Here is a 43,643-nt window from a genome sequence, read left to right on the forward strand (position 1 = left end):
AGTAGAAACAGAATATGGTTTCCATATCATCAGCGTGACGGAGCTACCAAAAGTGGAAACACATAAAATAGCTGTTTTAGAGCGCGAGTTAGGTCCTTCTGACGCCACTCGAAACGAAGCTTTTAGAAAAGCTGATCTGTTCGCTGCCACGGCAAGTGATAAAAAATCTTTCGAAGCGACCGTGGAGCAGGAAGATTACAGAAGATTACAGGCGAATGGATTAGCGCCTTTTTCTAGAAATTTAAACAACCTACAGAATGCGCGTGAGGTGATTCGCTGGGCATTTAATGATGCATCAGAAGGGAAAGTTTCTCCCGTATTTGAATTAGACGATACATACGTGGTGGCACTGCTTGTTTCTCGCACGGATGAAGGATATGCTTCTTTAAATAGCGTGCGTAATGAAATTTTAGCACAGCTTCGAAATGAGAAGAAGGGCGAAAAAATCAAAGAGCAGCTGGCTGGCTTAGAGACTTTAGATGCCATGAAGGAAAAGTTCGATGCCTTCGCTTCTAGAGAAAATGTAGCTGATCTGCGGTTAAGCTCAAATGTTCTTCCAGGAGTAGGCTTTGCGCCGAAGGCGATAGGTGCCCTATTCGGAATGGAGGAAGGTAAAATCTCATCCCCTATCATGGAAGAAAATGGGGTGATCGTGGCACGTGTGAATAGTCGCGTGGATGCAACTGACATCGCAGACTATACCAACTATCAGCGTCAGCTGGCAGCAAGCTCTTCGCAGCGAACTGCTTACATGATCATGATGGCGCTAGAGGAACTGGCGGATGTAAAAGATTTCCGTTACAAGTTCTTCTAATTTTTAAAATGTAAAATAGGACCCGTGGAAGTAATTTCACGGGTTTCCTCATTTTAGGTAAAAAAGGTATCTGCGAACTAATTTGGTACGTACCAGTTATTATACGAATGAAAGAGAAGTTTAACGAAGCGGCTTTTAAGGAGAAGTTAGAGGCTCAGACCAGCTTTCCGACTTTGTACCCATTTAAGTTTATCGTCCCTAAGAAGAGTTTAGCGGAGCTCAAGGCACTGTTTCCGAATCGTGAGCTTGTGTTAAAGGACAGCTCGAAAGGAAATTATACCAGTGTCTCCTTTCAGCTTATGGTTCCCAACAGTGAGCGTATTTTAGAAGTGTACCGGAAAGCCGCTTCGGTGGAGGGACTTATCGCTTTATAAATAATAAGACTATGTGGAAAGAAATAGATCAAAAACTGTGTAGGACATTTACGTTCGGAGACTTCCAGGAGGCTTTTGCCTTTATGACGCGTGTGGCTTTTTTAGCCGAGGCACAGGGGCATCACCCGAACTGGAGCAATGTATACAATACGGTAGAAATCCAGTTGACGACCCATGATGCGGGCAATACGATAACAGAGAAAGACCATCAGCTGGCGAAGGCCATCGATGCTATTCTGGAGGTGCAGTAAGAGATGGAGTCAGCGGATATGCAAGAAGAGGTACAGCTCTTTCTCGTGCCTACGCCTGTGGGAAATCTGCAGGACATGACGTATCGTGCCGTGCAGGTGCTTCAGGAGGTGGATGTTATCTTAGCCGAAGACACACGTACGAGTAGTAAACTGTTGAAGCATTTTGCTATTCAGCGGCCGCTGCAGGCGTACCATATGTTTAATGAGCATCAAACGGTCGATCGCCTCATCCAGCGGATGCGCGCGGGAGAGATTTTTGCTTTGATTTCGGATGCGGGTACCCCGGGGATTTCGGATCCGGGCTATCTCCTTGTGCGCGCCGTGGTACAGGCGGGGCTGCGAGTCTCCACGCTACCGGGAGCCACAGCTTTTGTGCCGGCTTTAGTGAACTCAGGTCTACCGAATGATCGCTTTGTCTTCGAGGGATTTCTCCCCCATAAAAAGGGCAAACAGCGCAAACTGGAGATGCTCGCGAAGGAAGAGCGGACCTTGATCTTCTACGAGTCACCCCATCGGATCGCGAAGACTCTTCGTATGATGGAGGCTGTCTTCGGGTCAGAGCGCGAAGCTTGTCTTTGTCGGGAGCTTTCGAAAAAGTTCGAAGAAAATAGGTATGGTACGCTGGCGGAGTTAGCGGCAGGTGCCGAGGCGGAAGAGGTGCGTGGCGAATTGGTCTTGATTGTGGCGGGAGCCACACCTGAGCAGGTGCCTAGTGGGGCAGACCGTCCGAAAAGAAGTAAAAAGTGGGATAGATTAGCAGCTGATGCTGGCGATGAAACAGAAGATGATGGATAAGTATACGCAGCCTGCCTTAGTGGAGGGACTTTTGGCGGTAGCCAAAAAAGCCGGTGCCTACATCCGGAAGGAACGCGAAAGCTTTTCTTATGAAAATGTGGAGCACAAGGGGTTTAATGACTTGGTTTCGTATGTAGATCAGCATGCTGAGCGTATTATCGTCGAAGGGCTTTCTGCCTTACTTCCAGAGGCGGGATTTCTAGCCGAAGAGGGGACGACAGAGGAGGGGAACCAAGAGATCAAATGGATTATAGACCCGCTAGATGGGACCACGAATTTCGTACATGGAATCCCGATCTTTTCCGTGAGTATCGCCCTGGAGGTGCACGGGGAGCTCACCCTGGGGGTGGTCTACGAGGTAAACCGTGAGGAATGCTTCCATGCGGTTAAGGGGCAGGGGGCTTTTCTAAATGGAAAGGCGATACGCGTCAGTCCCGCCACCTCGCTCTCACAGGCCCTTATCGCCACGGGTTTCCCTTATAGTGAATTCGATAAGCTTCCCGCCTATATCCATGTGATGCAGTTTATGATGAAAAATTCACATGGGCTACGGCGCATGGGAAGCGCTGCTGTAGACCTGGCCTATGTCGCTTGCGGAAGGGTGGAGGCTTATTTTGAGTATAATTTAAACGCTTATGACGTGGCTGCAGGAGCGCTGTTGGTCAACGAGGCGGGTGGACAGGTGAGCGATTTCTTTGGTGGACCCGCCTATGTCTATGGGCGTAGCATCGTAGCCGTTACGCCGGCGCTGCAGCAAGAGGTGCTCGCGGTGATTCAGGAGGCTTGGGAACAGTAAGCCCCTGTCGTTAGGAGTAGATGGGCTGCTGCGAGGCCTTGGGCACCGCATCTTTCGAGGAAAGGTGTGGTGCTTTTGGTTAGTCCCTTTTTTGGTGCGGCTTTTGTGCTTATTTTTAAGAATTCGGATCTTAACCACTCGCCTTCCATGAAAAAAGCGCTCAAAATATTCGGCCTGTCCCTAGCAGGTATCTTTTTACTCTTGCTTCTTCTTCCTTTTCTTTTCCGTGGTAAAATCCTCACGATGGTGGACGAAGCTATCCAAGAGGCCGTTATTGGCGAGGTGTACTACGACCGGGAGCAAGTAAGTGTAAGCCTTTTTCGTCGCTTTCCCCACATGGCCTTAGGTTTAGGCGACTTTGGTATCGTCGGGGAAGAGCCTTTCCGGGGCGACACACTCGTGCATGTGAAGGAGCTGCAAGTCGATTTTCGGCTTTGGTCTGTGCTCTTTGGGGAGTACCCCACCCTGTCAGGCATTCATCTAAAAGGAGGAGAGCTTTATGTGAAGGTTTTGGCTGATGGCAGGGCCAATTATGCTATTTTGCCGCCGCCCGAAGAAGAGGATGTCCTCACTGAGACGGGCAATTTGAGGATTGGCATCGATGTGTTAGAGCTGGAAGACGTATCAGTCATTTACGATGACAGGGAGTTGGATTTTTTTATGGCCTTAGGCAGTATACGCGCCTTGGGTTCCGGGGATTTTACGAGCAGCGCCTTTGAAATGCCCCTGCGGCTGGAAGCTTTTTTGGCCGATGTGCGTTACGAAGGCATTTCCTACCTTTCCCAAAAGCAGTTTAAAGGTACGACGACGGTGGATGTAGACCTCGATGCCATGCGTTTTGGCTTTCTGGATAGTGACTTGTATCTAAATGCTTTTCATTTTTACTTAGATGGTGCCCTCAGCCTTCCCGAGGATGGGATTGGCTTCGACTTGCGGGCGGGCACGCGGGAAAGTGATTTTAAGACCCTCTTATCTCTTGTTCCTGGCCTCTATGCGGAGCAGTTTTCCGCCATCGAGACCGCAGGAAGTATCGATTTCTTAGCGGAGGTAAATGGAATCTATTCCGACACGAGCACGCCTTCCTTCCTCGTGCAGCTGGGGGTTCGCGAGGGCATGTTCCGCTTTCCAGAGCTGGCGCTGCCAGTGCGCGAGGTAGGGATGGAGCTGGTGCTGGCGAATACGACGGCTGACTGGACGAACACACGCGTCAACTTGCGTGATTTCCGTATGCTTTTAGGAGATAATCCTTTTGCAGCGGAGCTGCAAATCGAAAACTTCCGGGACTTCCCGATGGAGGCACGCTTAGATGGACGGCTTAACCTCGGTGAGCTGACGGCTATCTTTCCTATCCCTGACCTGAGGCTAGCGGGGGAGCTGAGCTTGCGTGGTGAGGCGAAAGGAACGTATGACAGTACTCAGAAGACCTTGCCCGTTTTTTCGGCTGACTTCACCTTAAAGGATGGGCTTTTCCGCAGAAATGATCTGCCTGCTGCCTTGGAGGCCTTAGAGGTACAAGCGAGTATCGGCAGTGCTAGCGGGCGATTTGAAGACTTTACCGCTGTAATTTCGCGCATGTCCGCACGCCTGGACGGGGAGGCACTTCGTGCAAAGGCCACTTTTCAGGACCTTTCGAACCTCCGATGGGATTTGCAAGCGGAAGGGGCAGCGAATTTGGCCACCTTGGTGGCATTATTTCCACAGGAAGGCATGGAGTTAGCCGGGCGTATCGCTGGGGAGCTGGCTGCACGTGGAGACATGCGCACTTTAGAGTCGGGTCGTTATGCTGCCCTTTACAATGCTGGGACAGTCAACGTGTCGGATTTCGTTTTTTCCTCTGAGGATCTGCCTCAGGGAATTCAAATTCAAGACGCTGAAGCCACTTTTAATCCAGATCGGATGGAGCTCAAGCGTTTTGTTTCTACGCTGGGCGAGAGTCCGCTGGAGGCTTCGGGTGTACTGACGAATTATATGGGCTACCTTTTCCGGGAGGGGGAAGTGCTCCGTGGCGAGCTTAACCTCCGCTCTCCGCGTTTTAATGCGAACGAGTGGCTTAGCGCTGATGCGAGTGGGGAGTCTACAGACTTGGAAGTCTTCGCGCTGCCGCGCAATATCCAATTTCAACTGGGCCTCGATGTGGAGGAGCTTTTGTATGACAATTTACGTTTAGAGGCTATGCGAGGCACTGTACAGCTTGCCGATGGGGTGCTGCGTATTCGAGATGCTGGCCTGAGGACACTCGGTGGACAAGTGCGCCTTTCGGGTAGTTATGACCCTAGGGATGTAGCAGCCCCCCGCTTTGACTTTAATTTTGGTGTGGAGCGCTTGGATATTCGGCAAGCCTTCGAGGCCTTATATACGGTGCAGCTATTAGCCCCCGTGGCGCAGCATCTGGAGGGCGTATTTTCCACAGACCTCTCTTTCGGTGGCCTTTTAGCGGCGGATATGATGCCCGTGATGGCTTCACTCGATGCGAAGGGTGCGATCCGGATTTTGGAGGCAGCATTTCAGAACCCTTCTTTCACATCAGGGATCAGTAATTTGATCGGTCTGCGTCAGGAGGAAGCACTTCGTTTTCGAAACATGCGTATCCCGATCACGATAGACAATGGCGTGTTAGAAGTGGAGCCCTTTGATCTGCGGCTTTGGGACTATGAAGCACGTCTTCAAGGGAGCACAGCCTATGATGGGACTATCCGTTATTTACTGAATCTGCAAGTGCCGGCAGGGCGTTTCGGGCAGCAGCTGAATTCGGCGCTGGCCCGCGTAAGTGGCGCCACCATCGCAGAGGATGCGCCGATTCCTGTGGCCTTATCGATAGGGGGCAGCTATGCCCGTCCTACTTTCAGTCTAGCGGGGGAAGGAAGCATCGAACAGCTTTTAGCATCGGCGGTGCGAGCGCGACTCGGTCAAGAGCGGGAGCAGCTGCAGCGCCAGGTGACTGAGGAATTTCGTCAGCGAGAGGATAGTGTGAAAACGGTTTTAAAAGCCGAGGCTGAACGTGTTCAGGACAGTGTCCGTAGGGAGGCAGAACGTCGCGTCGATCAGACCCGTGATCGTGCAGCGGAAGAGGCACGCAACTTGATTCGTGGGGTTATCGGCGGCGGGAGAAATCGCCCGGCTGCTGCGCCGGATACGACGAAGCGAAAGCCGGAGTAAACAGGAGCTGTGAGCTCGGGTGGTTTTGGCCGTCAGGCCAAAACAAAGGATTCTAAAACCCAGTACCAAAACGCGATGGTAAGGAAGCTGAGCGGGATACCTACGCCTACCATCAGGGAGGCCAGGCGTGGATTTAAGTTGTAGGAAATAGCAAGGATGGAACCGGTTATCATGGGAGCCATGGCCATTTCCAAGAGGGTTATTTTCAGCGGGAGTCCTCCGAGTGGGCTCAGGCTCCCAAAAATAAGCCAGATGAGGGCGGGAAGTAGGAGTAGCTTAAAGGTAAGGCCTGTCCAAAGCTTCCGATCCTTAAAGGCAGTTTTTTCGATTTGAAGCTGCAGCCCTACTGCGCCTAGTGCCACGGGGGTGAGGGACTGCGCCAGTGTTTCTAGTCCGAATCCAAGGATGGGGTGTACGGTCAGCTCAAGCAGGTTCATGCTGATGCCGATGATAAAAAATAGAAAAGGGGGGAATGTAATCACTTTTTTAAGTAAGGAGCTTTTGCTGCTTTGTTCTGCGCTGTAGGTGTTAGCGACGATAACAGCCAAGGTGCTGACGAGGATAAAGGAGCCTGCCTGATCGATGAGCAGGGCGATTTTTAATCCTTCGGTACCGTAAAGGGCGTCGATAATAGGGAAGCCCACGAAGGAGGTATTCGCGAGTCCTCCGGTGAGGGTTAGGCAGCCGATGGTACTGGCTCCCCAGTTTTTCCAGGTTCCGACGAGGTGAAAGAAGCCCCAAGCGAGTAGAAAGCTGAACCATGCCGCTGCGATGGGGAGTAGCAGCTCGGGACTCAGCGGCAGTGCGGGTAGGTATTTCAGTGCGATGGCGGGCAGCACCACGAAAATGAGGTATTGGTTTAGGAGTTTGGCTAACTTTTCAGGTTCTCGGACGTGTCTGCGCAGGAAGATACCGGCCGCTAAAGAAATAAATATAAGTGCTATTTTTGCCATCGTGTAATCCGGTAGCGCCCTATGCGTTTGTCCGGAGATTTTTTTACTCGTGCACAAATATACGGAAGAAAGCTGCCAGCACTAGGGGTCTGGTTTCACATTAATCGGACTTTTTTATTTTTGATATTGCTTGCTTCATTCTATCCGATCCTTGCGATCAGTAGAGAAGTTTATAGGAGCCCGCTACCTGATATGCTTTGTTCGCAACTGTAGTCGGACATGATGGAATTCAGGGCAGCGGCAGTGGGCTACCTTGGTACATACTTTTACTATTCCCATTTCAAATATTTTTAAATTTCTTAGTCAGGGCTAATAATTTCAAACAGTCTTGCTTGAAAAAGACGTCTAAAGGCCCTTTTCGGTAGTAAGAGGTACAGGGTTTTATTTTCCTGTTATCGCTTTAGGTGAGTAAGTTTAAATACAAACAAGAGGGTGCTATTCAAGTGGAAAGCCCATCTTCGGGTAGGTTTTTATGGCGTAGCAAGTATTTCTGCTCGACTAAGCCCCTTCATTTCTGCCTGCAGGTTATGCCTTCAGCAAGGGATTTAACAGAAAGATAATCCCTTAATTTACAGTGGCCTTGCTGGGCTACGTACCTTTGTGTCAAAGATTAAAACGATGCGTATTATTCCTATTCAGATTAATGGTCAGCAATTTGTGCCTGTGGATCACTTGCACTTCGATCAGGCAAATGATTTGCGGGCTTGGTTGCCAAACGAAGCCTTCCAGTCCGTACGGTATGAGGGCATAGTGGTAGAGAATTGCATAGCGTATGCTTCCTATGTGGCTTGGTGCAAGTTGCATGGAGTGGGTATGCATACGGCACATCGGGGAACGGAGGCGCTTTCTGCTTATGATCTCTTTTTCTAAGGTATTTCTAAAGCCCTCGCTGCGCAAAAGGGGTTTTTATCAGAAAGCTTTAGCTGCCTAGGTCTTTCTTTGGTCTTTAGGCTCTTAGGGTAATCCAAACTGTTTTCTTTTTTCTGCGAAGAAATTTTTTAGCTCAGGATAATAAGGACTTTCTGCTTCGGGAATGCCGGAGAGTGTCAGCGCCAAATTTCCTGTGGCATCTAGCCCTTCTACTGCTTCCAGGGTTTCGACCATGCGAATAACGTCCGCTAAGGAGAGTGGCTGTGTACAGCTTTCAGGGTTTAGGGTGATTTCGTTTCCGTAAAAATCTACGGCGTCAAACGTGTATCCAGCGGCACGTTCATGTATATAAACGGTGATTTCCTCACCCCAGGCGCTCTCAGGATAATGTAGTTTTATGAAGACGTTATTGTTTCTGGAGAGGTCTGTGTACTGGGTCGGTGCGAAGTTATAGTTCATTTTTACAGGCATTAGGTGGCGTTAAAAGGCAGTATGATGACAAAGATTTACCACTATCTTACAATAATACGCAATACCTTGTGCATCGGTGCCCAAATGAGTACTTTTACATATCACAAACTAAACAAAGGTAGTTCATTTCCGTATCGGGGTACTATCAAAGGAATCACTTTTATGGATTCGTGTGCTAACCTTTAGAGGTTGTGTGAGTTTATACCTTGTGAATTCTTTTTTAATACACTATAAAATGCGGAAAGGGCTTCGGACGTACCGAAGTCTTTTTTTTTATTTTTAGTCCTGATAAGCAGGCCTTTGGTGCAGGTATATTTTTAGGAAGTTTGGGCAGAATTCTTCGGGCTAATTCAGGGGTTTAAATTGGAATAATAGCCGAATAGCCCTAATTTTACACTCAAATCATTTTGCATTATGAAAAGAGATCAGGTTGTATTTGACCTTATAGCACAGGAGGAGACCCGTCAGCGGGAAGGCATCGAGCTTATCGCGTCAGAAAACTTTACTAGCAAACAGGTAATGGAGGCCGGAGGCAGTGTTTTGACGAATAAGTATGCCGAGGGATTACCGGGCAAGCGCTATTATGGTGGCTGTGAGGTAGTGGATGAGATAGAGGAGTTGGCGATATCCAGAGCGAAGGAGTTATTTGGTGCCACTTGGGCGAACGTGCAGCCACACTCGGGTGCACAGGCTAATGCAGCTGTATTTTTAGCTTGTTTACAGGCAGGAGATCCGATTTTAGGATTTGATTTAGCGCATGGAGGTCATTTGACTCATGGTTCTCCAGTGAATTTTTCGGGGAAGCTGTATGCCCCCCACTTTTATGGAGTAGAAGAAGAGACAGGCTTAATCGATTACGACAAGGTAGAGGCAAAGGCTTTAGAGGTGAAGCCTAAGCTCTTAATTTGTGGGGCATCTGCTTATAGCCGTGACTGGGATTATGAGCGTTTACGTGCGATTGCGGATGAAGTGGGGGCGCTTTTATTAGCAGATATTTCACATCCTTCGGGATTAATCGCAAAAGGGCTATTAAATGACCCTCTGGAGTTTTGTCATATCGTAACGACTACGACCCATAAGACCTTACGTGGGCCACGTGGCGGATTGATTTTGATGCGTGAGGATTTCGATAATCCTTTCGGCATTACAAATCCGAAGGGTGAGCTGCGCAAAATGTCCGCACTTTTAGATAGTGGTGTTTTCCCGGGAACACAAGGAGGTCCTTTGGAGCATATTATTGCCGCGAAGGCCGTGGCCTTTGGTGAAGCCCTCACAGATGAGTACCTGCATTATGTGGTGCAGGTGAAAAAGAATGCAGCCGTGATGGCCGATGCCTTTGTGGCTAAAGGGTACCAGTTGATCTCAGGAGGTACAGATAACCATTTGATGCTGATCGACCTAACCAATAAGTCCATCACGGGAAAGCTCGCTGAGGAAACACTTGGGAAGGTGGCCATTACGATCAATAAAAATATGGTTCCTTTCGATAAGCGTTCGCCTTTCGTAACCTCGGGTATGCGCGTGGGTACGGCGGCGGTGACCACTCGGGGTCTGGTGGAAGCAGATATGGTGCGGATCGTAGACCTTATCGACCGTGCGCTTATGGGGCACGATAATGAAGGCGAGCTGATCGCGATTCGTAAGGAAGTAAATGAGTGGATGGTACAATTTCCTTTGTACTAATTTCAGACAGGTAGGAGCTAACAGGTGGCATTAGATCAATATAGAGAAGAGGAAGAAGAGGGCATGTCTTTTTTGGACCATTTGGAGCAGTTGCGTTGGCATCTACTTCGGTCCGTAGCGGCGGTTCTCATTTTAACGATTGTTGCTTTTTTAGCGAAAAGCATCGTGTTTGGTCAGGTGATTTTGGGTCCCTCTAAGGTGGAGTTCATTACCTACACGACCCTTTGTCGGGTGGCGGAGGCATTGAGCATTCCTGCCTTATGCATCGATTCGCTACCGTTTACGATTCAGAGTCGTCAGATGACGGGGCAGTTTTCGATGCACCTGACCAGTAGTGTGGTGGTAGGAATCATCGTGGCCTTTCCTTACATTTTCTGGGAATTTTGGCGTTTTATTAGTCCAGGCCTCTACGATAAGGAGCGGAATGCAGCGCGCGGGGCAGTGTTCTTTGTGAGTTTGCTGTTTTTTTTAGGAGCCAGCTTCGGATACTTTATATTATCGCCCTTGTCCATAAATTTCCTATCCAACTATCAGTTAGATCCATCCATTTTAAATGAATTCGATATAACCAGCTATGTGACGACACTGATGATGCTGGTCTTGGCTTCGGCAATAATGTTTCAGCTTCCCGTGGTGATTTATTTTCTCTCCATGTCAGGACTGATTACTGCAGCGGTGCTAAAAGTGTATCGTCGCCATGCTATCGTAGGTATCTTGGTTATCGCGGCGATCATAACGCCTCCCGATGTCATTTCGCAAATCTTGATCGCGATGCCGATCATGGCCCTTTATGAGGTGGGCATCATGATCGCGAAGCGATTAGAAAAGAAGCGCAAAGATGAATTAGCCTCTTAATATATACGTAGACACATTATGAAGATTGGAATAGGGGGAGATCACGCAGGATTTTCCTATAAGCAAGCGATAATAGCCGCATTAGAAGAACAAGGGCATGAAGTGAAGGACTTTGGTCCCTTCTCAGATGCCTCTGTTGACTACCCAGATCATGTACATCCTTTATGTCAAGAGCTTCTCGATGGAGCGCTAGATAAAGGGATTTTAATCTGCGGAAGTGGAAATGGTGTAGCCATAACAGCGAATAAGTATGCAGCCATTCGTGCTGCTTTAGTGTGGGTGCCGGAGTTAGCTAGCTTAGCAAGGCAGCATAATGATGCGAATGTTTTGGCCTTACCCGCACGATTTATTTCTTTGGAAATAGCTCAAGCCTGTACGGAAGCATTTTTAAACACTGACTTTGAAGGCGGACGACATGCTACGCGTGTTTCTAAGATCTCTTGTTCCTGATGCACAAGTTTTAGAGAGTATGCAAGAAGAGGTACCTGCGCAAGTAGGTGCCTTTTTTTAGGATCTACCTGCTTGCTTATCTGCGCTAGACTGAAAGTAATGGCCCTGTAAAAATTACGCCTGCTTTAAGTCCTGTACGCTACTTGTGGAGAAGAGGCAATAAGGAGTAGAGGCGTATGTGGTTTTACAACCTTACGATACGAGGGAGAATGGAAGGGAAAGGGTATAAAAAAAGCTGTAAGACAGGATCTAACAGCTTTAGTCAATTAACAATAAACCCAAAATAACCAGCTGTAAGGGAAGGATTCGAACCTCCACGAGGCGGTTAGGCAAGAACACGAGCTCCATGTTCGCTTTATTCCGGACTCCTCACCCCCGAGACAGGAGGGCTTGTCTGCCAGTTTCAACACCTTACAGTATAACGTAATTTATTAGATGTGGAGAAAACCGTCTGTTTTCTCTACCGCTGTAGGGGAAGGACTCGAACCTCCACGAAGCAGTTAGGCAAAAATACGAGCTCGCTATTTGCTTTATTCTGTGCTCTTCACCCCCGAGACAGGAGGGCTTGTCTGCCAGTTTCAACACCCTACAGTATTGGTGTTAGTGGTTATGTCGCTGTAGGAGAAGGATTCGAACCTCCACGAAGCAGTTAGGTAAAATACGAGCTCGCTATTTACTTTATTCTGTGCTCTTCACCCCCGAGACAGGAGGGCTTGTCTGCCAGTTTCAACATCCTACAAGATAGTTTCAAGATGAACAGCCTTCTGCGCTGTGAGAACCTCATGTCCTTCCTGATGATGTAAAGGTAAGAAAATGATTGATATATTAAAAATAAAGCAATGAAATACGATTAAAAATATTTAATAATTAATAAAATGGTGCTTTCGATGCTGTATCGTTAACTAGGTAAATAGAATCCAGCTTGATTTTATAAATATCGCAATCCTGTTGGAGAAAATCGGAAGGTAAACGCTTTTTTTTCGAAAGAGGTAAAAAAAGTCGTTTCACGTTGAGGTTTTGATAAAAAGTATTCGGCCTTACAAGCCCTTTGCGTCCACTTGAGATGCGATGTATGCCGGTCGGTAAGAGGCCAGTGCAGTGATGGCACTTACTGCGATACCTGTCCACAGGAAGTCCGTCCAAATCATTTTCACAGGATAATAGTCGACGATGCTGCTTTCTACCCCGAATCCGACCAGACCGAATCGCTCTTGGAGAAAGCAAATGAGGAATCCCAGTAGCAGGCCGATGGTTGCTCCAGTGCTTGCAATTAGGGCTCCTTGTTTTAAAAAAATGCGGCGAAGGAGGGACTTTGGCGCGCCCAGCGCCACTAACAGGGCGGTATCTTTTTTCTTCTCGATCGCCATCATGGATAGGCTAAAGAAAATGTTAAAGGAGGCGATGGCTAAAATAAAGGTGAGCGTAATGAACACGAATAGCTTTTCTATCTTAATCGTGCGCAGAATGCTAGCATGCTGTTCATCTGTGTCTTTCACGCTAAACTCCTCCCCGAAAAGCTGCTGCACTTCACGCTTTAGCTTACCGATAGAGGTGCCAGGACGTACTTGAATTTCTAAAGCTGTCCTGCGGCCCTCATAGCGGAACAGTTCTTCTACGAAGGATAGTGGTGCTAAAATATAGCTGTCGTCAAATTCCTTTTCTACACTAAAAAAGGAGGAGACCCGCAGTGCTGCCGAATTGTAAAGTTGGCGTGGATCTATGGAGCCTGCACGTGCCGTGGCGCGAGGATAGAATACCTGGAGGGGTTCGAATTCATTTTGTAAATCCAAAGAGAGGAAATACCCCACCCCTCTGCCTACGACGGCAAGTGGTTTTTCTTCGGTACCCAGGTCTAGGGTACCCCAGGTGTAGCCACTGGCAAAGCGCTCATGCAGCAAATAGTCTCCGCTAACTCCCTTCAGGCGAGCGAGATGCTGCGCCTCTCCGTATTTAAATAGCGCATTATCTTCGATAACCTCCGTGAGCAGCTGAATATCTGCATGTTTACGAAGTGTTTCTAGAATTTGAGGATCTGGGACGAAGGACTTGCCGCGGACCAGCTCTACTTTTAAATCTGCATCGAAAGAAGCATAAAGACCGCGAACCAGCTGCTCGAGGCCATTAAACACGGAAAGCACGATGACCAGCGCCATCGTGCCCACAGCCACTCCGATCATCGAAATGTTCGACAGGATGCTGATAAAGTTTTTCCGTTTTTTACTTCGGAAGTAACGGTACGCGATAAAAGTAGAAGGGCTGCCTGACTTCATCTGATCTCCTAAAGCGCTTCTCTTTCGTCGTCCTCATCCTCTTCGTCCTCGCCCTCAGGGATATCTAATGAAGAGATGACTTTATCCATGTGCTGCGCATACGTGGCCGAATCATCGCCGAAAAGAGCTAGCTCTGGGATTATCCGCACCGATTTCCCGATGCGATTTCCTAGGTGTTTACGCAGCTCACTTTTCGATGCCTGCACGCGGTCGAGCAGCTGCTCCTTATTTCCAGTTAAAAAACTAATGTATACTTTAGCTAGGCCCAGGTCAGGGCTCATCAGCACGCGGGTTACCGTAATCAGCGTTCCCGAGCTGAGGTGCTTCATCTCCCGCTGAAAAATTTCGCCAATCTCTTTTTGAATCAGCTTGCTGAATTTTTGTTGTCTCTTCGTCTCCATACGTATTTTAATACGGACAAATTTAGTGAATTAAATGATGAAGGGTTAATTTCGCATCATCTCTTTCTTCATTAACGCAGGCATTTACGAATTGATTACGTTTTTTAAAATTATCGACCCCATCCGTGCCTTAGCGCTATTCGGCATTTTACTCGCTTTGGCCCTACTTCAGTGGACGGTTTTTCCCTTAGGGCAGTTGCAGGTGGAGCTGGGCTGGCAGCTTTTAGGTAAGCGAATATTGGAAGGGCAGACCCTCTATGTGGGGGTCGTAGACGATACTGCGCCCCTTTCTGCCCTTGTGTTTACGCTGCTGCAGTGGCTTTTTCCCGCACAGGTGTGGCCGCATCGCCTCATCGCCCTGTTGCTTATCTTCGCGCAGGCGAATTACCTAAATAGCCTGTTAGTCCGTTATGGCGCTTTCGAACTAAATACCTATGTGCCTGCCCTTACCGCGATAGTCATCTACGCCTTTAATGCAGAGTTTCTGCTCCTTTCGCCCATGCTGATGGGGAGTTTTTTTTTACTTTTGGCCCTCGGCCAATTGTTTTCTCAGACGGTTCTGCAGGAGGAATCGCTTTCTTCCACCACCCTTCTGGGCGTGTATGCAGGCATGGCGGCTTGTTTCCACCTGCCCTTTTTGGTCTTTCTCCCTTTCTTCCTCATCGCTGGAATTACCATTTCCGGCTTCACCTTTAACCAGGTCCTGCTCACCCTGGTGAATTTTTTTCTCCCTTTAGGCCTTTTAGCGTTGTATTACTTTTGGATCGACGCCCTGCCCAGCTTTTACCATGAGTTTCTGCTCGGGACGCGTATAAAAGATGTGTATAACCACCTGAGCTTGTTCCAGGCCTTGATGGTACTAGCAGTGCCGCTGTTCTTTGCGATTCTCGGCTTCACGATAGGCTCTGTGAAGCAGAGCTACACCGTAAATCAGCAAAAACAAAAACAGCTTATGCTGCTGTATCTATTTTTTGGGGTAGCTACAATTCTACTTTCGAATCACATCTCGGCCATGGAGTGGCTAGTCGTCGTGCCTGCCCTCGCCTATTTTGCGACCAAGCCTTTGCTTTTTATCAGCTCGAATCGCTGGCGTACGGGTATCGCAGTCGCCTTCTTTCTCGTGCTTCCCCTTTCGGGCCTGGCCTTCAACTATTACATGGAGAATACTGCACGAAATGTGCTTTACACAGTGAATCGATCAGAAAAACTGAGCGCCCTGCAGGGCAAAACGCTCTGGGTACTAGGAGATGACATGAGCCCCTATGCCTATGGAAAAATCGCCACTCCATTCTTAAATTATAAGGTCTCTAGCCGGATTTTAGAGGCTAACTCTCCTTTTGCGATTATACGCATCGAAAGTGCCATCCGCTCTGAAATGCCAGAGTTAATTTTAGACTCTGAGGGCCGCTTTGAGAAACTCATGTACCATATTCCCTGGCTCCAAAATCGCTATGCCTCTGCCGGAGCAGGCATCTATCAGCGGAAGGATTAATCCTTTTTTCAGGATTTAATGCGTAATTTGCAGCATGAATTATTTATCCATTTCCGGTCTCACGAAATCCTTCGGAGAGCGGGTGCTTTTCGATTCCATCGCATTCGGTTTAGATCAAGGACAGAAGGCCGCCCTCGTCGGGCAAAACGGCGCCGGCAAGTCCACACTCATGAAAATTATCATGGGCCTAGAGCTCGCCGATAAGGGGGAAGTGGTCATCAATTCAGGGATACGTGTTGCTTATGTGCACCAAAACCCGACCTTTGCCGCAGGCATGAGCATTTACGACACGATTTTCGACTCTGGGGAAAACGAAGCGCTCGCGGTCGTAAAGGCCTACCAAAAAGCTACGTTAGACGCAGAAAATGGCCGTGCGGATGAGCAGCTATTGCAAACACTTTTTGACCGCATGGACAGCTTGCAAGCCTGGGATTTTGACTATCAGATAAAAGAGATTTTAGGTAAACTCGGCTTGCATGATACGGATGTGCCCGTAGAAACCCTTTCGGGTGGACAGCGTAAGCGCGTGGCACTGGCTCGGGCACTACTCGCACAGCCGGATTTATTACTTTTAGACGAACCGACTAACCACCTTGACCTCGAAACGATCGAGTGGCTGGAAGAATATCTTTCAACAGCGAACCTTAGCCTTTTTATGGTGACCCACGATCGGTATTTTCTGGACCGTGTGACAAATATGATTTTGGAGCTGGACGATCGACAGCTTTTTAAATACAATGGCAATTACGGCTACTTCTTAGAGAAAAAGGCCCAGCGAAAAGAGCAAGAAGCCACCGAGCAGGAAAAGGCCAAGAGCTTGTATAAAAAGGAGCTGGACTGGATTCGTCGCCAGCCGAAAGCGCGGGGTACCAAGGCGAAATACCGCGTGGATGCTTTCGAGCAGACCAAGGAAAAGGCCTTTAAAAAGACGGAAGAACGTGAGCTAAGCCTCGGACTTACGACGCAGCGACTGGGAAGTAAAATCCTGGAGCTGGAGAAGGTAGTCAAGCAGTATGGGGAGAAAAAGTTAATCGATGGTTTTTCGTATACCTTTAAAAAAGGCGATAAAGTAGGTATCGTAGGGCCAAATGGGGTAGGAAAAACCACTTTTCTGTCGCTGCTGACCGGGCTGATCGAAGCGGATCAGGGCGCAGTCACCAAGGGGCAGACGACAGTTTTCGGCTACTACCGCCAAGAGGAGGATCGCTTCGATGAAACGAAAATGCTTATCGACACCGTGAAGGAGGTGGCGGAAGTCGTCACGGTGGCGGGTGGAGCTACCATCACCGTGTCCCAGTTTTTAACCCGCTTCGGATTTCCGCCCAAGCAGCAGCATACCCCGATCGCGAAGCTGAGTGGTGGAGAGCGCCGCCGACTACAGTTGCTACTCGTTCTGATTACAAATCCCAACTTCTTGATTCTCGATGAGCCTACAAACGACTTGGACATCGATACCTTAAATACGCTGGAAGGCTTTTTAGATGATTTTCCGGGCTGTTTGCTGATCGTTTCGCACGATCGCTACTTTATGGATCGACTGGTGGACCACCTCTTTGTTTTCGAAGGCGAGGGTTTCATTCGAGATTTCCCTGGAAATTATACCGATCTGCGCGAGGAGGAAAGAGAGCGGAAGGAAGAGGCGGCACGTCAGCAGCGGGAGCAGAAGCGCGAGGCGCAAAAAGAGGCGAGCAGCCCAGCACCTGTGGCAGCCCCTGCGCAGGAGCAACCGTCTTCCAGGAAGGCGACCTTTAAGGAAAAAAAGGAATTTGAAGAAATTTCTCAGGAGATGGAGCGGCTGCAGGTAGAGAAAGATGCTCTAATCGCGCAGATCGCTGCGGGGACGGAAGACCACGAGCGTCTTATGGCCTGGTCTGGCCAGCTGCAGCAGGTCGAAGAGCGACTCGACAGCTTAGAATTTCGCTGGCTGGAGCTAAGTGAACTTACGGGTTTATAAGGGTCAGGTAGCGGGGAGAGCTTAAAATCGAAAGGCCTGCAGCCCCCTTTTTGCTTCTGGTGCACGATCCCTGCACGGCGCATAAAAAAATCCCCAAACAGACAGCTGTCCGTTTGGGGATTTTTTTAAAAGCTATTTTTTGGCCCAGCGGGCCAAAGGGTCCAGCGCTGACATTATAAACAATTAACGCGTAAAGTTAAGCGTAAGGGTAAATGTTTCTACCGTCAGTTCCTGTGGGATAAGTACGCTGATATCCGACGTGCTTTCTAATACCAGGCGATTCGGCGTAAGCGTTCGGATGGTAGCCTCTATCGCTAAGGTTTCGCTGCTCAAGGTTAACGTTTCTCCTTCACGCATGAGGGATCCGGAAAGTAATTCTTCTCCATCGAAGCGAAGTGTTTCACGAGAAACTTCCTGACCACCAAAAAAGAGGGCAGCTTCCAACTCGAACCCCCCCGTACTGGTTACGGTTTCTAAGATTTCATCGAAGCGCACGACCAGGTCAGTGCTCACAGTTTCGCCTTCTAGACGTGCATTCACGGGGAAAACACCTACAGAAATTCTTCCGGCGGCTTCGAAGCTGGCATCTTCTAGCGTCCAGCTACCATCGAGTAGCGATACACCAGGCTCATCATCGGCGCCACAGCTCATTAGGAGTAGTACGGGTACTAGGAGGGCTAAAAGTAATTTTTTCATAATTAGATTTAATTTTCAAAGCAAATGTACGAATTATTCGCTTATGTCCTCATCGGGGAGAATTTCTATGTCTTCGATCAATACTTTTTTCGCGATCTGCTGGCCTGTTAAGGTGGCGGCGAGGCCGCCGAGAGCGGTTTCTTTGTATTTACTTTCCATGCTGGCACCGATTTCTCCCATCGCCTCCACGCACTCATCCACGGGAATGACACCACTAACGCGTGCTAGAGCTATTTGCGCCGAGCTGTTTGCGATTGCTGCTGCGCTGGCATTACGTACGACACAAGGGACTTCCACCAGTCCGGCGACCGGGTCACAGACGAGGCCAAGCATGCACTGAATCGTGATGGCCACGGCATTAAAAACTTGATCGATGTCTCCACCTAGGGCGTGTACCATGCCACCCGCCGCCATGGCGGCTGCTGAACCTGTTTCTGCTTGGCATCCCCCCACAGCGCCCGCCAGACTGGCTTTGCGTTCGATAATAAGGGCGATGCCTGCTCCTATGAGTAAGCTTTCCACGATGCACTCGTCCGTAAGTCCATGTACTTCTTGAAGCGTATAGAGTGTCCCCGGTAGAATGCCCGAGGCGCCTGCGGTAGGTGCCGCCACGACACGCCCCATGCAGGAGTTAACCTCTTTCGCCGCTAGTGCCCGTGCGATAAGCTTCTGAAATTCTGGAGATAGCACCGCCACGGGATGCTGATAGACCTTTTTGGCTCCGTTTTGGATCATGCCTGAGCGCGACTGCATGTCCTCTTTTAATCCCGTGTCCACAGCCTCACGCATCACTTGATACGCATTTAAAAGTCCTTCATAGATCGCCTCACGCGTCGTGTTGCGCTGATGCATTTCGTAGGTGATCACGGCCTCAAATAAAGGGATGCCCGCGGCCTCACAGTGGCGCTGCCACCCGCTGAAGCTGTCAAATAAAAACTTGGTCATGGAATAGATGGGTTTATAGGGGAGCAAAGTTCGTAAAAAAACAGAAAAACCAGGCTTCTGGTTCTTACTTATCCTGAAGTAAATAAAAACGGCCACCGCTTCAGGAGGGGTGGCCGTAACCGTTCGCAGTGCTGGGTGCGCTTCTAACGGATTATTCGGCGGTGTTTCTACGCAAAACACTCATTATGCGCGCTTTAAATAAAATAGGTTCGAAAGGTCGAGCCGTAGGTGGTATGGCGCCTTGACGGATAAGGTCCCGGCGAATTTCTCTTGGGAACACTTGTACGCCCTCATTGCCGTAGGCTAAAATAGAAGGTACGATGACTTCCATCTCCATGCCGTCTACTGCTGCCGTGAAAATCTGCGGAATAAAAGCAAACTGGTTCTCAGCGCCTACTTCTATAGTCGGGGCCTGACTGCCCGCGGCACTCGAAAAAGGCACTGTTTCGTCCAGCTGTAACATTTCGAACTCGAAAGTCACCAGATCGCCTGGGTTTAGCCCATGCTCCGCGAGCGCCTCTTCTGAGACAGAGGTCCAGATCCAAAGATCTTGGGTCGGGTCGATGCGTCGATAACGCTCTTCCAGGCCATTTTCCTCCTTGAAAGCTTGAATTTTATCGGCTTCAATCAGCTCTAAACTATCATCATCTAAAATAAACTCCCAGCGTACTCGGATAACTAAATTAGACGAAGGCTGAATAAGTTGCTCGTAGCTGTAGTCCCTGTAGGCCAAATAGGAGGGGACATAAAGCGTAAACTCTTCACCTTCACGCGCTAGGCCTGCTGCTAAATTAAGCACCAGTGGCACTAGACGGTCTTCTCCATGTTGAAAGACACTCAAGGGCGCTTCCGAACCCCATCGATCGTCGATCAGCTGCCCCTCTGTTGTTTTAATTTCGTAACGGATGGCTACTTTATTTCTGTTTTGGATCTGGCGCCCCGTGGGGTTAGCCACCTCTTTTACCCAGAAGAAACCCAGCTGGCTGGATTCGGCTTGTATGTTATTTTGCTCTAGAAAGGCACGTAGTCGATCGTTATCACGCTCGGCCATGCGCTCTGCATCAGAAAGCCCCTGTTCGAGGCAAGCATTTAAACTAAACAGGATAGCCATCGCTAACCCTAAAATGGAGTACTTACGCATGTTACTTTAATTGATAAGAAATTCGCACATTCACACCGGTTAGCTGGAAAGCCTGATCGAGGAAGGTTTGATTATTAAGTGAAAATTTATAAAATGGCTCTATCATAAACAAGGTGTTTTTTCCTAAATCTTGTTCGTATCCCATGGCAAGCTGCATAAACTGACCGCTTCCCCGTCCAGAGTCCGCGTCTGGGCTAAAGGTATTCGTGAAGGTTTCGCTCATGCTGGCGGCTTCGACCCCTTGGGCGTTAAAATTAGGCACTGCGAAAGTGGCTGTAGCCCGCTGGTTTGCATACATCATATGCGAGACGCCTCCAGCGATAAAAAAGCCTCCTGCTGCTCTATCCAAAACCTTATACCGCATATTTACGGGGATTTCGATCTGTGAAAACTGCAACGAGGTTCCCTGAGGGACGGCCACACGCATCAGCGCATTGGGCTGTGCAAAGCCCATATCCCCAGCTGGCTGTAGGGCCATAGCCACCCGCTGTTCTACCCTAGGTCCGGCGGGCTGAAACTCCTGACGGGCCAAGCTGAGTCCTACATCCACGTGCATGCGTCTACCGATTTGCATTCCACCATGAATGCCGGCACCAAAGGCCACAGGGGAAGATTGATTCGCTACTGCCTGTGGGCTGAGCAGTAGGCCAATATGAAAGAGACCAGACTCCCCTTTGTCAGCAGCTTTTATTAATTTTTCCCGCTGCGCAAAGTCCGTTTCATCCACTGCTCCTTCGGCTACTGGGAGGACAGCTATGGAGACGCCCTCAGCCAGCATTTGGCTGCCTTGCTTTTCCATAAGTGGTAAAATTCCGCTGGGAATGGTGGGCGATGTGGTCAGCAGGGAAGTCTCTTGAAGGGCTTTTAGTGTGGGCCTGCCACCAGTAGTGGATCTTGTTTGTTCGGTGGTCTCAGCATCGCTCGGCTTTTGTTTGGCCGCCTGCGGCAAAACCTGTGCGACGGGGGCCTGCACGGGTGGCATTTCCATCTCCTGTGGAGCTGCTGGCAGCTGTGGCGATGATTGGTTCATCGGACTTTCTTCCTCCTGTAATGGAGTCTGTTCGGGTTGGATCGGAGATACGGTGAAGGAGCGGCTGGCTTTCGAAAGACTATCCGCGTCAGCGGCATCCCCTAAAAGCTGAGGGTCTGCAGGCATCCACCAAGTAGAAAGGCTTAAAAACCCGACCAGAAACAGGACCGCAGCACCTGAAAAGCCTGCTAGAAAGTATTTCCATTTCCGCGCGAGCAGCGGGCCGCCCTGCCACTTGCGCTTCGCAAAGTCCTCCCAAGCACCCGGTGTGTAGCCGGTATCTAGCCCCTCGAGCTCCGCGCGCATTTTATCTGCTAGTCGTTTATCGAACCGCTCCTTCATTCTTCTCCGCGTTTAATTGAAGCACTTTTTCCCTTAATTTCTGTTTGGCGCGAGCCAAGTACGTTCTCGATGAGCTGGAGGGAATTTCCAGGGTGTCCGCGATTTCATTATGCGAATACCCTTCGATTTCGTACATGTTAAAGACGATGCGTAAGAGCTCAGGAAGACCGCGCAAAAGCTGCATCAGGTCCTCTACCGACAGGGCATCTAATACCCCGGGGTCTAAAGTTTCAGAATAGGCTTTCTCGATATCCATCACAGCGAAATACTTGATGCTGCGCCGGTAATAATCGATGGAGGTATTAATAACGATGCGCCGCAGCCAAGCTTTAAAAGACTGCTGCGGCGCATATGTGTCCAGCTTGTCGAAAACTTTCATAAAGCTGTCATTCACGATTTCGCCCGCCTCTTCTTTCACATTCGCGTAGCGCAAAGCAATGCCCATAGCATAGCCGTAGTAATGCTTATAAAGCTGTTCGAATGCTTTTCTATCGCCGTCTTGGGCGCGCTTCACGTAATCGTGTTCCAAACTTTTACTGGGTTCCTTTGTCTCTACACCTACCAAACGAAGGGGGAAGTGAAAGTGCTACAGCAGCGGCGCATTAAAAGTGAAACTGTACGTCCTGCTTAAGGGCGGGATCTAGACTAAGCGCCACTGGGCAGGTCTTGGCAGCACGCTTTAATTTATCCACAAATTTCGCCTCCAGGTGGGCGGCCTCCGGCCAAAAAATGGACACGCGGATTTCAGCGATTCTGCGTGGATCGGAGGCCATCACTTTTTCCACCTCCCAGTGCATGCCGTTTAACTCCACACCGTCTCGCTCGGCTACGATGCCCATGATCGTGACCATACAGCTTCCGAGAGCCGCGGCTACTAAATCGGTCGGGCTAAAAGCCTCTCCACGGCCGTGATTGTCTACAGGAGCATCTGTAAGTGTTTTGCTTCCAGAGGCTACATGCTCCATCTCTGTGCGTAATTTACCTAGGTAAGAACTTTTTACTGTGGGCATAAAACTTCTTTTTTTCGTTGTAGTTTAATAACTTATAAGCGAATTTAGCGTTTTCCTAGCGTATAACTCCATGAACATAAAATTCTTTCCTTTTCTACCCGTATGCCTTGGCTGTATTCTTACCTTGTTTTTCGCCACGGCAAGCCTTGCGCAGCGTGATGATGCGGGAGATTATGAGTATGATCGAGAAGTTTTTATCGGGATAAATAAAAATACAAACGGAGGGCTTATAGGCGGTATTTCAGGAAAAATGGGTACACGCATTAATGATGAACTTTTTCAATTCTATGGTCTCGACCTGATGAATGTCCGGCATCCGAAAGAAGTACGCTACAATACGATCCTAGGAAACTCGTATGTATTCGGCAAGCAAAACCATCTCTACAGCATTCGCCCTTATTACGGAAGAGAACTTATTCTTTTTAAAAAGGCCGCCCAGCAGGGGGTACAAGTTTCCGCCCTAGTGGCTGCTGGACCCTCCCTCGGAATCATAGCTCCCTATGTAATCGAATATTCGATTAGTAGAACAGAGACAGTTCGTCAGCAGTATGACCCTGAAATTCACCAGAGCCGATTTAACATCCTTGGAACTGGACGCGTTTTCGAAGGCCTAGGAGACTCTGAGTTCGCCATAGGTGGAAATGCGAAAGCCGCACTCTTCTTCGAATTCGGCTCTTTTCGCTCTAGTGTCATGGGAGTTGAACTTGGATACCAATTTGAGGGTTTTACAAGGGAGATTCCAATTATGGTAGGTGCCCAAAATCGCAGCCTCTTCCATTCTGCTTACTTCACCTTCTATTACGGGTTTAGGAAATAAGTGTTAATTGGCGTTTCTTTGTACTTCTATTCATTAAATCCCATGCCATGATAGAACTTCCAGTTGTATCCCAAGACGAAACCAAACGAAAAAAACCCAACTGGCTACGGGTAAAACTACCAGTGGGGAAAGAATATGCCAAAGTTAGAAAATTAGTTGACGAGCATAAGTTACACACGATCTGTGAAAGTGGAAACTGTCCAAATATGGGCGAATGCTGGGGTGCCGGCACGGCTACTTTTATGATTCTAGGAAATGTATGTACACGTTCCTGTTCTTTCTGCGCTGTCGCCACAGGTAGACCTCCCGAATACGATACCGATGAGCCCAGACGTGTGGCAGAAGCTATTCAATTAATGGGGGTAAAACATGCCGTTATCACTTCTGTTAATCGAGATGAATTAAAAGATAGAGGAGCCGAAATCTGGTATCAGACCGTTATCGAAACCAAAAAAGCTTCCCCCTCCACCACGATCGAGACACTTATTCCAGATGTAAAAGGCAATTGGGAAGCACTTTATCGTATGATCAGTGGTGGCCAAGAAGTCGTCTCTCATAACATGGAAACAGTAAAGCGCCTGTACAGAAGAGTGCGGCCGCAGGCCAAATACGAGCGCTCGCTGGAGCAGATTAAGCTGACGAAAGCCTATGGGAAACGCACCAAGACTGGTATTATGCTCGGATTAGGTGAAACAAAAGACGAAGTCTATGAGGCTATGGATCATCTTGCTGCCCACGGTTGTGATATTCTGACCCTCGGACAGTACCTGCAGCCTACCAAAATGCATATCGAAGTGGCGGAATTTATTCACCCGGACCTATTCGATCACTACCGTGAAGAAGGATTAAAAAGAGGCCTTAAGTATGTAGAGTCAGGGCCTTTGGTGCGTTCTTCCTACCATGCTGAGCGCCATGTAAATGTTTAAAAATGTGCACAAAACATAAAAATCAGAAAGGCTTCCCCTACGAGAAGCCTTTCTGATTTTATGTACTTACAAGGTGGGCGCTTGGCCTAGGGCCAAAATTAGACCTACCTCACTTTATTTTTGTGACAACGTAGGCAGAGCTTATGCATAATTAAAGCTATCCACCTGTTCCATCACCCAGTCCTTATACTTGTCTAGGCGATACTCTTTCCAGATTTCCTTCATTTTCGGTGCGCCATCGATGAGAAACTTAAAGGCGGTACCTGCCTTGGGTTTACTTAAGGCATTAAACAGCTCATCTTGAAACCCCTTATCTTTTACCTGGCGTAACACGAAGTCTTCCATCATTTTATGCTCCTGAGGAGCCTCCATCCGCACAAATTCCGCAAAATTATCCGGATCATCCTCTATCTCATCTAATATATCCTCCTCCTCAGGTGTGAGATCGTAATTGAAGTAATCTTCATCATCCGGAAGGTGAAATATTTTTTTCTGGTCTACTTGATAGAAGCAAACCATCCCCTTAATTAAGTGAGCCGCTATGGTCTCGACTTCATGGTTAGAAAGGCTTAACATTATACTATGTGAAAGATAAATTTTAGGGAAAAATACAGGAAAGCAATTTAAATTCAAATCAATGTGTGAAATATTCTAGCACTTTCGCGAATGTTTCTGAATCGATTTCATGTCCGCCTGGAAAAGTTAGCCGCCCCACGGGCAGCCCGGTCTCCTGGATAAAGGTTTCTTGCTTGGCTAGGGACTCGGGGGTCACCCACTCATCGTGTGTTCCATGCACGACGCAGAGCTTTTCGATCTTCCCGAATGCTTGCTTCGCTTGGGCCACCTGTATGTCTGCCGCGAATCCAGAGCCCCAAAGTGCCAACCCCGAGATTGGGAAGGGAGCCTGTGTCGCCCAGCGACTCGCCGTAGCTGCGCCCTGTGAAAACCCGAGGACATAGAGCCTAGGAGGCTGTGCGTAAGAAGCGAACACCTCTGCTACTAAGCTGTTTAAATAGTTCGCGGTATTCGTGATCGCCATCTCGCGTTCATAACGTGTCATCCAATTGGCGCCGACATGCCCTTGGAAGCCTTTGATGTAGCTCAAGTTCGGGGCGTCTGGCAAAATAAATAAGCGCTGATCCGTATCAAAGGCACTGAATTTTCGCCAAAAATACTTGCCAAGCTGATGATAGCCGTGTAGCAGCAACCAAATTTCAGGATACTGCGCCTGCGGGTCGCGGCTGAAGTGGACCGCAGACTGACTGCTGTAGGTGTGGTAAGATTTTATCAACTGTTTAGGTCATTAAAACGAAAGGGAAGCAGCTGGTCGATGCCGCTAGCTTTCAAGAGCTCACCATTCGGTGTGTACATGATGATCTCGATGGATCTACCGAACTTTGTTTCATATTCGTTTAGCGTCTGTCGACACAAGCCACAGGGGGTGACGGTAGCAAAGCGTGTATCTGCCCGCCTCTTGGCCACGATTAAAATTTTCAGAGGGGCCTGATCCGGGAAATTACTCATCGCATAGCTTAGAACAGCACGCTCGGCACACACACCTACGGGAAAGGAAACATTCTCTTGGTTATTGGCAACAAAAATTTCGCCGTTCTCCAGTAAAAGCGCTGCACAAACTAAGAAGTCCGAATAAGGCGCATGGCTATTGTTTATTTGGGCTAGGGCCCGCTCTAGCATCGTTCGCTCCACGGGTAAAAGCTCGTTTAAAGCCAATACGCGGAGGGATACATGGAATTCTATTTTTTTACACATAGTAACACGTACATTCCTTACATAGGTCTGCTTAAACAAAGAAAAGAAAAGAAATGTTAGAAATCCCAAAAAAACCGTTTAAGATTTTCGTATTGTCGTTTCTTTTCGTCATTTTCCCCGTACAAACGCAGTAAAGACCCGATTAAACCTAAAATAATTGTATGTCTACCATCCTAATCATCGGCGCAGGGAAATCATCTACGTATTTAATCCAGTATTTGTTGGATACCCTTCAGCGGAAAGGCCGTAAATTACTTTTAGCAGATATAAATGTAGAAGCAGCAGAGGAAAAGCTGGCTGGCCATGCGGAAGCTGAGGCGGTGGCTCTAAACCTGCTAGATGCTGACGCCCGCAGGCAACTCATTCGGCGTGCTGATGTCGTGATCTCCATGCTTCCCGCCTCGATGCACCCCCTAGTGGCGAAAGACTGTTTAGCCTGCGGCTGTCATTTTTTTACCGCTTCTTATGAGAGCGCAGAAATGCGAGAATGGAAAACTGCTATCGAAGAAAAAAATCTTTTCTGGTTAAATGAAATGGGCCTAGACCCAGGGCTCGATCACATGTCAGCCATGAAAATAATCGACGAGGAACGCGCGGCAGGGAATGAAATTATCGGCTTCAAGAGCTTCTGTGGAGGGCTGATTAGCCCGGAAAGCCCACAGAATCCTTGGAAATATAAGTTTACCTGGAATCCGCGAAATGTGGTGCTGGCGGGCCAAGGGACCTCGCGCTTCATTCGAAACGGCCGCCTGAAATACGTGCCCTACCACATGCTTTTTCGTAGGACAGAGCCTGTCTTTATCCCAGGGGCTGGCGACTTCGAAGCCTACCCTAACAGGGACTCGTTAAGCTATCGACATATTTACGGCTTAGAAAATATTCCTACTCTTCTTCGCGGGACTCTACGGAATACGGGCTTCTGCCGCAGCTGGGACCTTTTCGTGCAGCTCGGCATGACGGATGACTCCTTTGAGATGGATCTCCCCGAAGCATTTACCTATCGGCAGTTTACGAACACCTTTCTCCCCTTTCATAGCACCAAAACCGTGGAGGAAAAAATCCTAAATCTACTGCCTTTTGCTGATGAGGTACTCCTAGAGAAGGTGCGCTGGCTGGGGCTCTTGGATCCTACTCCGATGCGGCAGCGAAAGGGTAGCCCTGCCGCCTTGCTCCAAAGCGTTTTAGAGGAAAAATGGGCCCTGGGAAAGGAGGACAAAGACATGATCGTCATGCAGCATCAGTTTACCCTGCAGCAGCCCGTCGGAACCCAAGTCGAGCGTCTTTCCAATCTCGTGGTGAAAGGAGAAACGCAGGAGCGCACCGCCATGGCTAAAACCGTCGGGCTCCCCCTTGCCATCGCCGTGGACCTCTTTCTCGATGGCAAAATCTCCTTAACAGGCTTGCACATTCCCGTCAAGAAAGAAATTTACCTCCCTGTGCTGGATAAAATAGAACAGTCGGGGATTCATTTCCGGGAATCCACACGCATGCTGGTCTAGTTAGTCCGATAAGCGATCCAGAGTCGATTCGCGGTGCGGAAAGTGTCCTTAGACTTCAGCATTTTCCTTTTGGCCGGTAGGCCAAAGGCTCCTTTAAAGCATGCATTCTGGATGAGATGTCAAGGTGTACGGGACTACCGGCACGTTTCCAGCATGCCGCTTATAAGGGGGGTGGACTCCAGTCCGCTGGTCGTTCGGTACGCGTATTCGGAATAGTGCGGCAGTCATCTGTGATGATGGAAGGGGTGGCGCGCTCCGTCAGCCGTGGCGCCTGCACATAAACCATACGCGATGATTCCGCACCGGCGATAAAGTACCCCAAAACGAGCTCGTTTGGGTTCGAAAGACTCAGCATATTTCCAGAAATCATGGCGGGTGGTTGATCGAATACAGATCCAGTCGTATTGAGCTGCTGCTCGACTAGGCGTAGGAAGCGATGCGCATTGGCGGAAATACTGATTTGTTGTACACGCGCACGATAGGTATCCCGGAAGCGTAGGCCGTTATCTGCTATAAATGCGATTTCTCGGCTGGTGCTTAAGCCATTAAAATCGGTATCAGCACTCACCCGAAAGGGTTGGATACGTGGTGTTTCGTCTAGGTAGCAGATCGAACAGCAGTCTTTTGGCGCGGAGCCTCGTGGATCTGTGGGGTGGTCCGGAGGAAGGGTGAAGAGCTCAGGATTGGCCAGCACCACGTGTGTGATGTCAGATAAGCGCCAGTAGTAAAAGTTGCGTGCCGATGCTGGATCATCGAAATGTGCCCGAAGTGCCACACCTACAGCATCTTGTAGGCGATCCTGTGTGGGTACTCGCCGTGCACTGTAACTGACAGAAGTGATAGCAGGCACTGCTTCTACATATTCGGGCAGGGAGGTATACATGCTGCCATCACTAGTTTCGATGATGAGTGTATAACTTTTTCCTACCTCCGTATGAAAGGTCTCGGGCGTTACATAAATCCCCTGAGCTACTTCTTGGAGCAGGGTGAAGGTGCCGTCACTACTCCGGATGGCTACGGTCGCCTGAACGACTGGACGGACGAGCCCCTGAAAGATGCTGCCATAGGTGTCCGATCGGGTTAGACGGATCTGATGTGCCCGTGGTGCTGTTGTAATGTACCCCTCCACTGTCAGGAGGCGGCTGCCCTCTTCTACCTCTACCTCGAAAGGTTCTATGCAACTGAAACAGCATAGGAAGAAAATGATCGTAAATATCCGTTTTACCATGGCTAAAACTGTAAAGAGTAGCTTAGGGAAGGAAAAGGAATTCCTAAAATAGCCAGACGAAAGGCTTGGGGTGGTGCTCCTGCCTGATCAGCAAAAAACAAGGAAAAGGGATTTCTTCTCCCATAAACGTTCATTACCGAAAACGTCCAGTCCCCATCCGCAAACTTACTCTTCCCGTTAAACTTAAAATTATATCCCACATCTAGTCGATGAAAATCAGGGATGCGCTGCTGATTGCGATCTGTAAACAGCGCTAGGGCATTCCCGGCAAAATCGAACTTGGCCACAGGAAAGGTGATCGGACGGCCTGTGCTGTACGTAAAGGTCGCCGAAAAACTGCTTAAGGCACTCAGCTTATAATTACCGATTAAGGTTAGCTCATGCGGCTTGTCAAAATTTGAGGGAAACCACTCGCCTCTATTGATCGAAAATTCTTCGAATGGGCTAATCACCTGCCGCTCGCTTCGTGAGTAGGTATAACTTAACCAGCCGGTGGTACGCCCTAAATTTTTTCGTATAAAAAGTTCTGCCCCGTAAGCACGTCCTCTTCCTGTGAGTAGTTCTGTCTCTAGGTGGTTTTGTAAAATTAAATTGGCGCCATCTATGTATTCTACGCTATTTTGCATGTCTTTATAATACACCTCTAATGATGTCTCAAAGATATTCGACTTAAAGTTTTTAAAGAGACCCAGAGAAAACTGATCCACCGTCTGCGGCCGTAAAAAAGAGTCGCTAAGCTTCCATACATCTGTAGGTGCGATGGTGGCCGTATTCGAAATCAGGTGTATAAACTGAAACATTCGGTTATAGCCTCCTTTCAGGGAAGTTTGCGGATTTAAATTGTAACGAAAGGAAACTCTGGGTCCCCAGCCCGAATAGGTTTCGATCGTTTCCCCTGCCGCATACACGGTCTCTTCCAGAATGGGGGCTGTCGCTATAGGCCGATCAGGAGCATAGCTACGCACATTTCGTGGCCCTAAGTAGCGGTAGTGGTCATAGCGAAGGCCATAAGAAAGCCCAAAACGATTATTCACCTCCATTTCATGCTGAAAAAATAAGCCGCTTTCATCTGCGAACTCTCGCTGTACTTCAACAGGAAGAAGCTCTGCCTGCGGGCCGGGTAGTAAATCACCGGGCGCTACTTTCAGCCGCTTACTGTCCCCACCGAAAGATAGTGTCTGAGAGGAAGTCAGCTGCCAAAAGCCTTGTACGCGCAGCCCTTGGTCACGGATTCCGGAATTTAAATCGAAGGCCATGGCTCCCCGAGGATTAGCGATAGAAAAGGTGTAGTCCGTGTGATGAGCAGTGACGGCGACACGAAAACGTTCGCTAAATTGGCCTTCGTACTGCAGCGAATGACTTCTGTTTTTCCAGGAAATGGTCGTGTCTGAGGCTAAGGCGAAATCATCGTAACTGTCGTAAAAGGAATAAGTGAGCTGATGCTCTTCGCTTAATTCAGCATAAAGCAAGGCGTTTACGTCGTAGAAGTTCGCCTGACTGGTACGCAGCTCAGGGTTGTTTAAGGACCCCAGCAGCCAGTTGATGTAGGAACCTCGCGCACCAAGCTGAAAAGACACCTTATCCTTTACCACAGGCCCATTTAGTGTGGCTTTGCCCGAAATCGTGCTGAGCATCAGACTGCCCCCATATGTGTCTAGGCTCCCCGTCTTGGGCGTGACCGTCAAAATAGACGCTCCCCTCCCTCCGTACTGAGCAGGCACCACAGCCTTAAAAAGCGTGAAATCATTCACAATGTCTGGATTAAAGGCTGTAAATAAGCCAAAAAGGTGCGTTGGATTGTAAATGGGCGCGCCTGCAAAAAGAAATAGGTTTTGGTCTGCCCCACCTCCACGAACATTTAAGCCTGCAGCAGCCTCACCCACTTGACTTACCCCAGGGAGTGTGGCCATAGAGCGAATAATATCCACCTCCCCTAAAAAAGGGGGTAACTCTTTCAAGTTACTTGTACTCAGGGTAACCGCACCCAAAGCCGTGCTCCGAATATTTTTTTCAGGATCTCGACCGAAGATAACGACGTCTTCCAGCTGAAAATCCTCCTGCTGCATACGTAAGCTCATGCGGCCATCTCCCACAGCCGTAATAGGATAGCGAAGCGTTTCATATCCTACATACCGCACTTCTAGCAGATAGTCTGCACGTGAAAGGAGCAACTCGAAATTACCATTTAAATTTGTGATCTGTGTGTTCTCGCCCTGCTCCACTACACGGACAGTGGCTCCTACGAGAGGCTCTCCCGTTAACTGATCCGTGATCCTTCCGGTAAGCTTGATGCCCCCCCGCTGACCGATATCTCTTCCGATCACCACACGCTCCTGTCCTTGAGCGTGAACGGAGCTGAAAGTGGCGACAGCCAAAACTAGCAGCAGGATATATGTACTCCAGTTTCTCATCTTTTTAGCGCTAAAAACCTTCAGGGTCCAGCTCCCACAGCGTCACTGCGCCAGGAATTTGAAGTTCAGGACTACGTAGTAGGTAGATTTTGTTATCCAGCTGATAGATGCCCACATTTAGGGCGTTTACCGCGCCCGAAAAGTCACGCGCCCGAACCCAATTTTTTTCCTTGGGAAAATATTCCCAAACCTGCCGCGAGCGATTCGCTAAACCAAGAAGCACACGACCACCATGAACTTTGGCGAAGCCAAAGCCTCCTGCTAACTCTCCAGGAAAAATGTCTTCTACAATCCAATCCTCTGCAGCAGCATCGAAGCGGACTACACTCCGATTATCTTCACGAATCACATAGGCAGAACCCTCGAACACAAAATGAAAAAGTCCCGCATGCAGATCAAAAGGAGCATTTTGAAGACGTACCCAACTGCCCGTCTCCGGGGTGTAACGATGTATCTCCCGCTGACTTAGCCCTGTGTTTCCTCCACAGACATAAAGACGCCCATTTAACTCAAAGGCTAAAGCCTGCACCGCCGTAAAAGGAAGTGTCGCCAGCGGCGTTAAACGACCCGCTTCCGTGATCTGATAAAAATCAAAAGCGGGCGTAAACGGAGCACGACTCAGTAGGGCAGAACCTCCGCCCAAGTAATTTTCGGTCTGAAAAGCCATCCAAAGCGGACGATCGGGCAATAAACTACCGCTTTCCCAGTTCCCATCGCCCGTAGCATCGTAACGGAAATGCTCCTCGATGAAAAAGGTATTGCGGTTCGCACCATTCAAGTAAAAAAACTGCGTCCCCCGCTGGAAATAGTTGCCATTCGCCAGCCGTAAGGTGTTGGAAAGCTGGTTAATTTCTTCGAAATGACCACGAGGATAGCGAAAGAGCTCCTGTAAGAGACGCTCTTCTCCCTGCGTGATCACACGAATGGGTACCTCAGCTAGCGCTCCCGCGGGAGGAACACGCACGCTTAGGAGCGACTCAAATCGCATGCGGAGCACTTCCGCCTCCTGCTCGCCGAAAAAGACACGTGTGTCTGCCGTTAAGTTACGACCGACGATCTCCACTACCGTGCCAGGAGGGCCATTACTCGGGCTAAAAGAAACGATATCGGGATCTAAAGTCTCAAAATCAATACGTTCCGCAAGGAGCTCTTGCTGTCCCTGCCTTATAAATGCGGCCACTTGGTACGTAGTCCTTAGCTGTAAGTCACCAAATTCACCGATAAATCGACCAGGGTTTTCACTGGCACCTAAGGAAAGACGCTCCACCTCCGCACCTGCCGCATCATATAAAATAAACCCATGGTCTTCCGACTGAAAGCGCGTGGAGGTCAGCACCCTGCCTAAAATGCGTACGCGCTCACCACTGGTATAGATGATTTCTTCGGTAATCAGTGCTACCCTTTGCTCACGCTCCTCTGAGCACGCGAATACGAGCAGTATAAAAAGTATACCTATCCGTTGATATAAAAGTAATTTGCACGCCATTAGTTGAAAATATGAATTCAAATAAAAGCAGGAGTAACTGTAATCCCAAAAAATGAATCACTAAAAAAGTGCTTATAAACGAAATATTTAGATAAGTATTAAAATATCGTCAAAAAATCCTGTAATAGACTGCGGTAGGCAGTGCTGTATTGCCCATCCTCTGCTTTTAAGTACAAGGTAGCTGACTGGAGGGCAGTTGCCTCCGTGGAAAAGGAAGTGGAGCGAGACCTTGTTTCTGCCCCTTTGCGCCCTGGCGCAAAGAGCCCCAGCTCCCGCAGCACCGGCTTCCCAGGACGATCGTAGACGCGAAGAGACTGCCGCAACACGAAACCTTCCCGCTCCATGTCTCCCCTGAAAAGCAGCATCTCCGCCGGAGGGAGGATCACATAGGCCACCCCATGGGGGGCGAGCAGTGTCGAAATGCCGCCGGCCAAGTCGCCCAAGCTGAGGGTGAGCGTATGTAGAGCCTGGTTCTTCTTCGCACTCCTGCCGAGTAAATGTTGCGCGAAATAGGGAGGATTACTGATAAGCACATCGTAGGGCTTTTCCACCGCGTGCTCCTGCAGGGACTCCATGCGTACGCTCAGCCTAGCGGCAAAAGGACTCGCCGCCATGTTTTGCCGGGCCTCGGCGCAGGCATCGGGCTCGGGCTCTAAGCCGACAATGTGGGCATGGGGAAGGCGCTGGGCCAACATTAACGCGATGACTCCTGTGCCAGTCCCGACATCTAAAATACGCACAGGATGCGGATGCTGCCCACGAAAGGAAGAAGCTAGGACCTCCAGCGGAAAGGAAGCCCCCAGCAGACAGGCATCCGTGCCTACTTTTAGGCCACTTCGCTCGTGGTAGACACGAAACTGCTTGAATTGAAAATAAGGAGCACTGCTGCGGGCCATAGCGCTTAAGGATTTTCGGCTTCGTAGCCCTGATCCGCCGGTAGGTTTTGGCCCAGGGCCGCCTCCACTGCCAACTGATCGCAGCGTTCATTTAGGGGGTGTCCTGCATGCCCCTTCACCCACTGAAAAGTAGGCTTGTAGCGTAGATGGAGTGGGATGTAACGCTTCCAGAGGTCGATGTTTTTTTTGTCCTTAAACCCCTTCTTCTGCCAGCTCCACAGCCAACCCTTCGTGACCGAATCCACCACATACTTCGAATCTGAAATGACACGCACAGGAATGTTCTCCAACTTTAGGCTCTCCAGACCGACGATGACGGCGAGCAGCTCCATGCGGTTATTCGTGGTTCGTCGAAAACCGCCGGAGATCTCCTTTTCATGGGCCTTGTACTGTAAAATGGTGCCGAAGCCTCCGGGGCCGGGATTCCCTCGGGCGGAGCCATCGGTGTAGATATAAATCATGCTTATAAAATTTCAACCCCTGCCAGGGCAGTTTTAAAGATCTTTATGGCGATGGATAACAGGATGATACCGAAAATGCGGCGGAGAACATCTAAGCCGGTTTTGCCCAACTTCCGCTCCAGCCAGTTTGTGCTCTTCAGCACAGCATACACGATGAGCAGGTTGATGACGATCCCTACTGCGATATTCGGCTGCGTATATTCCGCTTTTAGCGTCAGAATGGTCGTCAGCGTCCCTGCCCCTGCTACCAGCGGAAAGGCGATCGGCACGATGGAAGCTCCTGCCTTCGCGTCTGGATCGGGCTTGAAGAGCTCTATCCCTAAAATCATTTCCGCTCCGAGCGCAAATATGATCAAGGCGCCGGCGATCGCGAAGTCTTCCACCCCGATGCCAAAGAGACTTAAAATAGACTTACCAACGATTAAAAAGAGTATCATCAGCAGGCCTGCGGCCAAAGTCGCCTTCTCGGACTCGATATGTCCGACTTTCTGACGTAAATTAATGATAATGGGGATGGACCCCAAAATGTCGATGACAGAAAAAAGAATTAAGGTCACCGAAAGGATTTCTTTGAAATCAAACATAGTGGAAAGGATGACGGTGTTTATCCGGTAAAGGTGGCTAAAAACGCTGCCATACCGGCGGACTCTTCCGCAGTAAAGGCAGGGAAATTCGCCAGTCGGAAGGTGCTGGTTTTTAAGACTCCGTAACCTCCTCCTAGCTGATAGCCGCGTGCTGTGGCGGCGGTTTTCGCACGCTTCAGGGCCTCTTCGCTCAGCGACACGGCCAAGACGGTGCGGGAACGTGTGGCAGCGTTCGGCACATGAAAATCCAGGTGCGGGTTCTCTACTACGGCGGCCTCCCAAGCGTCCATGCGTGCACGTGTCTGCGCATCGATCGAAGCGATCTCAGGCATATCTTCTAATACCCGGCAGAGTAAATAGATCCCCAGTACGTTCGGCGTGTAGTGTGTTTGGTAGTGGCGCGCATTTTCTAGCGCAAAACTCAGACTGTTATAGCGGCCACGCTCACCTACGGCAGAACAGCGGGCCTGCGCCTCTGGCGACACGAGCAGCACCCCCAAACCAGCGGGTAGGCCAAAGCATTTCTGCACAGAGGCATACCAGCAGTCCGCCAGGCGGAAATCCAGGGCGACACCCCCCATAGAAGAAGTGGTGTCTACAGCGATAAGCAGGTCCGGAAAGCGTTCCCGCAGGGCACGCAGGGTCTCCATGGACACGGCACTGGCATTTGCTGTTTCGTTTTGAGTGATCGCCAGCAGCTCCGTTCCTGCCGGTACCTGTAAGCTATTCACTGGAATTTCTTGCGCTGCATCCAGCTTGAGTGCTTGTGTTTTCGGATGGATATGCTGTGCGAAGTCCACCCATTTTTTGCCGAAGGCGCCACTATACACATGAAACGATGCCTCCTTCACGAGCGACTGGCTTAAGATTTCCCAGTTTTCAGTTGCGGAGGAGGTAAATATGAGGCGGTAGCCTTCCGGCAGCCCTAATTTAGTCTGAAAGAGCTGCTCCACCCGTGCATAGAGCTCCATAAAAGTCGCAGAGCGGTGGTTGGCGGACAAAATACCTGCCGTATAGGCATCCTGCAAGTAAACGGGGACTTGGGCATGGACCTTAGAGGGGCCCGGAGCAAATGGAATCATGATTGAGATTGTAGTCGGTTAAGGAAATAGTGGATGGCCAGTGCGTACCCTTCCAGGCCGAGGCCGCTGATCATGCCCACACAGGCGGGGGCTATCAGGCTTTTATGGCGGAAGGCTTCCCGCTTGTGAATGGCCGATAGGTGCACCTCCACCGTTGGGCTGCTGATGGCTTTTAACGCATCGTGCAAGGCGATAGAGGTATGCGTATATGCGCCTGCATTTAAGATGATGCCGTCTGCGGTGAAGCCGATGGCATGCAGGTGGTCGAGCAGCGCCCCCTCATGGTTGCTTTGAAAATAGTGCAGCTCTACCTCGGGGAAGCGACGCTGAAGGGTTTCGAAAAACTGTTCGAAAGTTTCGCTCCCATAAATTTCAGGTTCACGGCGCCCGAGCAGGTTTAAATTCGGGCCATTGATCAGGTAAAGACTTGCCATCAGAAAGCGGTTAAAGGTTACGCATACAAAAGTACATAAAGCCTGCAGGTTTCTAAAAGGGATATGGATATTTTAGTCAAAAGGCAAACAGCTGGGGTAGGGGCTGCGCTATTTTTTGGCTCGCGCCAAAGCCCTATCTTTGTGTAGGGCTACCCCTTCAGGTGGCCATCAGACGATGAAACACTGGGATCACCACATACGGGACTTTGCTGCCTATCTCCGCATCGAGCGGGGCCTGGCTGCGAATACCCGTGTGGCTTACCTGCAAGATGTAGAGAAGCTGCGTAATTACCTCCTTCCGCTGGGGCAGGTCTCGCCTGAGAATGTGGGCCTACAGCAACTACGGGATTTCGTGCGGGAGGTAGCGGCGCTTGGGGTCTCTCCTTACACACAGGCACGGATCATATCTGGCATCAAGGCTTTTTTTAAATACCTCCGGTACGAAGAGCACATTTCGGAGGACCCTGCCCAGCTGCTGCAGGCGCCGAAGCTGGGGCGTAAGCTTCCCGAGGTGCTTACAGTGCATGAAATCGATCGCTTACTGGACGCGATTCCCCTGGGGAAGGCGGAAGGCCACCGGAATCGCGCCATGATCGAACTGCTCTACAGCAGTGGCCTGCGGGTGTCGGAGCTGGTCGGCCTGACCTTTAATGACGTGTATGCGGACATCCGCTTTTTACGCGTGATGGGCAAGGGCAGTAAGGAGCGCTTGGTGCCTTACGGCAAAAGTGCCGCCCATCAGCTGAGTCTCTTTCTGGAGCAGCGCCGGCAGCAGCAGCCAGCTCCCGGACACGAAGCCTACTTATTTCTCAATAGGCGAGGCAAGGCCCTCAGCCGGGTGATGGTTTTTCTCCTATTAAAAGAGTATGCTGCTGCAGCGGGTATCGAAAAAACGGTAAGTCCGCATACCTTCCGACACAGTTTTGCCACCCACTTGATCGAGGGGGGAGCTGATCTGCGTGTGGTACAGGAACTCCTCGGACATGCTAGCATCACCACCACAGAAATTTATACCCACCTGGATCGCGATTACCTGCGACAGGTCATGCAGTCTTTTCATCCCAGGGCTTAAGGATTTATTATTCAATAGGTTAATTCTGGGTTTGTGGGATTTTTCTTGTCTGCTCCACCGCCTTGCCTATTGGCCTACAGGCCTGCTCCTACCCCCTCCTGGCTGGACTATTCGCAGCCGAAAAGCACGACAATGTAAAATTAAAACCGTATTTTAGCGGCTTAAATGTAGACCAGCAGCACCGTGTATAAGGCCCTAATAAAACCTTGGCTTTTCCGGAAATCTCCGGAGGAGGCGCATCATTATACCTTTCGACTCATCAAGCGCTATTTCACGCTTCCCCTCTTAAAGGACCTCATCCGAGGGCAGTTTGCCTATTCCCATCCGGGTTTACGCCGAGAAGTATTCGGGCTAACGTTCGAGAATCCAGTAGGTCTAGCGGCTGGTTTTGATAAGGATGCCGTCTTGATCGAGGAGATGGCGGCTCTGGGTTTTGGCTTTATCGAAATCGGGACGCTGACACCGCGACCGCAAGCCGGAAATCCGCAGCCTCGGCTTTTTCGCCTCCCTCAGGACGAGGCGCTGATTAATCGCATGGGCTTTAATAATGGGGGCGTGGAAGAGGCAGTGGCCCGTTTGCGCCAGCGCAAAACCAAGGTGCTGATCGGGGGAAATATCGGAAAAAATAAAGACACCCCGAACGAGGAGGCTTATGCAGATTACCTATACTGTTTCCGTGCCCTTTATGAGGTGGTGGACTATTTTGTGGTGAATGTCAGCTCTCCGAATACACCTAACTTACGCGATCTCCAGGAAAAAGCTCCTCTGCAGGACCTTTTAAGTAAGTTAATGGAAGAAAACCGCAAGCAGGAGCGTCCTAAACCTCTTTTGCTTAAAATTGCCCCTGATCTGACGAATGGTCAGCTGGATGACATCATCGACATCGTAAAAACTACGGGCATCGATGGGATTATCGCTACGAACACGACCATTTCCCGTGAGGGACTGCAGACACCTGCTGCGGAGGTGGAGGCCATCGGAGCTGGAGGACTCAGCGGAAAAACCGTTCGCGCGCGCAGCACAGCGGTTATCCGTTACCTACACAGCCAGTCCGGAGGAAGTTTCCCCATCATCGGAGTGGGTGGTATTTTTACTGCAGAGGATGCGTATGAAAAGCTAGCGGCAGGGGCCAGCCTCGTACAGGTCTATTCGGGCATGATTTATGAAGGTCCCTACATGATAAAACGCATTAAAGAGGGCCTCGCCCGCAAATTGAATACCCAAGCATAGCGTAGGCAAAAACATTTATGGCGCAATCAAAACCGCGAACGAATCGGCTCCGCACGAAGCCCACGACGCAAACGGAGGAAGCCACCAAGCCGAAAAGCGGGTGGTCCATGCCCTCCTTCCGACTCAAATGGGACAGGGTCCGCTGGGCCTTTATTCTGGGCATGCTCTGTCTATTGGCAGGCACTTTTCTGTTGATCGCATTCATCAGTCACTTAGTTCATGGCCCCCAAGATCAGAGCCTGCTGCAGGCGGGTGGTAATATCCCTACTGCTGAGCTCGCCGCTCAAAGCGAAAATGTTAACGGATACTGGGGTGCGCACTTAGCTGCCTTTTTTATGCAGCACTGGATAGGCATCGGCGCACTACTCTTACCTCCCTTTTTGCTTCTAACAGGCCTTCGTCTGGCTTTTAAGTTCCAGTTGTATCCTATCGGGCGCTATTTTCTGTTTATGGTATTCACTGGGTTATGGCTCAGCTTGGCGCTAGGCTATCTGGCGGCCCAGTTTACCGGCTGGGTAGGACTTTCTTTTTATAGTGGCTTCTTTGGTTTTGCACTAGCGACAGACCTGCTACAGCTTATCGGCTTCGGGACGCCTCTTTTGCTTCTCGGAAGTGCGGGCCTTTTTATCGGCCTTTTCTACGGCTTGATCGGGCGGGTATCCACTAAGGCAGCGGCAGCTGCTGAAGGAGGCTTCGAGGATAGCGTAGAAGACCAGGCGGACACATTGGCGCGAGCGCCAAAAGATACGGAGGAGACTGCCGCGAAACATCCATTCTTCCAGGAAGAAGACCTGGAGAGCTTAGAAGAGGAGGAAGATGTGCTCGACTCAGGGGAGGAGCCTGTCAAAGATGATGGGAAACAGTGGAAGGTAGAAACCAAGTCCAAGGCCGCCCCTACCCCAAAAGAGCCGCGAGAGGAAGGTCCCCGCTTTCATGTGGAGGTGCCGGAGGAAGAGCAGAGCGCTGAGGAAGGGAAAGCGCCAGAGGGACGTTTTTCGGTGCATAAACCGCAAGAAGAAAAAACGGCCGACGAGGTGGAAAACCTGGATCCCTATGACCCCACCCTAGACTTGCCACACTACCAGTATCCGGTCTTAGATCTCTTAAATGAATATGATTTCCAACGGGTCACGGTGAGCAAGCAGGAGCTCGAGGATAATAAAAATAAAATTGTAGAGACATTAGTCAATTTTAAAATTGGTATCCAAGAAATCAAGGCGACGATCGGGCCTACAGTTACTTTATATGAAATTATTCCTGATCCCGGGGTGAAGATTTCGAAGATCAAGAACCTAGAAGACGATATCGCCTTAAGTTTAGCGGCTTTAGGAATCCGTATCATAGCGCCGATTCCAGGCAGGGGTACCATCGGGATAGAGGTGCCTAATAAAAACAGGGAGCTAGTTCCGGCGCGATCGGTTTTCGGGACGGAAAAGTTTATGCGTTCGGACAAGGATCTTCCCGTGGCGCTCGGAAAAACCATTTCGAATGAGGTTTTCGTGGTCGATTTAGCGAAAATGCCGCACCTCCTTATGGCAGGGGCCACCGGGCAGGGGAAATCGGTGGGATTGAATATGATTTTGGCCTCGCTGGTGTATAAGAAACATCCAGCTCAACTGAAGTTTGTTTTGGTAGATCCGAAAAAGGTAGAGCTAACGCTGTTTAATAAGATCGAGCGGCATTTTTTAGCCAAGCTACCAGGTACGGAAGAGGCGATTATTACAGATACGAAAAAGGTAATCTATACGCTCAACTCGCTATGTATCGAGATGGATAACCGCTATGACTTGCTGAAGGATGCAGGCTGCCGCAACCTGAAGGAATACAATGCGAAATTTATTAGCCGCAAGTTAAATCCTGAAAAAGGGCATCGCTATATGCCTTATATTGTGCTGGTCATCGATGAGCTGGCGGATTTGATGATGACGGCCGGGAAGGAGATCGAAGGACCCATAGCGCGTTTAGCGCAGCTGGCACGTGCTATCGGCATTCACCTCGTCGTGGCCACGCAGCGCCCTTCCGTGAATGTGATCACCGGAATTATTAAGGCGAACTTCCCAGCGCGTCTTTCCTTTCGCGTGACCTCGAAGATCGATAGCCGTACGATTTTGGATGCCGGTGGCGCAGAGCAGCTGATCGGTATGGGGGACATGCTCCTGAATCAAGGGTCGGAGGTGACGCGTCTGCAGTGTGCCTTTTTAGACACGCCAGAGGTGGAGGCCGTCTGTGACTGGATAGGGGAACAAAAAGGCTATCCGGATGCCTACATGCTTCCTGAGTTCGAAGGAGAAGAGGGAGAGGGAAGTGCTAATGATATCGACTTGTCCGAGCGAGACGCCTTATTCGATGAGGCAGCGCGGCTGATCGTGCTGCATCAGCAGGGGAGTACCTCTTTAATTCAGCGCAAGTTGAAGTTAGGGTATAACCGGGCAGGAAGGATCGTGGATCAGTTGGAAGCAGCAGGCATTGTAGGTCCTTTTGAGGGCAGTAAGGCGCGAGAAGTTCTTATTCAGGATGAGGCAAGTTTGGAACGATTATTGAGTTCTTTGTAGGTTAGTTTAACGAGAAGAAAAACCCATGAAACAGCTCCTATGTGCGGTATTGGTGGTATTTTTAATGCCCTTTGCCGCCCAGGCCCAGGAAAAAAATAAAGAAGCAGGCGCTCTTTTAGATGCGGTCAGCAGTAAGTATCAGCAGCTGACTGGATTTAAGGCGAATTTCGAGTTTAGCTACAAGCATCCTGCGGACCAGACGGCCAGCAAGCAGCAGGGAGAAATCGCTGTAAAGGGGAGTAAATACCGGTTAAAGCTGCCCGGTCAAGAAATTTTTAACGATGGCACCACGTCGTGGACCTATATTGAAGATGGTAATTATAAGGAAGTTACCATTAATGATGCAGCTGCTGCCGAGGATGAGTTGACGCCGTCCAGCATCTATAGCTTGTATAAGAAAGGATATTTTTACACTTTGAGGGGCGAAGAAAAGGTGGGCGATAAAGTGGCGCAGGTGGTGGAGCTTACCGCCGAGAAGCGTTCGGCGAGCTTCCGTTCTGTTACGCTCTACATCGACAAGGCTTCTAAGGACTTGCTCGCCTGGGATATTCAAGATGATCAGGGGGGCGTTTTTTCCTATCGGTTTAAGCAGGTAGAGAGCCCGAAGCAGTTTGAGGATAGTTATTTTGTTTTTGATGCCTCTTCTAGGGGCAAGGTGGAAATTATAGATTTACGTTAAGTACATGAAAAAGTCGGATATCGTGGCGCAGATGCGTCAGAAACAGTCTTGTCTCTGTGTGGGCTTAGATGCCTCCTTGGAGAAAATCCCGAGCCACCTGAGGACAGAAAAAGATCCGATTTTAACTTTTAATAAACGCATTATAGATGCCACAGAGGCCTATGCGGTAGCCTATAAGCCGAATGTGGCTTTTTATGAGGCCCTCGGGCCAAAGGGTTGGGAAACCTTAGCAGAGACTTTAGCTTATATTCCGAAAAACTGCCTGACGATCGCAGATGCCAAGCGTGGCGACATCGGGAATACGGCTGAGGCCTATGCGAAAGCTTTCTTCGATGTTCTCGATGTGGACAGTGTGACGCTGGCACCCTACATGGGGGCGGACTCCATACAGCCTTTCTTGGGGCGGCCTGGCAAGTGGGCGATCGTCCTAGGCCTTACCTCGAATGAAGGGAGTGCTGATTTCCAAATGCTCACCTTAGCCGACGGCTCCTATCTTTTCGAGTCTGTAGTTCGGCAGTTAGCGCGATTAGGCAGTGCTGAAGAGCTGATGCTGGTGGTTGGAGCCACTCGCGGGGAATATATCGCAAAGGTGCGAGCGGCTGCTCCGGAGCATTTTTTCTTGGTACCGGGTGTTGGTGCCCAAGGGGGAAGTTTAGCGGATGTCATCCGGTATGGTGCGACAGCCGATGGCGGGATTTTGGTTAACAGCTCACGCGGGATTTTATTTGCAGGGAGCGGACTAGATTTTGCCGAGCACGCAGCGGCAGAAGCCAAACGACTTCAGGAAGAGATGGCACGTTTATTCGCTGTTTACGGGGTACTTCAGTAAGTCTTTTTTATTTTTCTTGAATTCATCGGATAGCGCTTTAGGGGGCAAGATTCGGTATGCTCAGGCAAACTTTCTCCTTTTTAAATCTATTTAGATTAAAATAGCTGCTGTTGATAGGGTTAAATCAATAATTTACTTTAGTTAATTTCGTGTTACGAATTACTTGATTTTCACCAAGGGAGCTCAGAGAAGGAATGGGAAAATCCGCGTAGCTGATAAATTTATCAAGCAGTGCAGCTTGTTTCAGCTACTGCGGTTCCAGGTAGGTTTCGAGCTCTCGGCAAGGTCGGAGCGAAACTAGGTAGCCGAGTGCTATTTCGATGCAGCGGAATATGAAAACTATTTCCGGAAACTTTTCTCCTTTGTTTTCAGTTACTTGGATCGCGGCTGGGAATTTCTTTGGGCTGAGCCCTTGCAAAACGGGAAAAAAGTGTCACCTTTGCAATCCCAAACGGGGGAAGCGGTTGAAAGAAACGGCGCATTGACAGGCGAGAAAAAGGCGGATAGAAGCGCTTGCGGGTAGATTTAGGAGTGTAGCGATACACGGTAGAATAACCTTTCAAGCCTCTTTTTATCAGCAGCCGAAACTGAAAATTATTTTTTCATTTTTCACTTGCCTAATGAAAAACTTTCTCTACCTTTGCAAACCCAAACGAGGGATAACAAACAGAATGAGAGTGATAGATGCCTTAGCGTGAATGCTGGGGGATTGACGAAATAGGAGACGAAAGGTCTTCTGATACGTTCTTTGAAGTGTTGTAAAACGAAACAAAAACATCCAAGACAATTTAGGTGAGATAATGTTTTTCTCCACCGTCAATTTGAATGCTATTGAGACACAGGAAAATAGAGTAGTGGCGACACTACGACAAACACTTTACAATGGAGAGTTTGATCCTGGCTCAGGATGAACGCTAGCGGCAGGCCTAATACATGCA

41 protein-coding genes (1 of these 41 running past the window's edge) are annotated in these 43,643 nt (G+C 49.5%); 20 read left to right on the forward strand and 21 right to left on the reverse strand.

Annotation, left to right across the window (positions count from 1 at the left end; genetic code table 11):
- The 6 genes from ACXIT9_RS07455 to ACXIT9_RS07480 form a co-directional block, all read left to right on the forward strand.
- Positions 1-814, forward strand: partial view of a peptidylprolyl isomerase gene (locus ACXIT9_RS07455; protein WP_458055598.1) — the final stretch only. Its footprint begins 1,295 nt before the window's first position; 814 of the gene's 2,109 nt are visible here — the last part of the coding sequence; the start codon falls outside the window, past its left edge; its stop codon occupies positions 812-814.
- Between the two features lie 107 nt (positions 815-921).
- Entirely contained in the window at positions 922-1,188 is a 267-nt protein-coding gene (locus ACXIT9_RS07460; protein WP_458055599.1) for a DUF493 family protein, read from the forward strand.
- Between the two features lie 11 nt (positions 1,189-1,199).
- Positions 1,200-1,439 carry a 4a-hydroxytetrahydrobiopterin dehydratase gene (locus ACXIT9_RS07465; protein ID WP_458055600.1) on the forward strand — a complete coding sequence of 80 codons (240 nt, stop codon included), beginning with the start codon at positions 1,200-1,202 and terminating at the stop codon, positions 1,437-1,439.
- Positions 1,440-1,442: 3 nt separating this feature from the next.
- Positions 1,443-2,234 carry a 16S rRNA (cytidine(1402)-2'-O)-methyltransferase gene (gene rsmI, locus ACXIT9_RS07470; protein ID WP_458055601.1) on the forward strand — a complete coding sequence of 264 codons (792 nt, stop codon included), beginning with the start codon at positions 1,443-1,445 and terminating at the stop codon, positions 2,232-2,234.
- Positions 2,212-3,030 (forward strand): inositol monophosphatase family protein, encoded by an 819-nt coding sequence (locus tag ACXIT9_RS07475; RefSeq protein WP_458055602.1) that lies wholly within the window; start codon positions 2,212-2,214, stop codon positions 3,028-3,030. Before rsmI ends, ACXIT9_RS07475 begins: the two co-directional genes overlap by 23 nt.
- Before the next feature lie 147 nt (positions 3,031-3,177).
- Complete coding sequence (locus ACXIT9_RS07480; protein ID WP_458055603.1) at positions 3,178-6,186, forward strand: AsmA-like C-terminal region-containing protein; 3,009 nt, start codon at positions 3,178-3,180, stop codon at positions 6,184-6,186.
- A gap of 32 nt (positions 6,187-6,218) precedes the next feature.
- Here the strand turns inward: ACXIT9_RS07480 and ACXIT9_RS07485 are convergent, their stop codons facing one another.
- On the reverse strand, positions 6,219-7,139 hold the full coding sequence (locus tag ACXIT9_RS07485) for an AEC family transporter (RefSeq protein ID WP_458055604.1): 921 nt from the start codon (positions 7,137-7,139) through the stop codon (positions 6,219-6,221).
- A 618-nt stretch (positions 7,140-7,757) separates the two neighbouring features.
- On the opposite strand from ACXIT9_RS07485, the gene ACXIT9_RS07490 reads away from it, so the two are divergent.
- Positions 7,758-8,009, forward strand: coding sequence for a hypothetical protein (locus ACXIT9_RS07490; RefSeq protein WP_458055605.1), 252 nt, complete (start codon positions 7,758-7,760; stop codon positions 8,007-8,009).
- Between the two features lie 84 nt (positions 8,010-8,093).
- Here ACXIT9_RS07490 and ACXIT9_RS07495 read toward each other — a convergent pair whose 3' ends face one another.
- Positions 8,094-8,468, reverse strand: coding sequence for a UDP-glucuronosyltransferase (locus tag ACXIT9_RS07495; RefSeq protein WP_458055606.1), 375 nt, complete (start codon positions 8,466-8,468; stop codon positions 8,094-8,096).
- 426 nt (positions 8,469-8,894) lie between these two features.
- Between ACXIT9_RS07495 and ACXIT9_RS07500 the strand changes: the two genes are divergently transcribed.
- Genes ACXIT9_RS07500 through rpiB form a run of 3 tightly spaced genes read left to right on the forward strand, consistent with a single transcriptional unit; the run spans position 8,895 to position 11,468 of the window.
- A complete protein-coding gene (locus ACXIT9_RS07500) occupies positions 8,895-10,163 on the forward strand; it encodes a serine hydroxymethyltransferase (RefSeq protein ID WP_458055607.1) in 1,269 nt (422 codons plus the stop codon).
- A 24-nt stretch (positions 10,164-10,187) separates the two neighbouring features.
- Positions 10,188-11,018 carry a twin-arginine translocase subunit TatC gene (tatC, locus tag ACXIT9_RS07505; protein ID WP_458055608.1) on the forward strand — a complete coding sequence of 277 codons (831 nt, stop codon included), beginning with the start codon at positions 10,188-10,190 and terminating at the stop codon, positions 11,016-11,018.
- Between the two features lie 18 nt (positions 11,019-11,036).
- Complete coding sequence (gene rpiB, locus ACXIT9_RS07510; RefSeq protein ID WP_458055609.1) at positions 11,037-11,468, forward strand: ribose 5-phosphate isomerase B; 432 nt, start codon at positions 11,037-11,039, stop codon at positions 11,466-11,468.
- Between the two features lie 1,037 nt (positions 11,469-12,505).
- On the opposite strand, the gene ACXIT9_RS07515 is transcribed toward rpiB, so the two are convergent.
- A complete protein-coding gene (locus ACXIT9_RS07515) occupies positions 12,506-13,738 on the reverse strand; it encodes an FtsX-like permease family protein (RefSeq protein WP_458055610.1) in 1,233 nt (410 codons plus the stop codon).
- Positions 13,739-13,746: 8 nt separating this feature from the next.
- Positions 13,747-14,139, reverse strand: a complete 393-nt coding sequence (rbfA, locus tag ACXIT9_RS07520) for a 30S ribosome-binding factor RbfA (RefSeq protein ID WP_458055611.1) — start codon at positions 14,137-14,139, stop codon at positions 13,747-13,749.
- 91 nt (positions 14,140-14,230) lie between these two features.
- Here rbfA and ACXIT9_RS07525 point away from each other — a divergent pair, with 91 nt between their 5' ends.
- Both ACXIT9_RS07525 and ACXIT9_RS07530 read left to right on the forward strand, forming a co-directional pair.
- The gene (locus tag ACXIT9_RS07525; protein ID WP_458055612.1) at positions 14,231-15,631 is read left to right on the forward strand and encodes a hypothetical protein; all 1,401 of its coding nucleotides are present in this window, start codon (positions 14,231-14,233) and stop codon (positions 15,629-15,631) included.
- Between the two features lie 34 nt (positions 15,632-15,665).
- Entirely contained in the window at positions 15,666-17,585 is a 1,920-nt protein-coding gene (locus tag ACXIT9_RS07530; protein ID WP_458055613.1) for an ABC-F family ATP-binding cassette domain-containing protein, read from the forward strand.
- A 183-nt stretch (positions 17,586-17,768) separates the two neighbouring features.
- On the opposite strand, the gene ACXIT9_RS07535 is transcribed toward ACXIT9_RS07530, so the two are convergent.
- The 6 genes from ACXIT9_RS07535 to ACXIT9_RS07560 form a co-directional block, all read right to left on the reverse strand.
- On the reverse strand, positions 17,769-18,281 hold the full coding sequence (locus ACXIT9_RS07535) for a hypothetical protein (RefSeq protein ID WP_458055614.1): 513 nt from the start codon (positions 18,279-18,281) through the stop codon (positions 17,769-17,771).
- Between the two features lie 33 nt (positions 18,282-18,314).
- Positions 18,315-19,226, reverse strand: a complete 912-nt coding sequence (gene sdaAA / locus ACXIT9_RS07540; RefSeq protein WP_458055615.1) for an L-serine ammonia-lyase, iron-sulfur-dependent, subunit alpha — start codon at positions 19,224-19,226, stop codon at positions 18,315-18,317.
- A 151-nt stretch (positions 19,227-19,377) separates the two neighbouring features.
- Complete coding sequence (locus tag ACXIT9_RS07545; RefSeq protein ID WP_458055616.1) at positions 19,378-20,367, reverse strand: FKBP-type peptidyl-prolyl cis-trans isomerase; 990 nt, start codon at positions 20,365-20,367, stop codon at positions 19,378-19,380.
- Position 20,368: 1 nt separating this feature from the next.
- Positions 20,369-21,739 (reverse strand): hypothetical protein, encoded by a 1,371-nt coding sequence (locus tag ACXIT9_RS07550; protein WP_458055617.1) that lies wholly within the window; start codon positions 21,737-21,739, stop codon positions 20,369-20,371.
- Positions 21,720-22,268, reverse strand: a complete 549-nt coding sequence (locus tag ACXIT9_RS07555) for an RNA polymerase sigma factor (RefSeq protein ID WP_458055618.1) — start codon at positions 22,266-22,268, stop codon at positions 21,720-21,722. Before ACXIT9_RS07555 ends, ACXIT9_RS07550 begins: the two co-directional genes overlap by 20 nt.
- A gap of 73 nt (positions 22,269-22,341) precedes the next feature.
- The gene (locus ACXIT9_RS07560; protein WP_458055619.1) at positions 22,342-22,749 is read right to left on the reverse strand and encodes an OsmC family protein; all 408 of its coding nucleotides are present in this window, start codon (positions 22,747-22,749) and stop codon (positions 22,342-22,344) included.
- A gap of 70 nt (positions 22,750-22,819) precedes the next feature.
- Between ACXIT9_RS07560 and ACXIT9_RS07565 the strand changes: the two genes are divergently transcribed.
- Positions 22,820-23,566 (forward strand): hypothetical protein, encoded by a 747-nt coding sequence (locus tag ACXIT9_RS07565; RefSeq protein ID WP_458055620.1) that lies wholly within the window; start codon positions 22,820-22,822, stop codon positions 23,564-23,566.
- A gap of 47 nt (positions 23,567-23,613) precedes the next feature.
- A complete protein-coding gene (gene lipA / locus ACXIT9_RS07570) occupies positions 23,614-24,492 on the forward strand; it encodes a lipoyl synthase (protein WP_458055621.1) in 879 nt (292 codons plus the stop codon).
- Between the two features lie 141 nt (positions 24,493-24,633).
- Here the strand turns inward: lipA and ACXIT9_RS07575 are convergent, their stop codons facing one another.
- The 3 genes from ACXIT9_RS07575 to ACXIT9_RS07585 are packed head-to-tail and all read right to left on the reverse strand — an operon-like array spanning position 24,634 to position 26,262.
- A complete protein-coding gene (locus tag ACXIT9_RS07575) occupies positions 24,634-25,068 on the reverse strand; it encodes a UPF0158 family protein (protein WP_458055622.1) in 435 nt (144 codons plus the stop codon).
- Between the two features lie 58 nt (positions 25,069-25,126).
- Positions 25,127-25,783 (reverse strand): alpha/beta hydrolase, encoded by a 657-nt coding sequence (locus ACXIT9_RS07580; RefSeq protein WP_458055623.1) that lies wholly within the window; start codon positions 25,781-25,783, stop codon positions 25,127-25,129.
- Entirely contained in the window at positions 25,780-26,262 is a 483-nt protein-coding gene (locus ACXIT9_RS07585; protein WP_458055624.1) for a cytidine deaminase, read from the reverse strand. The genes ACXIT9_RS07580 and ACXIT9_RS07585 overlap by 4 nt, the downstream gene beginning before the upstream one ends.
- 161 nt (positions 26,263-26,423) lie before the next feature.
- Between ACXIT9_RS07585 and ACXIT9_RS07590 the strand changes: the two genes are divergently transcribed.
- Positions 26,424-27,761: a saccharopine dehydrogenase family protein gene (locus tag ACXIT9_RS07590; RefSeq protein WP_458055625.1), complete on the forward strand. Its 1,338-nt coding sequence runs from the start codon at positions 26,424-26,426 to the stop codon at positions 27,759-27,761.
- A 160-nt stretch (positions 27,762-27,921) separates the two neighbouring features.
- Here ACXIT9_RS07590 and ACXIT9_RS07595 read toward each other — a convergent pair whose 3' ends face one another.
- From ACXIT9_RS07595 to aroQ, 8 genes are all read right to left on the reverse strand, one after another.
- Positions 27,922-28,989 (reverse strand): DUF4249 domain-containing protein, encoded by a 1,068-nt coding sequence (locus ACXIT9_RS07595; protein WP_458055626.1) that lies wholly within the window; start codon positions 28,987-28,989, stop codon positions 27,922-27,924.
- Positions 28,990-28,991: 2 nt separating this feature from the next.
- Entirely contained in the window at positions 28,992-31,400 is a 2,409-nt protein-coding gene (locus tag ACXIT9_RS07600) for a TonB-dependent receptor (protein ID WP_458055627.1), read from the reverse strand.
- 10 nt (positions 31,401-31,410) lie between these two features.
- On the reverse strand, positions 31,411-32,886 hold the full coding sequence (locus ACXIT9_RS07605; RefSeq protein WP_458055628.1) for an IPT/TIG domain-containing protein: 1,476 nt from the start codon (positions 32,884-32,886) through the stop codon (positions 31,411-31,413).
- 98 nt (positions 32,887-32,984) lie between these two features.
- A complete protein-coding gene (locus ACXIT9_RS07610; protein ID WP_458055629.1) occupies positions 32,985-33,782 on the reverse strand; it encodes a tRNA1(Val) (adenine(37)-N6)-methyltransferase in 798 nt (265 codons plus the stop codon).
- A 5-nt stretch (positions 33,783-33,787) separates the two neighbouring features.
- Positions 33,788-34,243: a ribonuclease HI gene (gene rnhA, locus ACXIT9_RS07615; RefSeq protein ID WP_458055630.1), complete on the reverse strand. Its 456-nt coding sequence runs from the start codon at positions 34,241-34,243 to the stop codon at positions 33,788-33,790.
- A gap of 2 nt (positions 34,244-34,245) precedes the next feature.
- Positions 34,246-34,827 (reverse strand): MarC family protein, encoded by a 582-nt coding sequence (locus tag ACXIT9_RS07620; protein ID WP_458055631.1) that lies wholly within the window; start codon positions 34,825-34,827, stop codon positions 34,246-34,248.
- Between the two features lie 20 nt (positions 34,828-34,847).
- Positions 34,848-35,909 carry an aminotransferase class V-fold PLP-dependent enzyme gene (locus ACXIT9_RS07625; RefSeq protein WP_458055632.1) on the reverse strand — a complete coding sequence of 354 codons (1,062 nt, stop codon included), beginning with the start codon at positions 35,907-35,909 and terminating at the stop codon, positions 34,848-34,850.
- Positions 35,906-36,343 carry a type II 3-dehydroquinate dehydratase gene (gene aroQ / locus ACXIT9_RS07630; RefSeq protein ID WP_458055633.1) on the reverse strand — a complete coding sequence of 146 codons (438 nt, stop codon included), beginning with the start codon at positions 36,341-36,343 and terminating at the stop codon, positions 35,906-35,908. Before aroQ ends, ACXIT9_RS07625 begins: the two co-directional genes overlap by 4 nt.
- A gap of 175 nt (positions 36,344-36,518) precedes the next feature.
- Between aroQ and xerD the strand changes: the two genes are divergently transcribed.
- The 5 genes from xerD to pyrF all read left to right on the forward strand — a co-directional run bounded on the left by xerD (position 36,519) and on the right by pyrF (position 42,705).
- Positions 36,519-37,415, forward strand: coding sequence for a site-specific tyrosine recombinase XerD (xerD, locus tag ACXIT9_RS07635; RefSeq protein WP_458055634.1), 897 nt, complete (start codon positions 36,519-36,521; stop codon positions 37,413-37,415).
- 183 nt (positions 37,416-37,598) lie between these two features.
- Positions 37,599-38,645: a quinone-dependent dihydroorotate dehydrogenase gene (locus ACXIT9_RS07640; protein WP_458055635.1), complete on the forward strand. Its 1,047-nt coding sequence runs from the start codon at positions 37,599-37,601 to the stop codon at positions 38,643-38,645.
- A 17-nt stretch (positions 38,646-38,662) separates the two neighbouring features.
- Positions 38,663-41,197 (forward strand): DNA translocase FtsK, encoded by a 2,535-nt coding sequence (locus tag ACXIT9_RS07645; protein WP_458055636.1) that lies wholly within the window; start codon positions 38,663-38,665, stop codon positions 41,195-41,197.
- 25 nt (positions 41,198-41,222) lie between these two features.
- Positions 41,223-41,876 (forward strand): LolA family protein, encoded by a 654-nt coding sequence (locus tag ACXIT9_RS07650; RefSeq protein WP_458055637.1) that lies wholly within the window; start codon positions 41,223-41,225, stop codon positions 41,874-41,876.
- 4 nt (positions 41,877-41,880) lie between these two features.
- Positions 41,881-42,705 (forward strand): orotidine-5'-phosphate decarboxylase, encoded by an 825-nt coding sequence (gene pyrF, locus ACXIT9_RS07655; protein WP_458055638.1) that lies wholly within the window; start codon positions 41,881-41,883, stop codon positions 42,703-42,705.
- Positions 42,706-43,643: the final 938 nt, after the last annotated feature.

It is taken from the genome of Nitritalea sp., assembly GCF_054166705.1.

Excerpts from the sequence above, each read along its gene's own strand:
- ACXIT9_RS07465 (WP_458055600.1), top strand. The coding sequence starts at position 1,200 with ATGTGGAAAGAAATAGATCAAAAACTGTGTAGGACATTTACGTTCGGA.
- ACXIT9_RS07620 (WP_458055631.1), bottom strand. The coding sequence starts at position 34,827 with ATGTTTGATTTCAAAGAAATCCTTTCGGTGACCTTAATTCTTTTTTCT.
- ACXIT9_RS07485 (WP_458055604.1), bottom strand. The coding sequence starts at position 7,139 with ATGGCAAAAATAGCACTTATATTTATTTCTTTAGCGGCCGGTATCTTC.
- ACXIT9_RS07605 (WP_458055628.1), bottom strand. The coding sequence starts at position 32,886 with ATGGCGTGCAAATTACTTTTATATCAACGGATAGGTATACTTTTTATA.
- ACXIT9_RS07585 (WP_458055624.1), bottom strand. The coding sequence starts at position 26,262 with ATGTGTAAAAAAATAGAATTCCATGTATCCCTCCGCGTATTGGCTTTA.
- ACXIT9_RS07460 (WP_458055599.1), top strand. The coding sequence starts at position 922 with ATGAAAGAGAAGTTTAACGAAGCGGCTTTTAAGGAGAAGTTAGAGGCT.
- lipA (WP_458055621.1), top strand. The coding sequence starts at position 23,614 with ATGATAGAACTTCCAGTTGTATCCCAAGACGAAACCAAACGAAAAAAA.
- rsmI (WP_458055601.1), top strand. The coding sequence starts at position 1,443 with ATGGAGTCAGCGGATATGCAAGAAGAGGTACAGCTCTTTCTCGTGCCT.
- ACXIT9_RS07500 (WP_458055607.1), top strand. The coding sequence starts at position 8,895 with ATGAAAAGAGATCAGGTTGTATTTGACCTTATAGCACAGGAGGAGACC.
- ACXIT9_RS07515 (WP_458055610.1), bottom strand. The coding sequence starts at position 13,738 with ATGAAGTCAGGCAGCCCTTCTACTTTTATCGCGTACCGTTACTTCCGA.
- ACXIT9_RS07590 (WP_458055625.1), top strand. The coding sequence starts at position 26,424 with ATGTCTACCATCCTAATCATCGGCGCAGGGAAATCATCTACGTATTTA.
- ACXIT9_RS07480 (WP_458055603.1), top strand. The coding sequence starts at position 3,178 with ATGAAAAAAGCGCTCAAAATATTCGGCCTGTCCCTAGCAGGTATCTTT.
- ACXIT9_RS07535 (WP_458055614.1), bottom strand. The coding sequence starts at position 18,281 with ATGAAAAAATTACTTTTAGCCCTCCTAGTACCCGTACTACTCCTAATG.
- aroQ (WP_458055633.1), bottom strand. The coding sequence starts at position 36,343 with ATGGCAAGTCTTTACCTGATCAATGGCCCGAATTTAAACCTGCTCGGG.
- ACXIT9_RS07645 (WP_458055636.1), top strand. The coding sequence starts at position 38,663 with ATGGCGCAATCAAAACCGCGAACGAATCGGCTCCGCACGAAGCCCACG.
- ACXIT9_RS07495 (WP_458055606.1), bottom strand. The coding sequence starts at position 8,468 with ATGAACTATAACTTCGCACCGACCCAGTACACAGACCTCTCCAGAAAC.
- sdaAA (WP_458055615.1), bottom strand. The coding sequence starts at position 19,226 with ATGACCAAGTTTTTATTTGACAGCTTCAGCGGGTGGCAGCGCCACTGT.
- ACXIT9_RS07475 (WP_458055602.1), top strand. The coding sequence starts at position 2,212 with ATGAAACAGAAGATGATGGATAAGTATACGCAGCCTGCCTTAGTGGAG.
- ACXIT9_RS07490 (WP_458055605.1), top strand. The coding sequence starts at position 7,758 with ATGCGTATTATTCCTATTCAGATTAATGGTCAGCAATTTGTGCCTGTG.
- ACXIT9_RS07595 (WP_458055626.1), bottom strand. The coding sequence starts at position 28,989 with ATGGTAAAACGGATATTTACGATCATTTTCTTCCTATGCTGTTTCAGT.
- ACXIT9_RS07530 (WP_458055613.1), top strand. The coding sequence starts at position 15,666 with ATGAATTATTTATCCATTTCCGGTCTCACGAAATCCTTCGGAGAGCGG.
- rpiB (WP_458055609.1), top strand. The coding sequence starts at position 11,037 with ATGAAGATTGGAATAGGGGGAGATCACGCAGGATTTTCCTATAAGCAA.
- pyrF (WP_458055638.1), top strand. The coding sequence starts at position 41,881 with ATGAAAAAGTCGGATATCGTGGCGCAGATGCGTCAGAAACAGTCTTGT.
- ACXIT9_RS07625 (WP_458055632.1), bottom strand. The coding sequence starts at position 35,909 with ATGATTCCATTTGCTCCGGGCCCCTCTAAGGTCCATGCCCAAGTCCCC.
- rnhA (WP_458055630.1), bottom strand. The coding sequence starts at position 34,243 with ATGATTTATATCTACACCGATGGCTCCGCCCGAGGGAATCCCGGCCCC.
- ACXIT9_RS07575 (WP_458055622.1), bottom strand. The coding sequence starts at position 25,068 with ATGTTAAGCCTTTCTAACCATGAAGTCGAGACCATAGCGGCTCACTTA.
- ACXIT9_RS07650 (WP_458055637.1), top strand. The coding sequence starts at position 41,223 with ATGAAACAGCTCCTATGTGCGGTATTGGTGGTATTTTTAATGCCCTTT.
- ACXIT9_RS07610 (WP_458055629.1), bottom strand. The coding sequence starts at position 33,782 with ATGGCCCGCAGCAGTGCTCCTTATTTTCAATTCAAGCAGTTTCGTGTC.
- ACXIT9_RS07545 (WP_458055616.1), bottom strand. The coding sequence starts at position 20,367 with ATGCGTAAGTACTCCATTTTAGGGTTAGCGATGGCTATCCTGTTTAGT.
- ACXIT9_RS07600 (WP_458055627.1), bottom strand. The coding sequence starts at position 31,400 with ATGAGAAACTGGAGTACATATATCCTGCTGCTAGTTTTGGCTGTCGCC.
- ACXIT9_RS07565 (WP_458055620.1), top strand. The coding sequence starts at position 22,820 with ATGAACATAAAATTCTTTCCTTTTCTACCCGTATGCCTTGGCTGTATT.
- ACXIT9_RS07550 (WP_458055617.1), bottom strand. The coding sequence starts at position 21,739 with ATGAAGGAGCGGTTCGATAAACGACTAGCAGATAAAATGCGCGCGGAG.
- ACXIT9_RS07560 (WP_458055619.1), bottom strand. The coding sequence starts at position 22,749 with ATGCCCACAGTAAAAAGTTCTTACCTAGGTAAATTACGCACAGAGATG.
- xerD (WP_458055634.1), top strand. The coding sequence starts at position 36,519 with ATGAAACACTGGGATCACCACATACGGGACTTTGCTGCCTATCTCCGC.
- rbfA (WP_458055611.1), bottom strand. The coding sequence starts at position 14,139 with ATGGAGACGAAGAGACAACAAAAATTCAGCAAGCTGATTCAAAAAGAG.